Source organism: Phaeovulum sp. W22_SRMD_FR3, assembly GCF_052113705.1.
Classification (GTDB): domain Bacteria; phylum Pseudomonadota; class Alphaproteobacteria; order Rhodobacterales; family Rhodobacteraceae; genus JBGQOG01.
On sequence record NZ_JBGQOG010000003.1, the window covers coordinates 1 to 56,281 of the forward strand.

52 protein-coding genes (1 of these 52 cut by a window edge) are annotated in these 56,281 nt (G+C 64.7%); 21 read left to right on the forward strand and 31 right to left on the reverse strand.

From position 1 onward, the window contains the following. Window positions 1-933 (forward strand): calcium-binding protein (locus ACEN2S_RS04480; RefSeq protein WP_441862940.1); only part of this gene is annotated, 933 nt, incomplete at its 5' end. A gap of 288 nt (window positions 934-1,221) precedes the next feature. Here ACEN2S_RS04480 and ACEN2S_RS04485 read toward each other — a convergent pair. From ACEN2S_RS04485 to ACEN2S_RS04500, 4 genes are all read right to left on the reverse strand, one after another. Next, window positions 1,222-2,298: an ABC transporter ATP-binding protein gene (locus ACEN2S_RS04485; RefSeq protein WP_441862943.1), complete on the reverse strand. Its 1,077-nt coding sequence runs from the start codon at window positions 2,296-2,298 to the stop codon at window positions 1,222-1,224. Then, window positions 2,295-4,505 carry an ABC transporter permease gene (locus ACEN2S_RS04490; RefSeq protein WP_441862946.1) on the reverse strand — a complete coding sequence of 737 codons (2,211 nt, stop codon included), beginning with the start codon at window positions 4,503-4,505 and terminating at the stop codon, window positions 2,295-2,297. Before ACEN2S_RS04490 ends, ACEN2S_RS04485 begins: the two co-directional genes overlap by 4 nt. Before the next feature lie 56 nt (window positions 4,506-4,561). Then, window positions 4,562-5,578 (reverse strand): ABC transporter substrate-binding protein, encoded by a 1,017-nt coding sequence (locus tag ACEN2S_RS04495; protein ID WP_441862949.1) that lies wholly within the window; start codon window positions 5,576-5,578, stop codon window positions 4,562-4,564. A 125-nt stretch (window positions 5,579-5,703) separates the two neighbouring features. Next, window positions 5,704-7,392 carry a Na/Pi cotransporter family protein gene (locus ACEN2S_RS04500; protein ID WP_441862952.1) on the reverse strand — a complete coding sequence of 563 codons (1,689 nt, stop codon included), beginning with the start codon at window positions 7,390-7,392 and terminating at the stop codon, window positions 5,704-5,706. 184 nt (window positions 7,393-7,576) lie between these two features. Here ACEN2S_RS04500 and ACEN2S_RS04505 point away from each other — a divergent pair, with 184 nt between their 5' ends. Next, entirely contained in the window at window positions 7,577-8,599 is a 1,023-nt protein-coding gene (locus ACEN2S_RS04505) for a LacI family DNA-binding transcriptional regulator (protein ID WP_441862954.1), read from the forward strand. Here the strand turns inward: ACEN2S_RS04505 and ACEN2S_RS04510 are convergent. From ACEN2S_RS04510 to ACEN2S_RS04550, 9 genes are all read right to left on the reverse strand, one after another. Then, complete coding sequence (locus ACEN2S_RS04510; RefSeq protein WP_441862957.1) at window positions 8,586-10,139, reverse strand: metallophosphoesterase family protein; 1,554 nt, start codon at window positions 10,137-10,139, stop codon at window positions 8,586-8,588. The genes ACEN2S_RS04505 and ACEN2S_RS04510 overlap by 14 nt on opposite strands. Window positions 10,140-10,141: 2 nt before the next feature. Then, window positions 10,142-10,804 carry a dual specificity protein phosphatase family protein gene (locus tag ACEN2S_RS04515; RefSeq protein WP_441862959.1) on the reverse strand — a complete coding sequence of 221 codons (663 nt, stop codon included), beginning with the start codon at window positions 10,802-10,804 and terminating at the stop codon, window positions 10,142-10,144. A gap of 75 nt (window positions 10,805-10,879) precedes the next feature. Next, window positions 10,880-11,749, reverse strand: a complete 870-nt coding sequence (locus ACEN2S_RS04520; RefSeq protein WP_441862961.1) for an inositol monophosphatase family protein — start codon at window positions 11,747-11,749, stop codon at window positions 10,880-10,882. Window positions 11,750-11,871: 122 nt separating this feature from the next. Beyond that, complete coding sequence (locus ACEN2S_RS04525; RefSeq protein WP_441862964.1) at window positions 11,872-12,759, reverse strand: inositol monophosphatase family protein; 888 nt, start codon at window positions 12,757-12,759, stop codon at window positions 11,872-11,874. Window positions 12,760-12,792: 33 nt separating this feature from the next. After that, window positions 12,793-13,950, reverse strand: a complete 1,158-nt coding sequence (locus ACEN2S_RS04530) for an ABC transporter substrate-binding protein (protein WP_441862966.1) — start codon at window positions 13,948-13,950, stop codon at window positions 12,793-12,795. Window positions 13,951-14,004: 54 nt separating this feature from the next. Next, window positions 14,005-15,129 (reverse strand): ABC transporter substrate-binding protein, encoded by a 1,125-nt coding sequence (locus ACEN2S_RS04535; RefSeq protein ID WP_441862969.1) that lies wholly within the window; start codon window positions 15,127-15,129, stop codon window positions 14,005-14,007. 54 nt (window positions 15,130-15,183) lie between these two features. Further along, on the reverse strand, window positions 15,184-16,296 hold the full coding sequence (locus ACEN2S_RS04540) for an ABC transporter substrate-binding protein (RefSeq protein WP_441862972.1): 1,113 nt from the start codon (window positions 16,294-16,296) through the stop codon (window positions 15,184-15,186). A 19-nt stretch (window positions 16,297-16,315) separates the two neighbouring features. Further along, window positions 16,316-17,443 (reverse strand): ABC transporter ATP-binding protein, encoded by a 1,128-nt coding sequence (locus tag ACEN2S_RS04545; RefSeq protein WP_441862973.1) that lies wholly within the window; start codon window positions 17,441-17,443, stop codon window positions 16,316-16,318. Window position 17,444: 1 nt separating this feature from the next. Then, window positions 17,445-19,274, reverse strand: coding sequence for an ABC transporter permease (locus ACEN2S_RS04550; RefSeq protein ID WP_441862976.1), 1,830 nt, complete (start codon window positions 19,272-19,274; stop codon window positions 17,445-17,447). Between the two features lie 569 nt (window positions 19,275-19,843). Here ACEN2S_RS04550 and ACEN2S_RS04555 point away from each other — a divergent pair. Then, window positions 19,844-20,791, forward strand: coding sequence for a LysR family transcriptional regulator (locus tag ACEN2S_RS04555; protein ID WP_441862978.1), 948 nt, complete (start codon window positions 19,844-19,846; stop codon window positions 20,789-20,791). Window positions 20,792-21,008: 217 nt separating this feature from the next. On the opposite strand, the gene ACEN2S_RS04560 is transcribed toward ACEN2S_RS04555, so the two are convergent. The 4 genes from ACEN2S_RS04560 to ACEN2S_RS04575 all read right to left on the reverse strand — a co-directional run bounded on the left by ACEN2S_RS04560 (window position 21,009) and on the right by ACEN2S_RS04575 (window position 24,339). Then, a complete protein-coding gene (locus ACEN2S_RS04560) occupies window positions 21,009-21,683 on the reverse strand; it encodes a DUF1028 domain-containing protein (protein ID WP_441862980.1) in 675 nt (224 codons plus the stop codon). Between the two features lie 4 nt (window positions 21,684-21,687). Then, window positions 21,688-22,104: a RidA family protein gene (locus tag ACEN2S_RS04565; protein ID WP_441862983.1), complete on the reverse strand. Its 417-nt coding sequence runs from the start codon at window positions 22,102-22,104 to the stop codon at window positions 21,688-21,690. Then, window positions 22,076-23,410 (reverse strand): flavin-containing monooxygenase, encoded by a 1,335-nt coding sequence (locus ACEN2S_RS04570; RefSeq protein WP_441862985.1) that lies wholly within the window; start codon window positions 23,408-23,410, stop codon window positions 22,076-22,078. Before ACEN2S_RS04570 ends, ACEN2S_RS04565 begins: the two co-directional genes overlap by 29 nt. Window positions 23,411-23,694: 284 nt before the next feature. Continuing rightward, window positions 23,695-24,339 carry an RraA family protein gene (locus ACEN2S_RS04575; protein WP_441862988.1) on the reverse strand — a complete coding sequence of 215 codons (645 nt, stop codon included), beginning with the start codon at window positions 24,337-24,339 and terminating at the stop codon, window positions 23,695-23,697. Window positions 24,340-24,786: 447 nt separating this feature from the next. Here ACEN2S_RS04575 and ACEN2S_RS04580 point away from each other — a divergent pair, with 447 nt between their 5' ends. After that, window positions 24,787-25,725 carry a LysR family transcriptional regulator gene (locus tag ACEN2S_RS04580; RefSeq protein WP_441862991.1) on the forward strand — a complete coding sequence of 313 codons (939 nt, stop codon included), beginning with the start codon at window positions 24,787-24,789 and terminating at the stop codon, window positions 25,723-25,725. Here the strand turns inward: ACEN2S_RS04580 and ACEN2S_RS04585 are convergent. From ACEN2S_RS04585 to ACEN2S_RS04610, 6 genes are read right to left on the reverse strand one after another with little or no spacing between them, the layout of a single operon-like run. Beyond that, window positions 25,707-26,651 (reverse strand): ornithine cyclodeaminase family protein, encoded by a 945-nt coding sequence (locus ACEN2S_RS04585; protein WP_441862993.1) that lies wholly within the window; start codon window positions 26,649-26,651, stop codon window positions 25,707-25,709. The two genes, ACEN2S_RS04580 and ACEN2S_RS04585, sit on opposite strands and share 19 nt — an antisense overlap. Window position 26,652: 1 nt before the next feature. Beyond that, entirely contained in the window at window positions 26,653-27,897 is a 1,245-nt protein-coding gene (locus ACEN2S_RS04590) for a Zn-dependent hydrolase (protein ID WP_441862996.1), read from the reverse strand. A 35-nt stretch (window positions 27,898-27,932) separates the two neighbouring features. After that, window positions 27,933-29,213, reverse strand: coding sequence for a TRAP transporter large permease (locus ACEN2S_RS04595; RefSeq protein WP_441862999.1), 1,281 nt, complete (start codon window positions 29,211-29,213; stop codon window positions 27,933-27,935). Further along, window positions 29,210-29,689: a TRAP transporter small permease gene (locus ACEN2S_RS04600; protein WP_441863002.1), complete on the reverse strand. Its 480-nt coding sequence runs from the start codon at window positions 29,687-29,689 to the stop codon at window positions 29,210-29,212. The genes ACEN2S_RS04595 and ACEN2S_RS04600 overlap by 4 nt, the downstream gene beginning before the upstream one ends. 4 nt (window positions 29,690-29,693) lie before the next feature. After that, window positions 29,694-30,062 carry a cupin domain-containing protein gene (locus tag ACEN2S_RS04605; protein ID WP_441863005.1) on the reverse strand — a complete coding sequence of 123 codons (369 nt, stop codon included), beginning with the start codon at window positions 30,060-30,062 and terminating at the stop codon, window positions 29,694-29,696. Continuing rightward, on the reverse strand, window positions 30,059-31,057 hold the full coding sequence (locus ACEN2S_RS04610) for a TRAP transporter substrate-binding protein (RefSeq protein ID WP_441863008.1): 999 nt from the start codon (window positions 31,055-31,057) through the stop codon (window positions 30,059-30,061). The genes ACEN2S_RS04605 and ACEN2S_RS04610 overlap by 4 nt, the downstream gene beginning before the upstream one ends. A gap of 459 nt (window positions 31,058-31,516) precedes the next feature. Between ACEN2S_RS04610 and ACEN2S_RS04615 the strand changes: the two genes are divergently transcribed. Continuing rightward, window positions 31,517-32,221 (forward strand): GntR family transcriptional regulator, encoded by a 705-nt coding sequence (locus ACEN2S_RS04615; RefSeq protein ID WP_441863010.1) that lies wholly within the window; start codon window positions 31,517-31,519, stop codon window positions 32,219-32,221. 123 nt (window positions 32,222-32,344) lie between these two features. Then, a complete protein-coding gene (locus tag ACEN2S_RS04620) occupies window positions 32,345-33,307 on the forward strand; it encodes a dihydrodipicolinate synthase family protein (protein WP_441863012.1) in 963 nt (320 codons plus the stop codon). Window positions 33,308-33,378: 71 nt separating this feature from the next. Here the strand turns inward: ACEN2S_RS04620 and ACEN2S_RS04625 are convergent, their stop codons facing one another. Next, window positions 33,379-34,422, reverse strand: coding sequence for an Ldh family oxidoreductase (locus ACEN2S_RS04625; RefSeq protein ID WP_441863014.1), 1,044 nt, complete (start codon window positions 34,420-34,422; stop codon window positions 33,379-33,381). A 498-nt stretch (window positions 34,423-34,920) separates the two neighbouring features. Between ACEN2S_RS04625 and ACEN2S_RS04630 the strand changes: the two genes are divergently transcribed. From ACEN2S_RS04630 to ACEN2S_RS04665, 8 genes are all read left to right on the forward strand, one after another. Continuing rightward, entirely contained in the window at window positions 34,921-35,727 is an 807-nt protein-coding gene (locus ACEN2S_RS04630; RefSeq protein WP_441863017.1) for an ABC transporter substrate-binding protein, read from the forward strand. A 68-nt stretch (window positions 35,728-35,795) separates the two neighbouring features. Next, a complete protein-coding gene (locus ACEN2S_RS04635) occupies window positions 35,796-36,461 on the forward strand; it encodes an amino acid ABC transporter permease (RefSeq protein WP_441863019.1) in 666 nt (221 codons plus the stop codon). A gap of 11 nt (window positions 36,462-36,472) precedes the next feature. After that, the gene (locus ACEN2S_RS04640; RefSeq protein WP_441863021.1) at window positions 36,473-37,126 is read left to right on the forward strand and encodes an amino acid ABC transporter permease; all 654 of its coding nucleotides are present in this window, start codon (window positions 36,473-36,475) and stop codon (window positions 37,124-37,126) included. Continuing rightward, window positions 37,119-37,841: an amino acid ABC transporter ATP-binding protein gene (locus ACEN2S_RS04645; RefSeq protein WP_441863023.1), complete on the forward strand. Its 723-nt coding sequence runs from the start codon at window positions 37,119-37,121 to the stop codon at window positions 37,839-37,841. The genes ACEN2S_RS04640 and ACEN2S_RS04645 overlap by 8 nt, the downstream gene beginning before the upstream one ends. Continuing rightward, window positions 37,841-39,079 carry an NAD(P)/FAD-dependent oxidoreductase gene (locus ACEN2S_RS04650; RefSeq protein ID WP_441863025.1) on the forward strand — a complete coding sequence of 413 codons (1,239 nt, stop codon included), beginning with the start codon at window positions 37,841-37,843 and terminating at the stop codon, window positions 39,077-39,079. The genes ACEN2S_RS04645 and ACEN2S_RS04650 overlap by 1 nt, the downstream gene beginning before the upstream one ends. A gap of 2 nt (window positions 39,080-39,081) precedes the next feature. After that, complete coding sequence (locus ACEN2S_RS04655; protein ID WP_441863027.1) at window positions 39,082-40,083, forward strand: 4-hydroxyproline epimerase; 1,002 nt, start codon at window positions 39,082-39,084, stop codon at window positions 40,081-40,083. 5 nt (window positions 40,084-40,088) lie between these two features. Then, window positions 40,089-41,768: a cis-3-hydroxy-L-proline dehydratase gene (gene lhpI / locus ACEN2S_RS04660; protein WP_441863029.1), complete on the forward strand. Its 1,680-nt coding sequence runs from the start codon at window positions 40,089-40,091 to the stop codon at window positions 41,766-41,768. Window positions 41,769-41,779: 11 nt separating this feature from the next. Continuing rightward, entirely contained in the window at window positions 41,780-42,808 is a 1,029-nt protein-coding gene (locus ACEN2S_RS04665; protein ID WP_441863031.1) for a trans-3-hydroxy-L-proline dehydratase, read from the forward strand. Between the two features lie 58 nt (window positions 42,809-42,866). Here the strand turns inward: ACEN2S_RS04665 and ACEN2S_RS04670 are convergent, their stop codons facing one another. Continuing rightward, complete coding sequence (locus tag ACEN2S_RS04670) at window positions 42,867-43,991, reverse strand: iron-containing alcohol dehydrogenase (RefSeq protein WP_441863033.1); 1,125 nt, start codon at window positions 43,989-43,991, stop codon at window positions 42,867-42,869. Window positions 43,992-44,367: 376 nt separating this feature from the next. Between ACEN2S_RS04670 and ACEN2S_RS04675 the strand changes: the two genes are divergently transcribed. Genes ACEN2S_RS04675 through pdxA form a run of 7 tightly spaced genes read left to right on the forward strand, consistent with a single transcriptional unit; the run spans window position 44,368 to window position 51,236 of the window. After that, window positions 44,368-44,820, forward strand: a complete 453-nt coding sequence (locus ACEN2S_RS04675) for a tripartite tricarboxylate transporter TctB family protein (RefSeq protein ID WP_441863035.1) — start codon at window positions 44,368-44,370, stop codon at window positions 44,818-44,820. Window positions 44,821-44,848: 28 nt separating this feature from the next. After that, window positions 44,849-45,802, forward strand: coding sequence for a Bug family tripartite tricarboxylate transporter substrate binding protein (locus ACEN2S_RS04680; RefSeq protein WP_441863037.1), 954 nt, complete (start codon window positions 44,849-44,851; stop codon window positions 45,800-45,802). A 60-nt stretch (window positions 45,803-45,862) separates the two neighbouring features. Further along, window positions 45,863-47,356, forward strand: a complete 1,494-nt coding sequence (locus tag ACEN2S_RS04685) for a tripartite tricarboxylate transporter permease (RefSeq protein ID WP_441863040.1) — start codon at window positions 45,863-45,865, stop codon at window positions 47,354-47,356. Beyond that, window positions 47,353-48,240: a dihydrodipicolinate synthase family protein gene (locus ACEN2S_RS04690; protein ID WP_441863042.1), complete on the forward strand. Its 888-nt coding sequence runs from the start codon at window positions 47,353-47,355 to the stop codon at window positions 48,238-48,240. The genes ACEN2S_RS04685 and ACEN2S_RS04690 overlap by 4 nt, the downstream gene beginning before the upstream one ends. Continuing rightward, window positions 48,240-49,199: a phosphoglycerate dehydrogenase gene (locus tag ACEN2S_RS04695; protein WP_441863045.1), complete on the forward strand. Its 960-nt coding sequence runs from the start codon at window positions 48,240-48,242 to the stop codon at window positions 49,197-49,199. Before ACEN2S_RS04690 ends, ACEN2S_RS04695 begins: the two co-directional genes overlap by 1 nt. Further along, window positions 49,199-50,239, forward strand: a complete 1,041-nt coding sequence (locus tag ACEN2S_RS04700; RefSeq protein ID WP_441863048.1) for an Ldh family oxidoreductase — start codon at window positions 49,199-49,201, stop codon at window positions 50,237-50,239. Before ACEN2S_RS04695 ends, ACEN2S_RS04700 begins: the two co-directional genes overlap by 1 nt. Window positions 50,240-50,264: 25 nt before the next feature. Beyond that, the gene (gene pdxA, locus ACEN2S_RS04705) at window positions 50,265-51,236 is read left to right on the forward strand and encodes a 4-hydroxythreonine-4-phosphate dehydrogenase PdxA (protein WP_441863051.1); all 972 of its coding nucleotides are present in this window, start codon (window positions 50,265-50,267) and stop codon (window positions 51,234-51,236) included. A gap of 45 nt (window positions 51,237-51,281) precedes the next feature. Here pdxA and ACEN2S_RS04710 read toward each other — a convergent pair whose 3' ends face one another. The 6 genes from ACEN2S_RS04710 to ACEN2S_RS04735 form a co-directional block, all read right to left on the reverse strand. After that, window positions 51,282-52,460 (reverse strand): sialidase family protein, encoded by a 1,179-nt coding sequence (locus ACEN2S_RS04710; protein WP_441863054.1) that lies wholly within the window; start codon window positions 52,458-52,460, stop codon window positions 51,282-51,284. Window positions 52,461-52,541: 81 nt separating this feature from the next. Continuing rightward, window positions 52,542-53,264 carry a FadR/GntR family transcriptional regulator gene (locus ACEN2S_RS04715; protein WP_441863057.1) on the reverse strand — a complete coding sequence of 241 codons (723 nt, stop codon included), beginning with the start codon at window positions 53,262-53,264 and terminating at the stop codon, window positions 52,542-52,544. Between the two features lie 21 nt (window positions 53,265-53,285). Continuing rightward, the gene (locus ACEN2S_RS04720; RefSeq protein WP_441863060.1) at window positions 53,286-54,338 is read right to left on the reverse strand and encodes a four-carbon acid sugar kinase family protein; all 1,053 of its coding nucleotides are present in this window, start codon (window positions 54,336-54,338) and stop codon (window positions 53,286-53,288) included. A gap of 63 nt (window positions 54,339-54,401) precedes the next feature. Next, window positions 54,402-55,328 (reverse strand): NAD(P)-dependent oxidoreductase, encoded by a 927-nt coding sequence (locus ACEN2S_RS04725; RefSeq protein ID WP_441863063.1) that lies wholly within the window; start codon window positions 55,326-55,328, stop codon window positions 54,402-54,404. Next, window positions 55,328-56,230 (reverse strand): 5-dehydro-4-deoxyglucarate dehydratase, encoded by a 903-nt coding sequence (locus tag ACEN2S_RS04730; RefSeq protein ID WP_441863798.1) that lies wholly within the window; start codon window positions 56,228-56,230, stop codon window positions 55,328-55,330. The genes ACEN2S_RS04725 and ACEN2S_RS04730 overlap by 1 nt, the downstream gene beginning before the upstream one ends. Window positions 56,231-56,257: 27 nt before the next feature. Next, a protein-coding gene (locus ACEN2S_RS04735; RefSeq protein WP_441863065.1) for an SDR family NAD(P)-dependent oxidoreductase crosses the window boundary here: on the reverse strand, window positions 56,258-56,281 show its 3' portion. Its footprint extends 678 nt past the window's final position; 24 of the gene's 702 nt are visible here — the last part of the coding sequence; the start codon falls outside the window, past its right edge; its stop codon occupies window positions 56,258-56,260.

Below are 56,281 nucleotides of genomic sequence, written 5' to 3' on the forward strand. Positions count from 1 at the left end.
AACACCGGGCATGGCCTCGACACGATCCTGAATGTCGAAAACCTCACCTCGGGCGATGGCAATGACCGGCTGATCGGAAATGCGCTGGCCAACACGCTGACCGCAGGCGCGGGCAATGATGTGCTGGATGGCGGCGCGGGGAATGACCTGCTGGAAGGTGGCCTCGGACATGATGGTCTGACCGGGGGCAGCGGCGATGACACGCTGCTGGGCGGCAGCGGCAACGATGCACTGAACGGCGGGCTGGGCAATGACCGCATCGATGGCGGCGACGGGATTGACCGGGCCTATTTCACCGGCGCGGCGGCGGTCAGCGTCAATCTGGGCCTGACCTCGGCGCAAAACACCGGGCATGGCCTCGACACGATCCTGAATGTCGAAAACCTCACCTCGGGCGATGGCAATGACCGGCTGATCGGGAATGCGCTGGCCAACACGCTGACCGCAGGCGCGGGCAATGACACCCTGAACGGCGGCGCAGGGAATGACCTGCTGGAGGGCGGGACAGGCAATGACGCCCTCACCGGCGCGACGGGCAATGACACGCTGCTCGGCGGCAGCGGCAATGACGCGCTGAACGGCGGGCTGGGCAATGACCGGATGACCGGCGGAGCGGGCAGTGACAGCTTCGTCTTCAACACGGCGCTCGGCGCCGGAAACAGTGATGTGATCGTCGATTTCAGTGTCACAGATGACAGCATCCGCCTCGATGACGCTGTTTTTCAGGGTCTTGCACTCGGGCGGTTGGCCAGTCCGGCATTTGCAGCCAATCTGACCGGCTTCGCCGAGGATGCTTCGGACCGGATCATCTATGAGACCGACACCGGCAGGTTGTATTTTGACGCCGACGGATCCGGGGCGGCGGCCCGGGTGCAGTTTGCCACCATGACGGCCGGTCTAGCCCTGACAACCGCGGATTTCTTTGTGTTTTAGGCCCGCTCCGTCAGTCGCGCATCCGGCAGCGGCGCCCGGGCCCCGATAGCCGCCAGTCCGGCGGCACAGCCTTCAGCGGCCGTCTGCCGTCGCACCCCCAGGGGGGCCGTTCTCACGCAGCGCCGGACCCATTCTGCGGGTGGGCCCACGAGAGTATGGTGGCGATCTTTGGGCACTCAGGCATCCGGATGTTGCCTCTCGTGGCGCCAAGAAAGGCGCCCCGGGCAATGGGGATGGCCCGGGGCGTGGAGGAAGCGGCAGAGGCGCAGGGGAGCGCCTCTGCCGATCCTACGTTGCCGGAACCAGCGCACAACCGCTGGCCTTGAGAGCAACGTGGATCTCGTGTCCCGGCGCGAGCGGGGCACGGCCCGCCGCTTCGGTCATGAACAAAACCCCGTGGTCGGAGGCCAGTTCATATTCCAGATGGTCCCCCAGATAGGCGGCACTGGCGATGGTGCCAAAGGCGCGCCCCGCGGCCGCCGGGGAAATCTCGATCGCATTCGGGCGAATGGCCATCAGCGCGGCACCGGGGGCAAACCCGCGGGCGGGCAGATGATGGGTGAGGCCCATCACCCGCACCTCGGCCATGCCATCGGTGACGCGCAGCACGTCACAGGGCACCACATTCGCTTCGCCGATGAAATCGGCGATAAAGGCGGAATTGGGCGCGTCATAGAGCCCCTCGGGGGTGTCCGCCTGCGCGATCCGGCCCGCCTGCATCACCACGATCTTGTCCGAGACGGCCAGCGCCTCGTCCTGATCATGGGTGACATAGACGGCGGTAAAGCCCAGCCGTTGCTGCAATTCGCGGATCTCGGTCCGCACGCGGCGGCGCAGACGCGCGTCGAGATTGGAGAGCGGCTCATCAAGCAGCAGCACCTCTGGTTCCAGCACCAGCGCCCGTGCCACCGCCACCCGCTGCTGTTGCCCGCCCGAGAGTTCCGCCGGGAGCCTGTCGCCAAAACCGGCGAGGCCCACCAGCTCAAGGCCCGCCCGCGCGGCATCGCGTGCCTCGGCGCGGCGCAAACCGCTCGCCTCCAGCCCATAGCCGACATTGTCGAGCACGGTCATATGCGGAAACAGCGCATAGGATTGAAACACCATCGACACCGCGCGGGCATTGGCGGGCAGCGCCGTCACATCGCGACCACCGATCAGGATCTGGCCCGCGCTGGGCGTTTCCAGCCCCGCCAGCATCCGCAAGGTCGTGGTTTTGCCACAGCCCGAGGGGCCCAGCAGCGTCACCAATGTGCCGGGATCAATCCGCAGGTTCAGATCCGGGATCGCCAGAAACTCGCCGAACTTCTTCTGGATGCCCCGGAATTCCACCGCGCCGTGCTCTGCCATTTTTTGCTGTTGGTTCATGCCTGCTCTCCCTTCAGACCGGCGCGAGCGGGGGCGCCAGCCACCCGGTTCTCGCGCCGCAATTTCCGTTCGCCCACCAAAAGCTGGAAGCCACCGATCACCGAAACCATCACCACGATCAGCACCGAAGAATAGGCGATGGCGATGCCATATTCCCCATTCTCGACCAGCCCGACGATATAGGCGGTGGCCATGTTGTATTTCGCGCTGACCAGAAAGATCACGGCTGAGATCGAGGTGATCGCCCGCACGAAGGAATAGATCAGCGCCGCCGAGATCGCCGGTTTCAGGAGCGGCAGGATGACCCGGCGTATGGTCCGCAGGCTCGACGCGCCGAGGGTTTGCGAGGCTTCATCGAGGCTTTTGTCCAGCTGGCTCATTGCCGCGATGCCGCCGCGCACGCCCACAGGCATGTTGCGGAACACGAAACAGGCGATCAGGATCACGGCGGTGCCCGTCATCTCGAGCGGGGGCAGGTTGAAGGCCATGATATAGCTGATGCCGATCACCGTGCCCGGAATGGCAAAGCTGAGCATCAGCGCGAATTCAAAGGCATTCCGCCCGGCAAATTTCTGCCGCACGATCAGATAGGCGGTCAAGAGGCCGACGGCGGCGGTCAGCGGGGCGGCGATCAGCGCGATGCTCATCGTCGTCCAAAAACTGTTCCAGGCGACACCGGTCCAGGCCAGCCCCCCGTCGCGCAGCACGACCGAAAACGCCCGCGCATAGTGATCCAGCGTCAGCGTATTGTCGAGGCCCCAGACCTTGACGAAACCGCCAAAAAGAATGGTGCCGTAGAGCACGATGGTGAAGAGGCCCCAGGGAATGACAATCGCCATGACCCCCACCGCCATCGGTTTTGGCAGCGGCACATGCTGGCCGGAATCGCCCTTGCCGCTGACGGTGGCAAAGTTGCGCTTGCCGAGCCAGGTGCGCTGCACCAAAAACGCGCTGAGGGTGAAGGTCAGCAGAATGATCGCCAGCACCGCCGCCCGCGACGGATCGGTTTGCGCGCCCACGACGGCAAAGAAAATCTCGGTGGAGAGCACGCCATGGCTGCCCCCCAGCACCAGCGGATTGCCGAAATCCGCCATGCTCTCGATAAAGCCGATCAGAAAGGCATTGGCGAGGCCGGGGGCCATCAGCGGCAGCGACACCCGCCGATAGGTGCGCCAGCGCCCGGCACGCAGGGTCTGCGAGGCCTCCTCCAGCGAGGGGCTGACGCCTTCGACCACACCGATCAGCACCAGAAAGGCGATGGGGGTGAAGGAGAGCACCTGCGCGATCCAGATCCCGGTCATGCCATAGAGCCAGCGGCCCAGCTCAATGCCGAACCAGTCCGACAGCCAATGGGTGATGACACCTGAGCGCCCCAGCAGCAGCGTCAGCGACAGGCCGATGACGAAGGGCGGGGTGATGATCGGCAGCACCGTCAGCATCCGCAAGAGGCCCTTAGCCGGAAAGCGGGTGCGGGTGGCGGCCAGCGCAAAGGCCAGACCCACGAGGGTTGAGCCGCCCGCCGACAGGATCGCCAGCAAAAGCGTGCGCCAGGCCACACCACACCGGCCCGCGCCGCTGAGGCAGTTCAGGCTCCAGATCCCCGGATCGGTCAGGTTGCGGAGGAAACCGGTGGTCGAAAGATTGCCGTCCATGTCACGCAGGGCACCGGCAAACATGCTCAGGATCGGGTAGAAGACAAAGACCGAGACCAGACAGACCAGCAGCGCAATGGCTGAGATCGCAAAAGCATCGCCCTTGAGCGCGCCGCGCTCGGCCAGACCAAAGCTCGCGATCAGCACGAAACTGAGCGCCAGGGTGACCGCCCCTGCCCCGAGGGCCGGTTGCAGCGCCGGGCCAAAGATAAAGGCCTGCGCCACCAACACCCCCAGCCCCAAGGCGCCGAGCCATGCCAACAAACTGCCGCGCCCTGCGCCGGGGGCCATCCGGAGCCGCACCACCCCCACCGCCGCCAGCAGCGCCGGCAGAACAAGCAGCCACGGATGGCCGCCAAAGCTCTGCACCAGCCCCGGTGCCGCGCTGTCGCCCAGATGCTGTGGCCAATCAAAGCGGAAAAACCCGCCCTCGACACGGTACCACGGCACCAGAAGCAGCGCCGCCAGCGCCAGCATCAGCACCACATCCAGCCGCCGCCGCACCGCGACAGGCGCCGCCGGTTGCCCGGCAGGCAGATCCCTGAGATCTCTCATCTTGTCTTCCTTCGCATGAGGCGGGGACGGCAGCGACCGCCGCCCCCTTCGGGCGCTTAATTGGCGATGGCGCCGATCTCTGCGTTCCAGCGATCCAAGAGTTCTTTGCGGCGCTCCGGCGCACCATAGGCGGCAAAGTCATAGTCGATCAGATTGATCTGCGCGAAATCCGGCACCTCATCGGCCACTGCCGCGCCGGGATTTGAGGGAAGCTGGAAGGAATTCGCCTCCTTCATCAGCGATTGCGCTTCGGCGCTCAGTGCCCAATCGTACCAGGCCTTGGCCTCATCGACATGGCGCGCGCCCTCCACGATCGACATCGAGCCGATTTCATAGCCCGTGCCTTCGCAGGGTGCGACGGCCTTGATCGGAAAGCCCTCAACCGTCTGCGCAATCGCATCATGCATGAAGACGATGCCCAGCCCGGTTTCGCCCCGCGCCGCCGCCTTCACCGGCGCCGAGCCGGATTTGGTGTATTGCGAGACGTTGTCGTTGAGCTTTTTGAGATAGTCGAAAGCCTCATCCTCGCCCATCAGCTGCACGAGCGAGGCAAGGGCGGTGTAGGCGGTGCCAGACGAAGCCGGATTGGCGATCTGCACCTCTCCCACCAGCGCGGGATTCAGGAGATCGGCCCAGCATTTCGGCTCGTCCAGACCCTTCTTCGCAAAAATGTCCGTGTTGTAGCCCCAACCGAGCACGCCGGAATAAACGCCCACCGTGCGGAAATCCGCGCTTTCGGCCTGTTTTTGAGACCAGCTGCGCTGCTCTGTCAGCAAGGGCGACTTATACTCCATCGTCAGCTTTTCGGCAGCGGCCTGCAAATGCGGATCGCCCGAGCCCGCCCACCAGATATCGGTCTTGGGGTTCGACGATTCCGCGCGGATCTTGGCATAGGCCTCACCCGAGGACAGCCGCACCATGTTCACTTCGGTGCCGGTCTTGGCCTCATAGACCTCGACCATTTTTTCGCAGATCACGACATCGGCCGAACAAATCAGGTCAAGCTGTGCCGCCTGAGCCATGGAAACGCCTGCAACGCCGATCAAACCGGCGGTGATTATAGTGGTTTTCATCGAGTCCTCCCTCTTCCTTTCTTCATAGTTCACACTTTGCACAGCATTGCAACAATCTTGATGAAAGGAAAACCGAGGCCCGCAAAGCGCGCCTCGGCGCAGCCCTCGGGCAAGGTCAGAAACGATCAGTGCGCGGGGTCTTTTTCCAGCCGCTCGCCCTCACGGAGCTTTTTTGGCGGGCTGCGCAGACGGCTTTTGCGCAGCGCCCCAATCTCCTCGAGCACCGGATAGGCGGCTGTTGCCAGATGCGAATTGATCCGCCGCAGGTCACGCAGAATGTCGAGGTGGAGGCTGGATGTGTCCATCGTCTCGGGCAGACGTGCATCGATTCGCGCCATATGGCGGGCACTCGACACCTCCTCCACCTCACGCACCGAGACCTTCGCGGTGATCAACTGACGCGCCAATTCGACATCGCGGGTCAGAAACACCGATTGCGCCAGCCGCAGATTGCTCAGGGTGATCTCGTAAAACTCCGTCAGCTCGGCCATCCCCTGGGCCGAGAAGCGCACCCGCCGCGCCATGCGCTTTTCGGCAATTTCCGACAGATAATGGTCGATGATATCGCCGATATGCTCAATGTTCAGCGCGTAAGACATCACCTCATTGCAGCGCCGCGCCTCGCTTTCGTCCAGCGGCATGCCGCGCAGACGCGCCAGATAGAATTTGACCGCCCGCAGTTTCGCATCCACCGAATCGTCGAGCTGCGCGATGGTCCGCTTGCCCTCGGGCAGGTCGCGCCGCATCGCCTCCAGATTGCTTTCCAGCATTTCCCCGACCTGATCGCCCATGCGCAGAACCTCACGCGCGGCCCCCGCCAGCGCCAGTGACGGCGTCGCGAGGCTGGATTCGTCGAGATAGGACACCTCTGCCTCGGCATCGGCCACCTCGGGCAGCAACCGCTCCATCAGCCGCGCAAGCGGCCCGGTCAGCGGCAGGAACACGACCAAAAGCGCCAGGTTGAACGCCAGATGCGTGATCAGCGCCAGCGATTCACCGGGAACAAGATTTTGCAAAAGCGGCGCCAGCGGATGCGCGAAAAGCGAGAGCAAAAGCCCGCCGCAAAGCCGCACCATCAGGTTGGCGAGCGTCAGCCGCGTCGCCGCCACCCCCTCGCGCAGCGTGCCGAGCCAGGGCGGCACCGCGCCGCCGATGTTGGCACCGGCCACGAAGATCAGCACGAGGAACGGCGGCACCGCGCCCGCCTGCGCCAAAAACGCCACCAAAAGCACCGCAGCCAGGCTGGACGTGGCCGCCACCGCCAGCCCTGCCGCGAACAGCAGCGCAAAAACCGGCGCAGCACCCAGCCCATCCAGAATGCGCGCCATCAACTCGGAACCGTGCAAAGGCGCCGTCACCTCGCCCATCAGCCGCAGCGCCAGCAGCATCAGCCCCAGCCCCAGCACCGCCTTGCCGAGACCCCGCGCCGAAGCTTGCCGCGCCCGGATCGAGAGCACGACGCCCACCAGCACAAAGACGGATGCCAGCCAATGCAGATCGAGCGACAACACCACCGCCGCCAATGCGGTGCCGACATTCGCCCCCAGCATTACCGCCTGCGCCCTGCCGCCACCGATCAACCCGCGCCCGGCAAAAGAGGCCGTGATCACCGCCGTTGCCGTGCTCGACTGCAGGCTGAGCGTCACCAGAAATCCCGACAGAACGGCGCGCAGCCGGGTGCGCGTGCCCGTGGCAATCCCCTGACGCAGCGCCGCGCCAAAGCCCGACAGCACCCCGGCCTTGATCAGCCGCAGCCCCCAGATCAAAAGCGCCCCCGCCCCCAGCAGGTCAATCAGTCGTATCGTGGATTCCATAGCGGGTGCTGAACCTCCGGTTGCCAGGCAGTGCAATGCTGTGCAATAACTTTACAGAACTGGTGCAACAACACAAGGCCGCTCAGAAAACAGCGCAGGAAGACGCGGCATTGATTGCACGAAGAAGTCAAACATTCTAAGGCTGAAAGCGCAATGCTGGGCCTTGCACAACGCAGGAAACATGGTGTCAAAAACTCCCGAGCCGCGAAACCGCAGTTTTGTCAGCGCGCAAAAGGTTGCCGAGCGCGCGGGTGTGTCACGTTCGGCGGTGTCGCGCGCCTTTACCGACGGGGCCAGCGTCTCGGATGAAACGCGGCTGAAGGTGATGAAGGCCGCCGAAGAGCTTGGCTATCACGTCAACCATCTGGCGCGCGGCCTGATCCGGGAACGCAGCAATATCGTCTCGCTCGTCGTCTCGGACATAGCCAACCCGTTTCAGTCGCGGCTGATTGAGGCGATCACCCGCACCTTGCAGGCGCATAACCGGGTGGCGATGGTGATCAACACGAATGGCGATGACGCGAGCGCGGCGCAGGCCCTGCGCCAAAGTCTGAATTACCGCGCCGATGCCACCGTGGTGCTGACCGGCACCCCGGCCTCTTCCCTGGTCGACACCTGCCTCGCGAATGGCCAGCACGTCATTCTCATCAACCGCGGAGAGACCCCGCGCGGCGCCGACCGGATCGCGGTCAGCAATGCCGCTGCCGCACGCGAAGCGTTTTTGCTGCACCAGCGTGCGGGCGCCAAACGGCATGTCGTCGTCTCCAGCACCAACCGCACGCCCAGCCTCGTGGCGCGCGAGACGGCCTATGTCGAGGCTGCCGCCGACGCCGGTGCGCCGGTTGAAGTGGTCGCGGCGGGGCCCACCTCCTATGCTTCGGGTGCGGCGGCGGCGCGGCAGGTCTTTGCCCGCTCCACCAGCGCCGATGCGGCGTTTTGTGTTACCGACCTGCTGGCGCTGGGATTCATGGATGCCGCGCGGCTGGATTTCGGGCTGAGCATTCCGCAAGATGTGGGGGTGATCGGTTTTGACGACATTGATCAGGCGGCCTGGGAGTCCTATGGCCTGACCACCTTCCGGCAACCCATCAGCGAGATCGCCGCGCATATCACCGCCTTGCTGAACGGCGAGGCCAGCGGCGAGGCCGGGACCAGCATCACCTTTGACGCTCAGCCGGTCTGGCGCCGCTCGGTCAAGCCGCGCTGACGGCGGCGCGCCCCGGCGCAAGATCCAGCGCAAAATCACCATCCGGCGGGCCGTTGGCATGGGCGGCGAGCGATGTGAGCAGCCGCGCCGCCGGGCCCTGCAGGCCATCGGGCAGGTTCAGCCCGCGATAGAGGGTGCGCCGCGCCTCTGAAATCCCGGCAAGGTCGCCGCCGCGTTCCAGAAGATAGAGATCCTGCATCAGCGCCAGCCCGGGCACCGCCTCAATCCCGGCGGGCACCGGCAGGCCGAGGGATGCGAGCAGCCCGGGCAGGTCCTGACGGGTCAGTTCCGTCGCGAAATCTTGCGGCCAGTCGCGCGGCAGATAGCGCAGGCGGACCAGTTCGCACAGGTGCCAGCGCAGAAAAGCGGGGTAGGAGATATCCGGCGGCAGTTGCGCCCCGGCCGCACGGTAACTGGCATGCGCCAGATCATGCTCGGGCACCTCGCGCAGCACATGGCTGCGGATTGTCAACCTATCGCCTTGAAACTGTGCCTCTTTCCAGGCGGCTGGAAAGCCAACGGTCGAGGGCACGGCGATGTTGATCAGCGCCCGCCCCGCCGCATCGCGGTGCAAGGTGGTACGGTTCACATGCCAATGGCCGCTGAAATGCAGGCCCATCCCGGTGGCCGCCACCGCATCCCGCGTTGCTGCATCGGGCATCAGCCGCTTTTTGCCCCCGGCCTCTTCCGGACCCGATACGCCGTTCAGCGCGTCCAGCACCGGGTAGTGCGAAAAGCTGACCAGCCGCTTTCCCGCCGCCTCGGCCCGTGCAACCACCCGGCGGATCCAGTCCAAAAGCCAGGGTTTGTGCTGCACCACCGCGCGCCAGCCCTCCGAACTGCCATCGCGCCAGAGACCCGAAGCCTGCGGGAGATAGACCGAGGCATCAATGGAGAGGATCCACAACCCCGGCTCGGGCTCGACCAGATAGGAGAGATCAGCAACGGCATACGCGGCCCCTTCCGTTTCGGTGCGGCCCATCCGGGCGGGCAACGCAGGGTCGGTGCCAAAGGGGGTTTCCCACAAAAGATCACTGGCGCGCGGCGCATAGCCAAAGGGGGCGGCAAGCTCCAGCATCATTGCATGGTCCAGCCGGGCCATGGCGGGCGCGTGATGTGCCCCCGCCAAAGGCTGGCTGGAGACGCTGATCTCAGCCCCCTGCGGCGCGCAAAAGCTCTTGCGTTGCGGCAGATCACCGGTGACCCATTGGTCATGATTGCCCGGCGTCAGAAAGAAGCGCATCCCGGCATTCCGCTCATATTCCGCCAGCACATCCGCGGCCGCGCGCCAGTTCGGCGCCTGACCATCATCGGTCATATCGCCGACGATCAGCACCAGCCGATGCCCCGCCACCCGCATCTCTTCAAGCGCTGCCCGCAGGGCGGGGCCACTTTCGTTGAACACGCGTGTTGATTGCGCGGTCTCGCCCAGCGTCCGCACCATCGGCATGCCCGGCAGGCCATAATCCGCCCCGCGGGTGGTGTCATGCAGATGCGGGTCGGCCAGCACCGCGATCCTGCCCTGCCAGAGCGCTGCCATCCTCAGCCCGCCGACGCCACTTGCGCCACGGGCGCGGCCATCTTCTGCTGCGGCGCGTCATGCCCGATCAGATCAATCCAGCCCGAGGCCTGCCGCGCGGCCTCCACCAGAACCGGCTTGGGCGCCTCATGCCATTCATCGGGGCGCAACTCGCGCCGCATGCGCACCGCCGCCACCGCATCATCCAGCGTCGGATAGGTTTCCGGCATCGAGCGGTGCAGAAAGAGCGCCCCCAGCGCCACCGAGCGCGAGCGCCCGCCCCGGCAATTCAGGAGCACATTGCCCTTGTGCCGGTGCGGATAGCTGGCGCGGTCGGGCAATTCCTGCACGAGGGCGCTGCGCAGGATGTAATAGCCCGCCAGCATCATCGTGGCCGGGTTGCCATGCCCATCGACCAGACCGATCTTGTAATAGCGCAACGCACCCTGTCCGAAGGTGACCGCCCCGGGGGCTGCCGCGCTCAGATCGCGGGCAGGACCAGTTTCCGGCACCAGATTGAAATCGAGATTGACGGCGCAATTCACCACCGTGGTGATCCCATGCTCGCGCAACAGGGCCATGTCCGAGGCCCCGTCGCGGCCACCAATATACAGGGACACGCCGTAGGGGGTGACGTTCTTCTCGATCAGGCTGATCGGCGGGCGGGCGTAATGCGGTGAGGACATGGGGTTTCCTTTCAGTCAATCATCAGGCGTCAGTGGTCAGGCCGTGCCGGTCACAGGGCCGGGCCACAAAGCGGGTCACACCGCCGCGGCCAGCGGCACGGGGGCAGTCAGGGCACCGCGCGCGGGCGCGAGCGCAATCGCCGCAATCCCGCTCAGCTGTGCCGCCAGCGCCGGGGTCACCGCGAGCACGGCACCGCCCCCCGCGAGGGCGTTGTCCCCGGCCAGAAAGCCACAGATCCGCGCCCCGGCCTCCTCGGCCAAAAGCAGACCGGCGAGGCAATCCCATGAGTTCATATGCAGCTCAAGATAGCCGTCCGAGCGGCCATCGGCCACATAAGCCAGCCCCAGCGCGCCCGAGGCTGCGCGGCGCACATTGGCCCCAGCGTCGAGAATGCCGGTCAGCACCTCAAGATAGCGGCCCTGCGGCACCCGGTTCGACCAGCCCAGCTCGACGCAGGCCGCCTCGAACGTGTCGGTGCCCGCGACGCGGAGCGCCTCTTCGTTGCGAAAGGCACCACGGCCGCGCCGGGCAAAGTACAACTCGCCCATCGCAGGCACCGCGATCGCACCGATCTCGATCACCCCATCGGCGACAAAGGCGATGGAAATGCAAAAATGCGGAATGCCGCGGGCAAAGTTGGCGGTGCCATCGATCGGGTCCACCACCCAGACACGCCCCGACGTCACCGTGCCGCCGGTTTCCTCGCCGAGAAACTCATCCTCGGGAAAGGCCTCGGCCAGCCGGGCGCGCAAATGGCGCTCTACCGCGCCATCGGTCTCGGTCAGAAAATCCTGCGGACCCTTGCGCCCCACCGGCGCCCCTGCCCGGCTTTGCCGTTCAAACCCTGCCAGCGCCAGCGCCCCGGCACTGGCCGCCACATCGCGGCAAAAGGCTGCCCGTCGGTCCAGCTCGGCCTCGGTCATCGGTGTTGCGTCTCGTGTCATCGGCTGCATCCTTCGGTAAGTCCTGCCCTTGCGCTATTGCACATGAGTGCAATGGCATCAATATTGATTTCTTTATAAGGCTATAAATTCGTTGTTTTTATAGATGCACAAGAATGCAACGCCTAGGGATTGCGCCGCTGAGCATCCACTTCGGCGCAGACCGCCTCCAACGTGGGATAGCGCGCGCCTGCGCCGGTCGCCCAATAGCCCGGACAGGCATGCGCCGGGGCACCCGGCGCCGCGCGCCCCAAGCGCAGCGGCTGGTACGTGCCGCCCGCCCGCCGCAGGATCAGCAGCGCCGCCGACACATCCCAGGCGCTGACGCCAAAGCCCGCCGCCGCATCCGCCCAGCCCGCCGCCACATGACAAATGCTGAGCGCCGCGCTGCCCGGCCGCCGCAGGGTCGAGAAGGCCTCGGTCAGCCGCGCAAAACGGTCGAGCGCCACCGCGCGGCCATCCAGCCGGAAATCGCGCTGCACCGGATAGCCGGTGATCACCAGCGCCCGCGCCTCTTCGGGCACCGACACCGCCTCCAGGCGCGTGTCATTGCACCAGGCCGCTTCGGCATCGGCCCAGAACAGAAGATCGGCCATCGGGTCATAGACGGCCCCCGCCACCACCTCCCCGTCGATCACCGCCCCGATCGAGACGCACCAAAAGGCCATGCCAGCGGCAAAATTCGAGGTGCCGTCGATCGGATCGACATACCATTCGATCTGCCCCGCACCGCCCTCGCCGCCCGAAGCCCCCGCCTCCTCACCGACCACTACCGCCCCGGGCGTCGCGGCAAGCAACAGGCCGCGCAGATGCGCCTCGGTGGCGCGGTCATGTTCGGTCACCGGGTCATGCAGATCGACCTTGTGATCGACCCGCATCTGCCCCCGAAACGCCGCCCGCAGCGCCGGACCGACGGAACGGGCCGCCTCACGGGCGATTTTTGCCAAAGCGGCGGCCCGCAGGGCATCGCTGCCCCCGGCCGGGGCCGGGGCGCCAGAGATCACGTCTTCCATCCTTCGTCCTTTCTGAAATCGCGGTTCTGACGGTTACTTGCGGTAATGGATCCGCCAAAAATCCTGCCAGTCCTGCCGCCGGTCATAGTCATCCAGACCCGTGGCGCTGTCGTAGCTTTGCAGCTTGTCGGCATAAGCGATCAGCCCGGAGGGCTCATCATCGGGCATCTTAATGCTGCTGCGCGTCGGCACCTTGCCATCGGCCATCTGCGGGGCGATGCCCTCGGCGCTCAGCACATAGCGCACGAAGAGTTTGGCCGCATTCGGGCTGTCGCTGCCCGCCGCGATCAGCGCGAGCTTGGTATAGGTCCAGCCCGCCCAGGGCGTCAGATCGCTGCAAGGGGCCATCTTGTACCCCTTGTCCGCCACATCGCGGAATTTGGCCGAGCTGAGCAGACCAAAGAACGGCTCCGCCTGCCCCGGCGCGCCCACTGCCTCGGACACCCGGTCATCGCCATCGGTGACCAGCGGCCCGTTCTCGGCCAGAGCCGCGATCCAGGCGGCCGTCGCACTGGCTTCCGAGGTCTCCAGCTTTTTGCCATATTGCGCCTCATAGGCGGCCGCGACGGCGGCATCGTCATGCGTTGCCATCTGGTTGAACCAATCGACATAGGTGCTTTTCACCAAAGGATCGGTCATCGCCAGTTTGCCGTGCCATTCCGGCTCGGTCAGCTGCCAGATATTGCTGACCGGGCAGGCATCATACACTTCGGTATTATAGGCCCAGAGATTGGCATTGGTGGTGATCGCCAGCGGGTTGCGGTAGCGTTCGGGCATATCCGCCGCCAGATCTTCGGGCAGCCAGCTGGTGACAAATCCCTGCGGCAAAAGCGTGGCCAGCGCGGCAGGCGTGTCGGTGATCAGAAGCACATCGCCCAGCACATTGCCGGCCTGCGCCTCGCGGATCACCATCTCCAGCTGCGCGGTCGCGGCCACCTTTTGGCCCACCGCCTCCAGCCCGTATTTCGCCGCAAAACTCTCGGCCATATCCTTGATCTTGCCGGTGCTGTCATAAACGGTCAGAGGCGGCTCGGCCTTGGCCAGTGCCAGCAGCGCCGCCTCGCTGTCCTGCGCCTGTGCCGCGCCCGTGGTCAGCAGCCCCAGACTGAGGCTGAGCCCGAGCCCAAGCCCGGCACTGAGCCCGAAGTTCAGGCCGCGACCGGCCGCTGTGCTGGTGAATGCGTGTTTCATGCTATCCCTCCCGGTATGACGATGGGGGACGGCCCGGGGGCCGCCCCGGCGCGTTTACTTGCGGTAGTTCAGACGCCAGAAGTCCTGCCAATCCTGACGGCTGTCCCAATCGGCCATTGCATTGCTGATCCGGTAGGGCAACATGCGGTCCAGCACCTTGCCCACGCCCGAGGGTTCATCCGCCGGAAGCGCCACATCGCTGTTCGACGAGATCTTGCCATCCTCGGCCTGCGGCGCGATGCCCTCGGCGGTCAGCACATAATGGATGAACAGCCGCGCGGCATTCGGGCTGTCGGTGCCCGCCGCGATCACCCCCACACCCGCATTCGAGAAGCCCGCAAAGGGCTGAATGTCGGCGCAAAGCCCGAGTTTATAGCCCTTGGCGGTGTTTTCGCGGAACTTGGCCGAACTCATCATGCCCATGAAGGCCACGCTCTGCCCCGGCGCGCCCACCGCCTCGGCCGCGGCACTGTCGGACGAGCCGAGCACTGGCGCGTTCTGCGCCATCGCCTTGACCCAGGCCTTGGTGGCGCTGCCCTGATCGGTCTCGAGCGGCTTGCCGTATTGCGCGACATAGGCCGCCGCCACCTTGTCGTCGGCGGTGGCCTCCATCTGGCTGAACCAATCGGTGTAGATCGATTTGCCCAGCGGGTCCTGCATCGCCACCTTGCCGTTCCATTCCGGCTCGGTCAGTTGCCAGATGTTGCTCACCGGGCATTCACTGGCCAGTTCGGCATTATAGGCCCAGACATTGGCGGTGGTGACCACGACGAGCGGGTTCTGGAAATCCTCCGGGATCTTCGGGGCCAGATCGGGCGGCAGATAGCTGACCGCCGCCCCCACCGGCAGCAATTGCCCGATGACCGAAGGCGCATCGGAAATGATCGAGACATCGCCCTGCACATTGCCCGCCTGCGCCTCGCGCAGCATCATCTCGATCTGCGCCTCGGCCTTGACCTTGGTGCCGGTCGCCTGCAGCCCGTATTTGGCGGCAAAAGCATCCGCCATCTCGGTGATCTTGCCGGTGCTGTCATAGACCGAGAGCGGCGGCTCGGCGCGCGCGGCAGTGATCAGCGCCTCGATCTCCGGGGTTTCCGCCTGCCCAAGGCCGGGGGCGGTCAGAGCAAGCGCGAGGGCACCCAGCGCCACCGACTGCCGCAACGTCATCATTTTGTTCATGTTTTCCTCCCTGATGTGGTGGCGCTGGCGGCCCTCCCCGACCGCCAGAAGCCCTTACTTCGACAGAGCCAGACGCCAGGCGTCCTGCCAGTCCTGACGACGGTCCAGATCCTCGACCGCGGTGGCGGTGTCATAGACCATCAGCTTGTCCAGATGCGTGCCCACGCCCGAAACCTCATTCGGGTCCGGCGGCAGGCTGGTGTTCGACGAGACCTTGCCATCAATCGTTTGCGGCGCGATGCCTTCGGCGCTCAGCAGGAAATGCACGAAGAGGCGGGCGGCATTCGGGCTTTTTGACCCGGTCGCCAGCGCGCCAACGCCGGGATAGAGCCAACCCTCAAAGGGTTGCAGACCGGCGCAGATGCCCAAAGCGGTCTTGCCCGTCAGATTGTCGCGGAATTTGGCGGTGGACATGATGCCAAAGAACGGCTCGGTCTGACCCGGCGCGCCCACCGCATCCGAGACGCCCGTGCTGTCCGAAATCAGCGGCGCATTGGCGGCGAGGGCGGCCACCCAGGCGGCGGTGGCAGAGCCCGCCGAAGCATCGAATGCCTTGCCATATTGCGCCGCATAGGCGGCGGCCATTTCGGCATCGTGATGGGTTTCCAGCTGGTTGAACCAATCGGCATAGGCGGGCTTGGCCAGAGGATCCATCATCGCCACTTTGCCGTGCCATTTCGGCTCGGTCAGCTCCCAGACATTGCTGACCGGGCATTTGTCGTAAACCGCGGTGTTATAGGCCCAGACATGCGGGTCCGAGACGATGATCAGCGGGTTTTGCGCCCCGGGCGCAATGCTGCCCGCCAGATCGGGCGGCAGCCAGGTCTCGGCAATCCCCTCCGGGATCAACTGGCCCATCACCACCGCCAGATCGCCGGCAACGGCCAGATCACCGACCACATTCCCCGCCTGCGCCTCACGGATCATCAGCTCGGCCTGTTCGGATTCATTCACCTTCTTGCCGGTCGCCTGCAGGCCGTAAGCCTTTGAAAACGCCTCGGCGGTCTCAACGATCTTGCCGGTCACCGCATAGACGGTGATCGGCGGCTCGGCCTTGGCCGCCGCGATCATCGCTGCCAGATCGGCGGCCTCATCGGCACGCGCCATACCGCCCCCCGCCATCAGCGCGAGCGCCACCAGCGACACCCCGTTTCTCAGTTTCAACATGGTTTCCTCCCCAGAAAACTCAGGCAGCCACCCGGCCCAGAAGCCGGTCAGCCGCCACCAATCTTTGTCCCGCGCCATCAAAGAGATGCAGAGCGGACGGCCGCATCACCACCGTCACCTGCGCGCCCTGCGCGAGGTCCGGCGCGACATGCGTCGTCATGAACATCGTCTGTCCGGCGGCCTGCAGCTCGATGATCCAGCTGCCACCGGTGGGCAGCACGCCCGTCACCACGCCCGGCACGCTGAACTGCCCTTCGGGCAGCGGCGCGGTGCCGGTCAGGATCCGCAGCGCCTCCGGCCGGATGCCGACCGAGGCCACACCGCTCACCTCCGGTAGCGCCTGACCGAGGAAACCGCGCGCAAACCGCGCAAGCGGGGTCATGTCCCCGGTCAGCTCCATCAGATTGATCGGCGGCGCCCCGACAAATTCGGCCACAAAGCGGTTGGCGGGCCGCTCATAAATGTCATCGGGCGTACCCATCTGCTGTAACGTGCCCTCATTCATCACCGCGATCGTGGTGGCCAGCGTCATCGCCTCCCACTGGTCATGGGTGACGAACATGATCGTGGTGCCGAAATCCGCGTGGATCCGCTTCAGCTCGGCCCGCATCTCCAGCCGCAGCCGGGCATCGAGGTTGGAGAGCGGCTCATCCAGCAACAGCACGCCGGGGCTGACCGCCAGCATCCGCGCCAGCGCCACCCGCTGCTGCTGCCCGCCCGAGAGTTGCGAGGGGTAGCGGTCGCGATATTTGTCGATGCCAAGCGCCACCATCACCTCGGTCACCCGCGCTTCGCGTTCCGCGGCAGGCATCTTGCGCAGCCGCAGGCCGAAATCGACATTGCGCGCGATGGTCAGATGCGGCCAGAGCGCATAGCTTTGAAACACCAGCCCCAGTTCGCGTTTCTCCGGCGGAATGAACACCGCCTGATCGGGGCAATCCACCACGCGGCCGCCAATTTCCAGCGTCCCGCCCGAGAGGTTCTCCAGCCCCGCCACCATGCGCAGCGTCGTGGTCTTGCCGCAACCCGAGGGGCCGAGAAGGCACATGAACTCGCCATCCGCGATTTCGAGGTTGAGGGCCGGCACCGCATCGCTGCTGGCGCCCGGATAGGTCTTGCGCGCCTGGCGCAGATTGATCGTCGGCATGTTAACCTCCCAGCCCTTCGGCAAGATTTGTACGGGTGAGTTTTTGCGTGGCGAGCGTGCCGAAATAGGCCACCGCCGCGATGATCAGCACGACCGCATTGGCCGCCTGGGTGTAGTGATAATCGACCAGCCGCAGCGAAAAGGTGGTCAGCACATCGGTGCTGGGCACGGCGAGCATCACGAAGAGGCTGAGGCCCTTGATGCCCGAGATGAAGGGCAGAAGCACGCCGGTGACCAGCGACCCTTTCTGGATCGGGATCACGATCCGCATCATCCGCCGCAACCAGCCCGCGCCAGAGATCTGGGCGGCTTCCTCGGGTTCCTTGCCCAGCTGCATCATCGCCGAGATCCCGGCCCGCGAGGCATAGGGCATCTGCTCGGCCATCAGCGCCAGCATCAGGATGGCCACCGTGCCGTACAGCGCCGGGATCGGGCCGCGCTGCACCGCAAAGAGCGAGAGATAGGCGGCGGCAAAGGCGATGCCCGGCACCAGATAGGGCAGGAAGGTGATCTGGCGCAGATAGCCCGACAGCGCCGGAACCGGGGTGCGCACCACCACATAGCCCACGAGCAGCCCCAGAAGACCCGAGCAGAGCGAGGCAGAGCCCACGATCCAGAGCGTATTCCAGGCGGCATTCCACAGATCGGGCGACAGGAGCACCCCAGTGCGCAGCGCCACCGTGTCCAGATCGGTGCCGATCCAATATTGCAGCGTGAAATTGTCGATATTGAACCGTGCAGGCACTTTCATCACCGTCGAGAGCGCGAGCGTCAGCACCGGCAATCCGACGCTGAACAGGAACATCATCCCGGCAAATCCGGTTGCGGGCAGACGCCAGCGCCGCAGCCGCACGTTCTTGTTCATCGCGCCTTTCGAGCCAACGGTGACAAAGCGCCGGGCTTCGCGCACCAGATAGGTGTCGATCAGCAGGGTCAACACGCCCATCAGCATGATCGCCCCCGCCAGCACCCCCGCCACGCCAGTCTGACGCGAGGCGATATTGCGGTAGAGCGAGGTGGCCAGAACGTCGAATTTCACCGGCAGTCCAAGGACATAGGCCACACCAAACTCGCCCAGACATTTCGCGAAAATCAGCACCACTGCCGACAAGAGCGCGGGCCGCATCAGGGGCAGCACCACCTGCCGCGCGATCGTCCAGCCCGAGGCCCCCAGAATGCGCGCGGAATCTTCCAACTGGCTGTCAAAGCGGCGCAGGCCATTGCCGAAGAGCAGGATGATGAAGGGCGTGTAATGCAGCGCCAGAATGATGGTGATCGGCACCTGCCCATAGGACAGCCAATCGGGCGGGGTAAAGCCGAGCGCCTCGAACCAGCCCTGCTGACCACCGATGGTGCGGTTGCGAAACAGCGTGGTCCAGGCCAGCGCAAAGGTCCAGGCGGGCAGCATATAGGGCACGATCAGCGCCGTGGCGAACCAGCGGCGCCCGAACATGTCGGTGCGGCTCAGCAGCCAGGCCAGCGGCGTCCCGATGCAGAATGAAATCACGATGGCGCCGAAAGCCACCGACAGGGTGTTCAGCAAGGGCTGCCAGAACAGGTCCCGCGAGATCGGCGACAGGAAGGTCCGGGTGAGATAATAGAGCGTGCCTCCGCCCACCTCGCCGCCGATGCGGCGGGTATCGCCGAACTGGATCTGCCCGGCATCGGTCAGGATCGACAGGATCGGCACCACGATCAGATAGGTGAACAGCAAGGCCATCACGATGCCAATCAGCGTCGTCGGTTCGTGCATCGCCAGCCGGTAACGGTATTTCAGGCGCATCCGCCAGCCCTTGGCCGCGCGGCCGCCCATGTCATGCTGCATGGTCATCTGGCGACCACTCCGCATCTGCAATCAGCGCCGAAAAATTCGGTTTTCATTTCTCTTCCCTCCGTCGCAATGGCCCGACCGTGGTCGCTCCCTGGCCATTCACCCCAGACACTCAACCAGGGTCCGGGCGATATGCAGAGCGTTGCACAGCATTGCATCATCTTGCAAACATTTAATTTGAGTCAGCATCATTTTTGTTCATTACCTCAATTTATCAAAGATATTTCTCGAACTAGTTTCCAGAAATGGGGTGCAAGCGCGTTCAAAATGCCCCGAATCTGCCCCTTGACCTGCACGCGGTTTCAGCCCCGACTCGCGCGGCAAACAAAGACACGGCAAGCAGAGGCGCACCCGGATGACCGGCACCTCAGGGGAAAGGAACGGTGCCTTGTGCAGGGCCGACGCCTCCGGCGCGGGCAACAGCCCCGCCCGGGCGCCAGCATGGCCCATCCGGGCGGGGCGGTCCTGTCTGCGTCCATGCCACGGGCGGCCCAGCCGCGCCGCGCGTTTACAAGCGGACCCCGGCGGCGTATCCGCTGCAATGGCCATCTTTGCTGCCGGGGGTCTTCATGCGTTTCACCTTGCGCCAGATCGAATATTTCGTCGCCACGGCCGAAGCCGGCTCGATCACGCTGGCGGCGGAGCGGATCAATATCTCCCAGCCCTCGATATCGACCGCCATTTCGCAACTCGAAGCTGAACTCGGCACGCAACTGTTCTTGCGCCGTCACGCTCAGGGCCTGTCGTTGACGCCGGTGGGCCGTGCGCTGCTGATTGAGGCCAAGCAGCTGCTGGACACCGCGCAGCGGCTTTATCAAACCGTCTCCGAAGCCGCCGAGAGCATACGCGGCACGCTGGCTCTGGGCTGTCTGGTGACCTTTGCGCCGATGGTCTTGCCGCAGATCGCACATGGTTTCGCAACCGAATTCTCCGGGGTCAAAGTCCTGCCCGAGGTGGCGGATCAGGAGGTTTTGCTGCGCAAACTGGAGCGCGCGGAACTGGACATCGCGCTCAGCTATGATTTGCAAGTGCCGGAGGGATTTGATTTTACGCCGCTGGCAGCGCTGCCGCCCTATGCGATGGTTGGCCACAGCGATCCGCTGGCGGCACACACGGCCGTCACGCTGGAGGAATTGGCCGGGCGGGAGATGATCCTATTGGATCTGCCGCTGTCGCGGGATTATTTCATGGGGCTCTTTGCCCGCGCAGGGCTCACCCCCAAAATCTCCGGGCGCTTTCACCAGCAAGAGGTGATCCGCACCATGGTTGCCAATGGCTTTGGCTACACGATCGCCAACATTCGCCCGCGCTCCGACGTTGCGCTGGATGGGCGCGGGGTGGTGAAATTGCGGATCGCGGGCCCGCAGCAGCCGATGCGGCTCGGGTTGCTGCGCGTCGCGCGGCAACATCCCACCCGGCTGGTGCAAACCTTTATGGACCACGCCGCCAGCATGATCTCGGACAGCTATATTCCGGGCATGGAGACACCCGATCCGGCGCCGGAAAGGCTTGGCTAGCTCCCGGGCCCGCGGCGCGCGTTGCGCCCTCCTCTCGGCACGGCACCGCGATTTTGCGCCGGACGATAATCCGCAATGAGCGGGGGCACAGCACAGAGCCCCCGCCCCGGACGGCCGGAGTATGGTTGCACCACGGGCCCGCCCCGCGCCCACACAGGGCCTCGCCCTGGATCCGGCGCAGCGCCTTTTACCGCACGGCCCTGATCACGGCTTATCCCTACGCGTCTCCGGGAACGCCGTAGCTGGGCGCAGCGCGCGGATCGAGCGCGCGCTGAACATAGGCGTCCGATTGCGGCGCATAGACATCCCAGGCAAGGCTGAGTGCGGCAACCGGGCAATCTTCGGTCCAGTCACAGCGCAAATCAACCAGAGGCCAGCTGTGCCGATCAACCACCTTCAGCCCCGCAGAATGCACCGGCCCCGCCTCGCCGCCAGCCGCCAGCCCCGCCTGCAAAGCGGCCATCAGGCGGGCGGCCAGATGCCCGCTTGCGGCGGCAAAGCCCGCAACCATCGCTTGCGGCACCCCGGCATGCGCCAGAAGATTGCCGCCTGCGGCGCAGTCCTGCCCTTCGGCCTCTGCCCAGACACCCAGGGCATTGGGCCCCGAATGGATGCAGGTTGACCCCAAAGCGTCAATGGCCAACACCTGACGATATTCAACATATGCCGCACGCCGCCGCAGGATCGCCATCGCCTCGGCGGCCGTCGCGCCCCTCTCCATCAGATCCAGCGCCAAAGGTCCGAGACGGGGGTCGGTGACATTCTGCGTGGCCACCGCGCCCACCCCGGCACGGGCGAACGCACAGCGCGCCGCCACCGCCGGGGAGGATGAGGAAATCACCACCCCGAACATGCCCGTCCGGGCGCACCGCGCGACAAGGGAAAATGTCATGGGGTCACTCCGGGATCACGGCGGTTCCGTCGATTTCCACCAGCCATTCCGGCCGCGCCAAAGCCTGAACCACCAGCCCCGTCGAGACCGGATGCACGCCTTTGATATATTCGCCCATGGTGCGATAGACCGCCTCGCGGTGGCGCACGTCGGTGATATAGACCACAACCTTCACCAGATGCTCCATCCTGCCGCCAGCTTCTTCGATCAGCTGGCGGATGTTTTGCATCACCTTATGGGTCTGTTCGACCGGATCGTGGCTGTCGATGTTCTTGGCGTCATCCAGATTCTGCGGGCATTGGCCGCGCAGCCAGACGATCTTGCCGCCCTGTGTCACCACCGCCTGGCACAGATCATTGTCCAGATTCTGCTCGGGGTAGGTCTCTTTGGTGTTAAAGGTGCGGATGCGGGTATGGGCCATCGGGATCTCCTGCGGCGGCATGGATTGCACTCTCGGGCGCGGCCTGCCGGGCGCGCGCGGATTGATCGTAGGCGGTGTAGCGGCCCTGCGTCACGATCTGATCGGCCACATGCCGTGCATCATACCAGACCCCCCAGATAAAACTGGAGCCCCGCCGCGACTGCCAGGGCAGGCCGAGGAAATAGATCCCCGGTTCCTTCGACACGCCGCGCTGATGCACGGGCTTTCCGGCCGCGTCGAACGCATCGACCTCAAGCCAGCTGTAGTCCCGCTCAAACCCGACCGCCCAGATGACGGTGCCGATCCCCGCCGCCCGCAGGTCCAGATCCCGGACGGGACGGCTGACACATTCGGGGTCTGCGATGATGACATGGGCCTCGGGCTCGGGGGGCAAGTCCAACCCGTGGCGCGCGATATAGGCATCCGCCTCGCGCAGCAACGACAGGTAATTGGCATCACCCCGGTCCAGATTGCGCGCGAGGTCATCCGCAAAGGCCATATGGCCGTTCTGATAGGCCCCGGACCGGCCGACCAGCGTGATCCCCTCGCCCGCCAGGCGGCGGAAATCAATCGTGCGGCCGCCTTGGGCGCCACTGACCGCAATCGTCACATGCTCGGCCCCGGCGGCGGGCGTCTGCAGGTCCCATTTGCCAAGGACCCCCAGCCACCAGACGAAATCACGGCCCCGATAGCTGCGCGGCGGGCGATCATGCGGACCCACGGCCAGATAGACCTTGCGTCCGGCCTGATTGAGTTCATCGGCGATCTGCACGCCCGACGAACCGGCACCAACCACCAACACGCCCCCGTCGGGAAGCTGATCAGGGTTTCGGTACTGGCTTGAATGCAGCTGCAAGAACCCCGCATCGGCGGGAATGACCTGCGGGATCAGCGGTTTTTGAAAGGCCCCGGTGGCCACGACCACATTGTCTGCCTCATAGAGGCCGTCGGTGGTGTCGATGCGAAAGCCGCGCCCTCCCGGCCCGCGTTCAACTTTCAGCACCTCGACACCGCAGCGCACGGGCGCCTTGATCTGCGCCGCATAGGCCTCGAAATAATCAGCAACCTTGTCTTTCGCGACGAAAGCATCGGGATCCGTGTCCGGAAACGCCAACCCCGGAAAACGGTCGTGCCACGCCGGACCATTGGCCACCAGTGAATCCCAGCGATGGCTCCGCCAGGCTTCGGCAATCCGCGCCTTTTCAAGCACCAGATGCGGGAGTTGCACCGCGCTCAAATGCTCGCTCATCGCGATACCGGCCTGTCCGGCCCCCACAATCAGCGTGTGTATCTTGCGTGCAGCCATATCCGGGACCCTCAAATCAATGTCGGCCTCAGGGGCTGACGTTGCGCGGTTCAAATGGTGTAGCCGCAACTTCGCTTTGGCAAAATTACGAAAAAGCGCGGCACTGCTTCGGATTTTCCTAAGCAGTGCCGCGCATGATGACCCTCGGAATCGGTCCGGGCGCAAAGCGACCCCGGGCGGTTCCCCGCATGGATCAGCGCCTGACGCAGGCGGGGGCCATGGCCGGGCGCCGCGCGTTTTGCGCCTTGAGATATGCCGTGTTCCCTGTTGGGTGGGGTGGTTGATCAGCGCTGTCCACGGCCGCGGCGTGCAGTGACGGGCATTTTTTGGTCGGTGATCTCGGCCAGCGTTTCCCCCGCCTGCAGCCGGCGAATGGTCGCCAGCTCGTCTTGCTGCATCTGCCGGGCGGTTCCGGCATGTTGCGCGGCCGTGGCGGGGTCCAGCACCACCACGCCATTGTCATCGGCCAGAATGATATCCCCCGCCGCCACCGTCACGCCGCCGCAGGAAATCAGGCCGTTCACCTCACCGCCCATGCCGCGCAGACGGGTGGTCAGCGGCGAACGTCCCCGGCACCAGACCGGAAAGCCCAGCCGCAGGATCTCGGGGCGGTCGGTGATCAGACCGTCGATCACCACACCCGCCACCCCGCGCGCCATCGCGGCATGGGTCAGCACCGCCCCCCAGCAGGCATGGCGGATCTCGCCGCAGCGGTCGACCACGATCACCTGACCCGCGTCGGCCGTTGAGACGGCAGCCACCAGCGCCGCCCCGTCATTGCCCGGCACCCGCACGGTCATCGCAGGCCCCAAAAGCTGCGCACCCGGCTGGAGGGCCTGGATCGATGGGGCCATAAAGCCCTCTGACAGAAAATGCCCCAACGTCGCCGTCTTGATCCCCGCCAGATCCGCTTCGCGTTCCGTCGTCATAGCGCCCCCCTGCCTCATCTGCTGCCCCCATCAAGGCGCGCAAGGGGGAGCGGGTCAAATAGGCGCAGGCTATTGCTTCGATTGCGAAAGCGGCACGAAAGCCCGGCCCGCAGCAGGCGGTGACCATGCATGCCACCCGGCCCTCGCGCAGCACCTGCCGCGCCGGACCGCAAGCGGGCGGATGTCCGGGCGCGATACGGCCCACACAGAGGGGCTCATCGCGGCACATCACCCCTGGTTGCCCGCCGGGCGATCTTCTGCCACAGCCGGACCGTGGCAGCGGCCCGTCGCGCAGACCACCCGAAACTTTACCGCGGCTTTTATGCGATTGATTGCTTTTCCCTATGGTTCACGCTTTGCTCGGCGTTGCTGTCGGGGGCCACAATGTGGGACAGCTGGCACCATCCCTGACCGCCTTGCCTCCCCTGCGAAAGGAACCCGTCCCGGATGAACGCCGCCAAGCCGCAGCTGAACGAATTGAACTGGAATCTGTTTCGCACCTTCTGCGCCATCGCCGAGGAAGAGGGCATCACCCGTGCCGCGAAACGGCTGAACATGAGCCAGCCCTCGGTCAGTCAGGCGCTGCAGCGGCTGGAGGAGCAGCTCGGCTGTCAGCTGGTGTTCCGCGACAGCCGCCGCTTTGCGCTGACGCTGCGCGGCGAGCGGATCTATCAGGAATGCGCCGAGATTTTCCGCTGTGTCGACCGGATTGCCGTGCTGACCGAGGACCGCAACGATGAAGATTACGGCGAGGTGCGGCTGCAGATCGTCTCGAACCTCGCCTCGCCGCTGATTGACGAGGCGCTGCGGCTGTATCATCAACGCAATCCGTCGATCACCTGGCGGATCGAGGTGCAGAACAGTCAGGAAACCGTGCGCCGCATCGGGCAGGAAAAGACCGGGATTGGCATCTGTCTGCTGACCAAGCCGATCCTGAACCTCGACTGCAAGCTGTTGTTCCGCGAGGAATTCAGCGTGTTCTGCGGCGCCGAGCATCCGTTCTTTGGCCGCACCGAAGTCTCGTTGCGCGAATTGCAGCAAGAGCCGTTTGTCTCCTTTTCCTGCGCCACCGAAGGCATGGGGCTGGAGCCGATGGTGGTGCTGCGCGAAGGCGCGGGTCTGGGCAACCGGATCAGCGGCGCCAGCCCCAATCTGGAGGAGGTGCGGCGGATGATCATCTCGGGTCTCGGGATCGGCATCCTGCCGCTGATGGCGGTGTCGCATGAGGTGGAAAAGGGCCATCTCTGGCCCCTGCAGATCACCGATCAAAAGATCGGCGCGGATGTGTTCCTGGTCCGCAATCCGGCCACAGAGCTGACGGTGCCTGAGCAGAAATTCGTCGATCTGCTCGACGAACTCCTGAACCTTTACCCGGAGCTGGTCTGATCCACCGCCAAAGCCGCGGCGATCAGATCTTCGGCAGAAAGACCCGCCGATTTGAAGACCGTGCGCTCCCCGGCACTTTGGCGGCCGGGGTGCAGGCCCTGGGTCAGCTCGGCCAGATCGGCCAGAATATCCGCCTCGCCGATCACCCCCGACGCGAGCGGTTGCGCCAGATCGCCCGCGAGCATCGCCCCGGCCCGCCCATCCACAAACAGCCGCGCGCCCTGCACCGCCGCATCATCGCTTTCGCGCATATCGGCCTTGAACGCGCCGATCAGATCCAGATGGCTGCCGGGCTTCAGCCAGTCACCGCGGATCATCGGCGTGGTGGCGGCGGTCACCGTGCTGATCACATCCGCGCCGCGGCAGGCCGCCTCCAGATCGCTGCAGGCCTCTGCGGGCAGGCCCCGCCCGGCCAGCGTGGCCGCAACCGCGCGGGCCTTGTCGGCATTGCGGCCCCAGATGCGGATCCGGGCATAGGCGCGCTGGCTGGCATGCGCCTCGGCCACCTGCACCGCAAGCTGGCCGGTGCCCACCACCAACAACTCGGTTGCATCCGGGCGCGCCAGATAATCCGCCGCCAAAGCCGAAGCGGCGGCGGTGCGCCGCGCGGTCAGCGCATCGCCATCCAGCACCGCCCGCATCTGCCCGGTGACACCATCAAACATCATGTAGCCCGCGTTGATCGTGGCCAATCCTTTCGCGGCATTGCCGGGGAAAAACGTCACCACCTTGACCCCGACATTCTGTCCCGCCTGCCAGGCGGGCATCAGCAGCAGCGAGGCCTGCTGCCCGTCGGGCAGGTCCATCGTCAGCACCTGCCGTGGCGGCGCGGTCACCTCCCCCGCCGCAAACCCCTGCCGCAATGCCGCGATCAGCGCGGGCCAGGGCAGCGCGCCATCGACCTGATGTTCATCCAACAGCCGCATCTCAGCGATCCGCCCGCGCCACAACGGCGTGCAACAGGATGTTCAGACCGGCAAGGAAATCATCGGGCCCGCAATTTTCGGCATTGTTATGGGTGATGCCGCCTTCGCAGGGGGTGAAGATCATCGCGGTCGGGCAATGCGTGGCGAGGAAATAGGCGTCATGCCCCGCCTGGCTTTGGATATCGCGCCAGTCATAGCCCATGCGTTTGGCCTCATCGCGGATGCCCGCGACCATTTCGGCGTCGAAGATATCGCCGCCCCAGAACCATTCATCCTCGATCACCGCGGTGCAACCCGCCTTCGCCGCGGATTCAAAAACCGCGCGGCGCATCTTTTCCGCCATCACCCGCGCGGTGACCGGATCGGGGTGGCGCACATCGGCAATCGCCTGCGCGCTGTCCGACAGAATACCCGGTTTGTTCGGCCAGGCCGCCAGACGCGAGCCGGTGGCCTTGCCGTCGCCCACCGCGAAATCCCAGCCGATGTCATCCACCGCCGTCAGGAACCGCGCCCCGGCGATCAGCGCATTGTGGCGCAGATCCATCGGCGTCGGCCCGGTATGGGCGGTCTGGCCGCTGAACTGAACCCGCATCCCGTGGCTGGGATAGCCGCCGGTCACCACGCCCACCTGCCGCTTTTCCGCGTCAAGGATCGGGCCTTGCTCGATGTGCAGCTCATAATAGGCGTCGATCTCGCCCGCCTTGCAGGGGCGGCTGCCGTCATAACCGATCCGCGCCAGCTCATCGCCAAAGCGGGCACCGTCGTCGCCGATCAGATCCTTGACCCAATCCACCGCGTATTTGCCCACGAAACAGCCCGAGGCGACCATCGGCGGCGAAAACCGCGCCCCCTCCTCATTGGTCCAATCCACCACCACGATCGGGCGGCGGGTGACATGGCCCGCATCATTCAGGCTGCGCACCACCTCCAGCCCCGCCAGCACCCCGGCAATGCCGTCAAACCGGCCGCCGTTGATCTGGGTGTCCAGATGGCTGCCGATCAGAATGGGCGGCAGGCTGTTGTCGGTGCCGTCGCGCCGGGCAAAGATGCTGCCCAACTCATCCACTTCGACGCTCAGTCCCGCGTCGCGGCACCAGCCGGTGAAGACATCGCGCATCTGCCGGTCATCATCGCTCAGCGTCAGCCGCGACAGCCCGCCGGGCCGCCCGACGCCGATCTGGGCAGAGGTTTCAAGGGTGGACCAGAAACGGTCCAGATCGGCGCGGGTATCGGCAGAGAAGGTCATGAAAGCCTCAGAGATTGGGGGCAGAGGGGCGGGCGTCAGAACAACGCCGAGCCGAAGGCAACAAGCTGCGGGAAGAGCACGAGCAGAAGCATCACCCCGGTCATCACGCCGAGGAACGGCAGCAGATAGCGGAATGAGGCCGACATCGGGATGCCACCGGTGCGGCAGGCGGCCATCAGATCAATCCCCAGCGGCGGCGTATTGGCCCCGATTGCCAGATTGATGGTGAGCAGCACGCCAAAATAGACCGGGTCGATCTGATAGACGCGCAGCACGGGCAAAAACACCGGCGCAAGGATCAGGATGATCGCGATGCTCTCCATAAAGGTGCCGAGCACCAGCACAGCCAGCATCATCAGCAGCAGGGCGACGGTGGCATTGTCGGTGGCGCCCGAGATCGCCCCCACCACCAGCTGCGGCACCTGTTCGGCGGCGAGTATCCAGCCAAAGACCGAGGCGGCGGCAATCACCAGCAAGATCGAGCCGGTCATTTCGGTGGTATCGCGCAACATGCCGAGAATGCTTGAGAAGGTCAGCTGGCGATAGACGAAGATCCCGATGAACAAGGCATAGGCGACGCCGATCCCCGCCGCTTCGGTCGGGGTAAAGATGCCCATGCGGATCCCGCCCACGATGATCAGCGGCGCGATCAGCGCCAGAATGGAATCCTTGAACGCATGGCCCAGCACCGGCCAGGAGAACGCCGCGCCGCCTTTCCAGCCGTTCTTGCGCGAGATCCACCAGGCCACGGCCATCAGGCCCAGCCCCAGCAAGATCCCCGGCCCGATGGAGCTGACAAAAAGCTGCCCGATCGAGGTATTCGTCGCGGTGCCATAGACGATCAGCACGATGGACGGCGGAATGACGGTGCCAAGCGAGCCCGCGCAGCCGAGGGCGGCGGCCGAAAAGCCGGGATGATAGCCGCGCTCGCGCATGGCGGGCAGCATCATCGTGCCGATGGCGATGACATCCGCCACGCCCGAACCGGACAGCGAGCCGAACATCATGCAGGCGGCGATCATCACAATGGCGAGGCCCCCGGTGCGCTGACCCACCACCGCCGCGCAAAGCGCCACGATGCGGGGCGCGAGGCCGCCATGCACCATTAAGAGCCCCGCAAGCAGGAACAGCGGAATCGCCAGCAGGGTGAAACTGTCGATCCCGCCCACCATGCGTTGGGCAATCACGATCAGCGGTGCCAGATCCGCGATCAGCAGATAGATCGCCGAGGAGAGGCCAAGCGCCACGGCAATCGGCGCGTCAATCAGGACCAGCACGATGAAGCTGACCAACAAAAGGGCAAGGGCGATGCTCATTCCCGGCCTCCGCTGACTACCAGCCCCACCAATGCCAGCGCGGCACAGACCGGCAAGGCGAGGTAGAACAGCCCGACCGGCAGGCTGAGCGCCGGGGTCTCATGCGACCAGGTGGCGCGGGTCAGTTGCGCACCGGTATAGATCAGGATGACCAGAAAGGACGCGGTGGCCAGCCAAGCCAGAAACGCCAATGCGCGCCGCAGCGGCCCCTTGGTGCCAAAGATCAGATCGGTGATGCCTGCACAGAGGTGGCTTTTGCGGATCACGCCCGAGATCATGCCGACAAAGGTCACCCAGATCAGCAGAAGGCGCGGAATTTCCTCGGCCCAGCGGGGGGTATAGGCCAGAACATAGCGGGCAAAGACGACATAGACGATGATCGCGGCAAAGCCCGCCACCGCCAGCGCGCCCAATGTCCGCGTGCCCCAGCTGAGCCCGTCAGCGGCACGGTGAAGGAAGGGGGATTGGCGTGTCATGCGGTCATTTCCCTTTCGAACCGATGCAGAGCATGCATTCATCGCAATAGGCGGCCACCACCACCCATTCCTCGGACAGAACTTCCACCTCATGCACCACGCCGGGCGGCAGCCGCAGGGCGGTGCCCTCGGTCATGAAAAATTCCTGCCCGCCCGCACGCAACACCGCCTCGCCCTTCAGCGTCAGGGTCACTTCGTCGCGCGGATGCGCATGCGGGGTGGAACGGGCACCTTTTTTGCCGGTGGTCACGCTGAGCTTGATGAAGCCCTCGCCGCGTTCCGCCGGCGAAAACAACACCTTCTGGCTGAAGTCATAGAGTTGCACCGGTGAGACCGATGCAACCTGCTTCACCTCGGGCAGACTGCCCGTCATTGACGATAGCTCTTCATCAGATTGATGAGATCCGCGCCGTACACATCGGTCTGCTGTTCCCAGATCGGCGCGAGGGCCTCGACGAAGGCGGGCTTGTCCACCTCGTTGAAGATCATGCCCTTGGCCTCCAGCGTCGCCACCAGATCGGCGTCGGATTTGGCCACCATCGCGCGCTGCTCGGTGCCCCAGTGGATTGCGGCGGCCTTGACCAGCGCCTGATCTTCCGGCGAAATCTGATCCCAGACGGTTTTCGACACCGTCAGACAGGCCGCGCCCCAGATATGGCCGGTCATCGAGACGTATTTCTGCACCTCAAAGAAGGAGGAGGAATCGATGATCGACAGCGGGTTTTCCTGCGCGTCAAACACCCCCTGCTGCAGCGCCGAATAGAGCTCGCCAAAGGCCAGCGGCGCCGGTTGCGCGCCCAGAAGTTCAAAGGTTGCAAGGCGTACCTTGTCCGGCGTGACGCGGATCTTCAGACCGGCAAGGTCCGCCGGTTCGACAATCGGCTTGACGTTCGAGGTGATGTTGCGAAAGCCGTTTTCCCACCAGGCCAGCACTTCGATGCCCTGCGCGTCCAAAAGTGCCGCCAGCTCGCTGCCCAATTGGCCGTCCAGCGCGCCATAGGCCTGCTCGCGGCTGGACCAGGCATAGGGCATCTCGATGATCCCCAGTTTCGGCTCGACGAACTGGAACGAGCCAGAGCCGATCACGCCGCCCTGGATGGTGCCGATCTGCATGCCTTCGATGACTTCCTTTTCGCTGCCGAGCTGGCCGGAGGCGAAAACCTCGACCTTGACGCGGCCCTCGGTCGCCTTGGCGACTTCCTCGGCAAAGCCGGTGGCGGCAATGTTCCAGCTGTGGGTTTCGGGCAGCACATGGCCGAGACGGATGGTGGTTTCGGCGAAACCGGCGGCGGGCAGCGAGAGGCCCAGCGTGGCGGCGACGAGCGCGCCGGTCAGGGCGGGGCCGATTCTGCGGATGGGATGGGTCATGTCAGAACACTCCTGTTGAGGCGTTTTTTCTGAGGCGGATGAAGCACCGGCGCAGAGCAATAGGCAAATAGCGCAGACCTATGGCTCTGATGCGGCAGGGCTATGGACGCCCCACGCGGCGCGCCCCGATGCGGTTCCCGCCAGAGCCATATGGCGCCCGGAGGACCGGTCAGGTCCGGACGACGAGCGCGGTGCGGGGATGGTCCGGGGTTACAGCGGCGCACCCCTTCTGACGCGGTGCCTTGCCCGCGCATTGCGACGGCAACCGCCCGCCTGTGGCGTGGGGCGCAGCAGAGCTGAAAGCACCGGCATCCGCCTTCGGGCGGCGGGTGATCAAAACTTCATCATCGATGGCCGCGTCACGTATCAACGGGTCCAGTTTGTCAGCTGCCGCCACCGGAAAAGGTTGTGCGGGCCAGAACCACGGCGTATTTCTTATGTCGACAAAAGGATTTTTCCATGACCGACATCCAGACGATTGTTCCGCCAGAGCGCAAACGGGGATCGGGCGCCAGACTGGTTTATGACATGCTGCGCGACGATATTCTCGACCTCGTGCTGCCCCCCGGCAGCCCGATTGACGAGGTGCAGCTGGCCGAGCGCTTCAACATGTCGCGCACCCCGATCCGGGAGGCTTTGGTGCGGCTGGCGGGGGAAGGTCTGGTCGACACGCTGCCCAACCGCTCGACCATGGTGGCGAATATTGACTTCCTCAACCTGCACACGTTTTTTGACGCATTGACCCTGATGTATCGCGTGACCACCCGGCTTGCCGCGCAATATCACCGGCCCGATGATCTGGTGGCCATCCGCGCGCATCAGGCCGAGTTTGCCGCCGCCGTGGCTGCACAAGATGCTTTGGCGATGATCGCCACCAACCGCGATTTCCACGCCGCCATCGCCGAAGCGGGGCGCAATCCCTATTACACCTCGCTGTTTTACCGGCTGTTGGATGAGGGGCGGCGGATCCTGCGCCTCTACTATCAATCCTTCAATGACCGCCTGCCGCAGCAATATGTCGATGAGCATGAAGAGATCATTGCCGCCATCGAGGCCCGGGATCTGCTGCTGGCGGACAGTCTGGCAAAGACACATGCGGACCAGATTGTCCGGCAAATTCAACAGCTTTTCGCGCGTGACCAACGACAGGACATTTCGCTCTGACGTCTTGCGTAATTCTTGTCGACAAATAAAATGCAAAGTGGCATATCTTGGCTCAGACGGGAGTCGGGCGCTGCATCTGTGTTCTGACCCCGGCCCACACCGACAGGCACAATGGAGATCCTGATGAAGGCCCAGATTTTTTCCGGCGTCATTCCGGCGCTGATGACCCCTTGCAAAGCCGACCGCAGCCCGGATTTCGATGCGCTGGTGCGCAAGGGGCAGGAACTGGTCGCGGCGGGCATGTCCGCCGTGGTCTATTGCGGCTCGATGGGCGACTGGCCGCTCCTGACGGATGCGCAGCGGATGGAGGGCGTGGAGCGTCTGGTGCAGGCGGGCGTCAAGGTGATCGTTGGCACCGGTGCGGTGAACAGCGCCACCGCCGTGGCCCATGCGGCGCATGCGCAAAAGGTCGGCGCGCATGGCCTGATGGTGATCCCGCGGGTGCTGTCGCGCGGCTCTTCGATTGCGGCGCAACGGGCGCATTTCAAAGCGGTTCTGGCCGCCGCGCCGGATCTGCCTGCGGTGATCTACAACAGCCCCTATTACGGCTTTGCCACCCGCGCCGATCTGTTCTTCGCGCTGCGTGCCGAGCATCCGAACCTCATGGGCTTCAAGGAATTCGGCGGCCCGGCGGACATGCGCTATGCGGCCGAGAACATCACCAGCCGCGATGATGATGTCACGCTGATGATCGGCGTCGATACCGCGGTGTTCCACGGTTTCGTGAACTGCGGCGCCACCGGTGCCATCACCGGCATCGGCAATGTGCTGCCGAAAGAAGTGCTGCACATGTGTGCCCTGTCGCAAGCGGCGGCTGCCGGAGATGTCGAAGCCCGCGCCCGCGCGCTGGAGCTGGAGGCGGCGCTGGCCGTGCTCTCCTCCTTCGACGAAGGCGCGGATCTGGTGCTCTATTTCAAGCATATGATGGTGCTGAAGGGCGACGCCGAATACACGCTGCATTTCAACGAAACCGACGCACTGTCGGACAGCCAGCGCGGCTATGTCGAGGCGCAGTTCAAGCTGTTCAACAGCTGGTATGCGACCTGGAGCCAACTGCCGGGCGCCGTGGCCAAATACAAAGCCTGATCCGGCCCGCCGCAAAAGCCAAGGCCCTCTCGTAAGAGAGGGCCTTTTGTCGTTTCACGAGGTTTAGTGGCTCAAGGCCATTCGACCGCATCGAGCCCGCCTGCAAGCAGCCGGTCCAGCTGCTCCAGTTCGGCCGCATTCAGGCTGACCCCGTCCCGCTCTGATACCGCGCGCGCGGCGAAGCGGCGTTGCGAAGGCAGACGCGCGCCCTGCCCGACAATCGCCTCGAACAGAACCTCGGCCCGCGCCAGCGGATCGCCTGCACGGCCTTTGGCGAAATGCTCCGGGCTGAAGGCCAGGATCAGCTCGCCATGTTTGGGCGCCAGCGCCGTCGTGCCCAGCTCGGCCAGCGCCTCCGGGCTGGTCAGATCGCCGATCATCACCCCGGCGAGCAGCTCCACCATCGTGCCAATGGCCGAACCCTTATGGCCACCAAAGGGCAGCATCGCCCCCGCCAGCGCCGCCACCGGATCGGTGGTCGGCTGCCCTTCGGCATCCAGCGCCCAGCCTTCGGGCAGCGGTTTGCCCGCGCGGCGGTGGAGTTCAATTTCACCCCGCGCCGCGACCGAAGTCGCAAAATCAAAGACATAGGGCGAAGCATCGGCCCGCGGCCAGCCAAAGGCGATGGGGTTTGTGCCCAACAGCGGCTCCTTGCCACCCGTGGGCGCCACCGAAGCATAGCTCGGGCACATCACCAGCCCCGCAAGGCCTTCGGCGGTCAGCGCCTCAACCTCCGGCCAGAGCGCCGAGAAATGCACGCAATCGTTGATCACCATCGCGGCAAAGCCCAGCTCTCGCGCCCGTGCCACCAGATGCGGCAGGCCCAGCTCAAACGCCGGATTGGCAAAGCCGCCCTGCGCATCGATCCGGATGATCGCGGAGCCCGGCTGCTCGACCAAAACCGGCTCGGCGGTCGCGACCACCTTGCCCGCCTTGATCGTGCGCAGGCAGCCCTCAATCCGGTAAATCCCATGCGATTTGCAGGCGTCACGCTCGCCTGCCGCCACCACCCGGGCCAATGCCCCGGCCTGCACGGCATTCAGACCGCCCTTGCGAAAAATCGCCTCGATGCGGTGGGCCAGATCGGTGAGCGGGAGCGGAGATGTCAGCGGCATGTTTCCTCGATGTCGTGAGGGGGACACGCCCCCGGGTTGCAATCTGCACACAGTAAGTATACAAATAGCCAGAATGCAAAGTCCGATTGCGGGATCAGCCGGGATATTGGCACCGATTTCATCGGGATCCGGCGCCTATTTTGCTGCTGTGCCGGGCCTTTGCCGGTAGGCCGATTCGGCGGCAGAACGTAGATCTAGCGACGCCGGAACCTGCCTCGGCAGGGCCCGAAACGGTCGGGTTGATTCGTGCGTCAACACGGCGCGCCGAACGCGGTTCCAGCCTGAAATTCCACCGCCCTTTCCCGCCCGCCTGAGCTGCGCAAACAGTCGAAAAGACCAAACTTGCCATAATTTTGGTCGATTATAGGATATTTTGCGCCCGCCGGAGTTAAAAATAATTTTTGTATACTAGCTGTATTTTGAATTTGCTTTACGCCTTGCAACCGGGAATATTGCCACATCGACTGAATCGACTTCAGCAAAACAGGGAGCAATAAGATGAAATCATCACTCTTCGCCGCCGGTCTTTTGGCCACCACCGCGCTTGCCACCGCCGCCCATGCCGACAAGCTGGACGACATCATCTCCTCGGGCACGCTGCGCTGCGCCGTGGTGCTGGACTTCCCGCCCATGGGCTCGCGCGATGCCGACAACAAGCCGATCGGCTTTGACGTCGACTATTGCAACGATCTGGCCGCCGCCCTGGGCGTTGAGGCCGAAATCGTCGAGACGCCCTTCCCCGAGCGCATTCCCGCCCTGATGTCGGGCCGCGTCGACGTGGGTGTCGCCTCGACCTCGGACACGCTGGAACGGGCGAAAACCGTGGGCATGTCGATCCCCTATTTCGCCTTTGAAATGGCCGTCAGCGCCAATGAAAAGTCGGGCATCACCTCGTTTGAGAGCATGAAGGGCAAGACCGTCGGCGCCACTGCAGGCACCTTTGAAGCCATCGCGCTGGAAGAGCAGGTCAAAGCCTGGGGCGAGGGCGAATTCCGCCCCTACCAGACGCAGGCTGACGTGTTCCTGGCCCTCAGCCAGGGCCAGCTCGATGCCACCGTCTCCACCTCGACCGTGGCACAGGCCAACATCCAGACCGGCAATTTCCCGGGCGTCTCGGTCGTCGGCAAAGCACCGTTCGACACCGACTATGTCGCGCTTTTCACGCTGCGCGAGGAATATGGCCTGATCAACTATCTCAACCTCTTTGTGAACCAGCAGGTCCGCACCGGCCGCTATGCCGAGCTTTATGCGAAATGGGTTGGCGGCGATCTGCCGGACCTGACCGTCGGCGGCGTCTATCGCTGATCCGGAAGTCGTGTGGCGGTGCGGGGTTTACCCGCGCCGCCCTTCTCTTCTCGTGAAGTGAGACGGCAATGTTGAATTATACTTTCCACTGGGCACAAGCGTTCAAGGCCCTGCCCCGCATGCTGGATGGCGCGCTCGTCACCTTGCAGATCGCGGTGCTCTCGATGGTTATCGGTCTGGCCTGCGCGATGGTACTGACCCTGTTCCGCCGCTCTGACAGCCGCATCTTGCGCGGCTTCGGCAATACCTGGGTCGAAGTCGCCCGCAACACCCCCGCGCTGTTTCAGATCTATATGGCGCATTTCGGGCTGGGCAGCTTTGGCATCCACCTCAGCCCCTACACCGCGCTTCTGGCCGGGATTGCCTTTAACAACGCGGGCTACCTTTCGGAAAACTTCCGCGGCGCGTTGAAAGCCATTCCCGAGACGCAAACCCGCGCCGCCCGCTCGCTGGGCATGACCCCGCTGCAAGCCTTCCGGATGATCGTCGTGCCGCAAATGCTGCGCGTGGCGTTTCTGCCGATGACCAACCAGATGGTCTGGGCGATCCTGATGACCTCGCTTGGCGTCACCGTCGGCATGAACATGGATCTGGCCGGCATCACGCAAGAGCTGAACGCGCGCTCGTTCCGTACCTTTGAGTTCTTCGCACTGGCCGCGGTCATTTTCTATGTGATGACCAAAGCCGTCACGCTGGCAGCCCGGGCGATTGCCTGGCGCATGTTCCGCTATTGAGGGGATGAGAGATGTTTGACACTGCCCTGACCCTCAATGACCTGATGTTCCTCGCCAAAGGCGCCGGGATGACGCTGGCCGTCACCGGGGTTTCGGTTGCGGCGGGCACTGTGATGGGAATCTTCTTTGGCGTCCTGCGCAATCAGATCGGCCCTTACTGGGCAATCCCGCTGACCTTCGTGCTGGATGTCTTCCGCTCGGTGCCCTTGCTGATCCAGCTGGTGCTGGCCAATGCCTTTCAGGCGATTGCCAAATTCGGCTGGGGCCCGTTCACCACCTCCTGCGTGGTGCTCTCGCTCTACACCGCCGCCTATTGCACCGAGATTGTGCGCGGCGGCATTGATGCGGTGCCCGGCACCACCCGGCGCGCCGCCCGCTCGCTCGGCATGACCTGGGGCCAGGACATGCGCTATATCGTGGCGCCCTTGGCCACCCGCGTCTCGCTGCCAGCCTGGATCGGCCTGACCTTGGGCGTGATGAAGGATTCTGCGCTGGTGCTCTGGCTCGGCCTGACCGAGCTTCTGAAAGCCTCGCAGACCCTCGTCACCCGCTTGCAGGAACCATTGTTCATCCTGCTGATCTGCGGCTTGATCTACTTCCTCCTCAGCTTCCCCATCGCCCGTCTTGGCGGGTATCTTGAAAGACGGTGGTCACCCCATGATTGAGATCGAAAACGTCCGCAAATCCTTTGGCCCGCTGGAAGTGCTGAAGGGGATCGACCTGACCGTCAGCAAGGGCGAGGTGGTGACCATCATCGGTGGCTCCGGCTCGGGGAAATCGACGCTGCTGACCTGCATCAACGGGTTAGAGCCCATCGATTCCGGCCGCATCAAAATCGACGGCACTGAGGTGCATGCCAAATCGACCGACCTCAACACGCTGCGTCAGAAAATCGGCATCGTGTTTCAGCAATGGAATGCCTTTCCGCATCTGACCGTGCTGGAAAACGTCATGCTGGCCCCGCGCAAGGTCAAGGGCATGGCCAAGGATGAGGCCGAAGCGATGGCCGTGAAGCAGCTGACCCATGTCGGCCTTGGCGAGAAGCTCTCCGTCTATCCCTCGCGCCTGTCGGGTGGTCAGCAACAGCGGATGGCGATTGCCCGCGCGCTGGCGATGGCGCCGGAATACATGCTGTTCGATGAGGTGACCTCGGCGCTGGACCCGCAGCTGGTGGGCGAGGTGCTCGACACGCTGAAGATGCTGGCGGAAGAGGGGATGACGATGATCTGCGTCACCCATGAGATGGGCTTTGCCCGCGATGTCTCGGACCGCGTCGCCTTCTTCCATCAGGGTGTCATGGCCGAGATCGGCACGCCCGAGCAGCTGTTCGGCGCGCCGCAGCATCCTGAGACACAAAAATTCCTGTCGAGCGTGCGCTGATGGCACAGGCTCAGGTGATCGTCGTCGGGGCGGGCGTTGTCGGCCTCTCGGCGGCGCTGGCCGCACAGGCGCGCGGGCTGTCCGTCTGCGTGATCGACCGCGAAGGACCCGCGGCGGGGGCATCGGCGGGGAATGCGGGGGCCTTTGCCTTTACCGACATTCTGCCGCTGGCCTCGCCGGGGATCCTGCGCAAGGCACCGAAATGGCTGCTGGACCCATTGGGGCCATTATCGGTGCCACCCTCTTATGCGCTGCAGATCGCGCCCTGGATGTTCCGCTTCTGGCGTGCCTGCGCGCCCTCCCGGGTGGACCATTCCACCCGGGCGCAAACCGCACTGATGGACCTGTCCAAGGCCGAGTTGGAGCCGTTTCTGGCCGCCAGCGGCACCCTGCCGATGCTGCAAAAGAACGGCGCGCTGCAGGTCTATGAAAGCGCCGCCGAGCTGCAGGCCTCGCTGCCCGGCTGGCAGGCCCGCGCCGATCACGGGATCGAGTTTCACCATCTGACCGCCCGTGAAATGGCCGATCTGCAACCGGGTCTGGCGCCGCGTTTCACGCATGGCACCTTTACTCCCGGCTGGTATTCGATTGCCGATCCCAAGCTCTATACCCTTGCGCTGGCTGAAAAATTCACCGCGCAAGGCGGCACGCTGCTGACCGCCGAAGTCACCGGCCTGCAGCCGCAAGAGGGCGGCGTTCTGGTGCAGACCGCGCAGGGGCCGCAGATGGCGGAGCAAGTCGTACTGGCCGCGGGTGCCTTCTCGCATTTGCTGGCGCGGGGCCTCGGCGACAAGATCCCGCTGGAGACTGAGCGCGGCTATAACACCACCCTGCCGACAGATGCCTTCGATCTGCGGATGCAGGTGACCTTTGGCGGCCATGGTTTTGTCGTGTCGCGCCTGTCGACCGGCATCCGCGTCGGCGGCGCGGTGGAACTTGGCGGGCTGAAACTGCCGCCGAATTTCAAACGCTCGGAGGCGATGCTGACAAAGGCGCAGGCTTTCCTGCCCGGGCTGAAACCCACCGGGGGCGTGCAGTGGATGGGCTTTCGTCCCTCGCTGCCCGACAGCCTGCCCGCGATTGGCCGCGCAAGCGGCAGTGCGCGGGTGATCTATGCTTTCGGTCACGGCCATCTGGGCCTGACCCAATCCGCCGGCACCGCGCGTCTGGTCGCTGATCTTCTGACCGACCGCAGCGCCGGCTTTGACCTCACCCCCTTCTCGCCGCAAAGGTTCTGACCATGGCCAACCACACCTTCTCCTGCATCGACGGCCATACCTGCGGCAATCCGGTGCGCCTTGTCTCCGGCGGCGGGCCCCGGCTTGAAGGGGCCAATATGCTGGAAAAGCGCGCACATTTCCTGCGCGAGTTTGACTGGATCCGCACCGGCCTGATGTTTGAGCCGCGCGGCCATGACATGATGTCGGGCTCGATCCTCTATCCCTCCACCCGCCCCGATTGCGATGTGGCGGTGCTGTTCATCGAGACCTCCGGTTGCCTGCCGATGTGCGGCCATGGCACCATCGGCACCATCACCATGGCGATCGAGAACGGCCTGATCACCCCGCGCGAGCCGGGCAAGCTCTCGATCGACGCGCCCGCGGGCAAGGTGGACATCACCTATCGCCAAGAGGGTCGCTTTGTGGAGGAAGTTCGCCTGACCAACGTGCCGGGGTTCTTGCATTCGGAGGGGCTGAGTGCCGAGGTCGAGGGTCTGGGCGAGATTGTCGTCGATGTGGCCTATGGCGGCAATTTCTACGCGATTGTCGAGCCGCAGAAGAACTTCCGCGACATGGCCGATTTCACCGCCGGGGAGCTGATCGGCTTTTCGCCGAAACTGCGCGCGGCGCTGAATGCGAAATACGAGTTCATCCACCCCGAACATCCGGCGATCAATGGCCTCAGCCATATCCAATGGACCGGCGCGCCCACGGTCGAGGGCGCCCATGCCCGCAACGCCGTCTTTTACGGCGACAAGGCGATTGACCGATCGCCCTGCGGCACCGGCACCTCGGCGCGGATGGCGCAGCTGGCGGCCAAGGGCAAGCTGAGCGTCGGCGATGAATTCGTGCATGAAAGCATCATCGGCTCGCTCTTCAAAGGCCGGGTCGAGGCGGCAACCACCGTGGCGGGTAAGCCTGCGATCATCCCCTCCATCGCCGGATGGGCACGGATGACCGGGCTGAACACCATTTTCATTGATGACCGCGATCCGTTCGCGCATGGCTTTGTGGTGAAATGATGCCGATGACCGCCCTTTCCATTCAGGGCGGCAGCGCCCATGGCCCGATCATCGCCAGCACCGAGGCGCTGAGCTTCTGGGGCGGAATTGACCCCGCCACCGGCGCGGTGATCGACGCGCATCACCCGCTGCATGGCCGCGTGCTGACCGGCGCCATCCTGATGATGCCGACCACCCGCGGCTCCTGCACCGGCTCGGGCGTCATCCTTGATCTGGCGCTGACAGGGCGCGGCCCGGCGGCGCTGGTCTTCTCGGATGCCGAGGATGTGGTGACCTTGGGCGCGCTGATCGCCGCCGAGATGTTCGGCAAGGTGCTGCCGGTGGTGCGTCTCACGCCCGAGGCCTTTGCCGCACTGGCGGCAGAGCCGGAGGCGCGGATTTCGGAGACCGGGATCGCGGCGGGCGATATGCATCTGCCCTTCGCCGCGCAAACCGCCACGCCGCTCACGCTCAGCGATGCCGATCAGGCGATGCTGGCAGGCGAGCGCGGTGTGGCCTTGCAACAGGCAATGCGGATCATCTGCACGCTGGCCGCCAACCAAGGGGCAACGCAGCTGATTGATGTGAGCCAGGGCCATATCGACGGCTGCATCTATGCGAGCCCCGCCAACTTGACCTTTGCCGAGAAGATGGCCGAGATGGGCGCACGCGTCTGCGTGCCGACCACGATGAACGCGATTTCGGTCGACCGCAGCAACTGGCAGGCACAGGGCGTGCCGCAGCTCTTTGGTGGCCCGGCGGCACGGCTGGCCGATGCCTATGTCCGCATGGGCTGCCAGCCAAGCTTCACCTGCGCGCCCTATCTGCTCGACACCGCGCCCAAGCAGGGCGAGACCATCGCCTGGGCGGAATCGAATGCGGTGATCTTTGCCAATACGGTATTGGCCGCCCGCACCGCCAAGCATCCGGATTTCCTTGACCTTTTCATCGCGCTGACCGGGCGCGCGCCCCTTTCGGGCGTCTATCTCGACGCCGAACGCAAGGCACGCCGGGTGATCGCGGTGGAGCGGCCCGAGGGCGCGGATGACAGCTTCTGGCCACTGCTCGGCTACCTCGCGGGCCGTGCCTCGCCGGACCGGATTCCGCTCCTGACCGGGTTGGAAAACACGAACCCCAGCCGCGATGATCTGAAGGCGCTCTGCGCCGCCTTTGGCACCACCTCCGCCGCGCCGATGCTGCATGTGGCGGGGGTGACACCCGAGGCGGAGGGCGCCGCGCATCCGGAAGCGGATAGCGCCCGGATCACCCGCGCCGATTTCGCCGCCGGATGGGCGATGCTGAACACCGGGCCGGAAACGGTCGAGCTGGTGGCGCTTGGCAGCCCGCATTTCTCGCACAGTGAATGCCGGGACTTTGCCGCGGCCCTTGGCGATGCGCCCTGCCACCCGGAGGTCAAGGTGATCATCACCGCCGGGCATCAGGTCATCGCCATGGCTGAGGCCGATGGCACATTGGCACGGCTGCTGGCGGCGGGTGTGCAGGTGTTGCCCGACCTCTGCTGGTGCTCGATCTCCGAGCCGGTGTTTCCGCCGCAAACCCGAGCGCTGATGACCAATTCCGGCAAATATGCGCATTACGGCCCCGGTCTCAGCGGCCGTGCCCTGCGCTTCGGCGCGCTCGCCGATTGCGCCGAGGCCGCCCGCACCGGCCGCGCGCCCGCGCAACCGCCCCTTTGGACCCGCTGAGGAAACCAACCATGCGTTCTTCCAAGACCATCCATGTCATTTCCGCCCATGCCGAGGGCGAGGTGGGCGATGTCATCGTGGGCGGCGTTGCCCCGCCGCCCGGTGACACCCTCTGGGAGCAAAGCCGCTGGATCGCCCGCGACCAGAGCCTGCGGAATTTCGTGCTGAACGAGCCGCGCGGCGGCGTCTTCCGGCATGTGAACCTTCTGGTGCCGCCGAAGCACCCCGAGGCCGATGCCGCCTTTATCATCATGGAGCCGGAAGACACGCCGCCGATGTCGGGCTCAAACTCGATCTGCGTCTCGACGGTGCTCCTGGATGGCGGCATCATCCCGATGCAGGAGCCGGAAACCCATATGGTGCTGGAGGCCCCCGGCGGGCTGGTGCGGGTGCGCGCCGAATGCCGCAATGGCAAGGCCGAGCGGATTTTCGTGCAAAACCTGCCGAGTTTCGCCGCCCGCCTCGATGCGCCTTTGGAGGTGGAGGGCCTCGGCACGCTGACCGTCGACACCGCCTATGGCGGCGACAGTTTCGTCTGTGTCGACGCGCAGGCGCTTGGCTTTTCGCTGACCGCCGATGAGGCGCATGACATCGCGAAACTCGGGGTGAAGATCACCAATGCCGCGACGGAGGCTTTGGGTTTCACCCATCCGACCAACCCCGATTGGCGGCATTTCTCCTTCTGCCTTTTTGCCGGTCCGGTGAGCCACGGTCCCGAGGGGCTGCGCGCCGGTGCCGCGGTGGCGATCCAGCCGGGCAAGGTCGACCGCTCGCCCACCGGCACCGCCCTCTCCGCCCGGATGGCGGTCCTGCATGCGCGCGGGCAGATGGGGGTGGGCGACAGGCTGACCACCGTCTCGCTGATCGGCTCCACCTTCACCGGGCGGATTTTGGGCACGACGACGGTGGGCGATCACCCGGCCATCCTGCCGGAAATCTCTGGCCGTGGCTGGGTGACCGGCATCCATCAGCACATGCTCGACCCCTCCGACCCCTGGCCCGAGGGCTACCGGCTGAGCGATACCTGGGGCGCGCGGTAGGATCGGGCCAACAATATCCGGGTGATGGCTTGGGCGGCCCCGAAGGTGCCGCCCTCTCTCAATAGGCCGCCCGATAGAGCGCCTCAATATCGCGCACCGACAGGTCGACCGGGTTCCAATCCAGCAAACGGCGGATCTGATGCGCCTCCTGCGCCATCGCGGGCAGATCATCCTCGGGCACGGCATGCGCGCGCAACCGCATGTCCAGCCCCAAGGCTTCACAAAAAGCCCGCGCTCCCGCCAAAACCAGATCCGGCGCGCCATGATCAAATCCCAGCGCCTGACAAATCAGTGCGGTCTTCTCGGGCTGCGCGGGCGCATTCACGGCCAGAACATGCGGGAAAATCAGGGCATTGGCGATGCCATGCGCCAGTTTGTGCCGCGTGCCCAGCGGGTAGGCCACCGCATGGCCCGCCGTTGTATTCACCGGCCCGAGACAAACGCCACCATAAAACGCCGCCAGCGCCAGCCCGGCCCGCGCTTCGGCATCCGAGCCATCTTCGACGGCCCGTTTGAGGTATTTCCCCACCAGTTCAATCCCCTGAAGCGCGTAGGAATCGATGATCGGATGCGCCCGGCGCGACGTATAGGCCTCAACGCAATGCGCCATGGCATCCACCCCGGTTGCCGCCGTCACAAAGGCCGGAACCGAATAGGTGAGCGCCGGGTCGATGATCGCCAGATCCGCCAGCATGTGCCGGCTTTCCGTTGCGATTTTTGAGCGCGTTCGCGGATCGGTGATCAGCGCCCGGGTGCCCACCTCCGATCCCGTCCCGGCGGTTGTGGGAATCTGTACCAGCCCCACCCGGCGCGCGGGCGCGCGGTGCGGACCGGAAATCTCGCCAAGGGTCACCCCCTGCCCCACCATGACCGCAACGAGTTTGGCCAGATCCATTGCCGAGCCGCCGCCGAACCCCAGGATACAATCGGCCCCTGCCCGCTCTGCCGCCGCCACGGCCTGCTCCAGATTTGGCACGTCAGGTTCAGGCACCACATCGCCGAAGCATCCCGTCACGCTCAGCCCCAACTGCGCCAGGCGGCCCGCATTCACCGCATCCGCCACGACAAAGGGGCGCCGATAGCCCTGCGCCGCCACCCAGGGGGCGAGTTCGGACAGCGTGCCCACCCCAAAGCGCAGAACGGGCGGACGCAGCATCTCGAGGGGCTGGGTGAGGTTCAACATGTCACTTCCTAGATTGCGGAGCATTCCGCGTTGGTGGCGGCCACAGGAGCCCGGGCGAGGCAGCGTTCCTGCCCACGATTCCCTCCAAAATGCCCATCGCTTCAAAAATTTGTCAACTGGTAATAAATGAGACATGACCCTCATGCACCGCCCCGACAGTACAAACAAATCCGAATGAAGGCGGCAAGATTAACCAATAAATATCTGTTTTATATAATGAAATTTTGAAAAACCTCATCCTCAACCCAGATTAACCAAGCCCAACACGCAGAGGGCAATTGTGCAGCGTTAAGAAATTCTATTGACATGTTTTCACCCCCGCCGCATCTTGCGGCATGCCTTCGGGAGGACGAAGGACATGGAGGGGTAGCCACAGATGCAGCAGGTCGGACAAAAGCGAAGCGATATTGTCATCGGGGCCGCCCTTCTGGTTTTTTGCGGCTTTGCGGCCTGGCGCAGCCTGAAGATCCCCTCGCGCGGCGGCAGTTCGCTTGCCGGACCCGCCTTTTTGCCCTGGATCATGATTGCCGCCGTCGCGGTGCTGTCCGTCTGGATGATCCTGCGGGCATGGAAGCGAAATTCTGACCTGCAGATCGAGATGCCGGATGGCGCCACTTTGCGCCGGATGGGACTTCTGGCTCTGGTCTTCGTGGCCTATGCGGCGGCCTTCATGCCGGTGGGCTATCTGATCTCGACCGTCGCGGTCTTCATCGCCGCCCTATGGCTCTTTGGGGAGCGAAACCGAAAGGTGCTGGTGCTGTTCCCGATCGCGATGACCGGCGCCGTCTATCTGGGGTTCACCCAGGCCCTAAAGGTCTGGCTGCCCTGATCGCCCTATTTCTTGAGGAGGAAAAGACATGAAAATTCAGGCAATTGCCGCAGCTGTTCTCGCCTGTGCCACCCCGGCACTGGCAGCCGATTTTCCCGTGCGCCCGGTGCAGATCATCGTGCCCTATTCGGCAGGCGGCGGCACCGATCTTTCGGTGCGCATTCTGGCCGAAGCCCTGCAGCGCAGCATGAGCGGCGCCACCGTGATCGTACGCAACCAACCGGGCGGCGGCGGTGCCATCGGCACCTCGGCGGCGGTGCATGCGCGGCCCGACGGATACACGATCGGCACTGGCGCCCAGGGGCCGCTGGCGCTGTTGCCGCATCTGGGCGGCACCGATTACCAATTGGATGATGTGCAATTCGTCGGCCTGTTCGGGCGCAACCTGCAACTGCTGGTCGCGTGCAAAGACGCCCCCTTCACCGATTACGACAGCTTCATCACCTATGCCAAGGACAACAAGCCGCAGATTGGCAATTCCGGCGCGGGCGGCGCGAACCACATCTCGGCCGAAGCTTTTGCCAAGGCCGCCGGGATCAGCATTGAATCCATTCCCTTTGGCGGCTCGTCCGAGGCACGGACCGCCTGCATCGGCGGCCATATTCAGGCCATGGTCGCCTCACCCGCCGAAGCGAAAGCCGCCGCCGAGGCAGGCCAGATGACGCCGTTGTTCGTGATGGAGCCCGAGCGGATCGATCTGTTCCCTGACACCCCCACGGCGGTGGAAAAAGGCGTCGATTTCACCTGGTCGTCCTGGAAAGGCCTGATCGCGCCGAAGGGCATCCCCGAGGCCGATCTGGCAGTGCTGACCGCCGGGCTGAAAGCCGCGGTCGAGGATCCGGAGTTCCGGGCCAAGATGGACGAGATGGGCGAGTTCGTCACCTATGAAGACCCGGCCGCCTATGAGGCGCGCGCCCGCAAGGACAGCGAGATGGCGAAAGCCGTCATCACCGATCTCGGCATGCTGAACATGAACAACTGAACCCGGCCGCGCGCGGGATCCCGCGCGCGCCCGCTCTCTTTTTGACGGACCACCACGCATATGCTCAGCTATCTCCTTCCATTGCTGGATCCGACCGTGCTCGGCGCCATTGCCCTGGGCACCCTCGGCGGGCTGATCATCGGCGCGCTGCCGGGGCTGACCGCCACCATGGGCGTGGCGCTCCTGATCCCGCTCACCTTTGGCATGACGCCGGTGATGGGCCTGAACATGCTGATCGGCATTTACATTGGCGGCATCTATGGCGGCTGCGTCAGCGCGATCTTGCTGCGCACCCCCGGCACCCCCGCCTCCGCCGCCACCGTGCTCGACGGCTACCCGATGGCGCGGCGTGGCGAGGCGGGCAAAGCGCTGGGGATGGCCACCATCGCCTCCACCATCGGCGGGCTCTTCGCGGCCATCGTTCTGGCGACGCTGGCGCCGCAGCTGGCGGGCATCGCGCTGGAATTCGGCGCACCGGAATATTTTGCCCTCGCGTTGTTCGGGCTGACCATTATCGCCTCGCTCTCCGGTGACATTCTCAAAGGCGCCATCTCGGGCATGCTTGGCATCCTGATCGCCTGCGTCGGCGCCGATCCCATTTCAGGTGTGTTGCGCTATACATTCGGGGTGTCGGGCTTTGCCTCGGGCTTTGCCTTCACCCCAGCGCTGATCGGCCTCTTTGCCCTATCCGAAGTGTTCACCCAGATGGAAAACATGGCACGCGGCGATGCGCCGCCCATGCGGGTAACCGGACGCTGGCCCGGCTGGAAAGACATGCGCGAAAGCCGCAATGCTCTCGTGCGGGGCAGCATCATCGGTACGATCATCGGCATCATTCCGGGCACAGGCTCAGGCACCGCGAGCTGGATCGCCTATAATGAAGCGCGGCGTTCGTCAAAAACGCCCGAGAAATTCGGCACCGGCTATGCCCCGGGCATTGCCGCCACCGAAAGCGCCAACAATGCCGTCTGCGCCGCCGCGCTGATCCCGCTGCTGGCGCTGGGCATTCCCGGCGATGTCGTCACCGCTGTGCTGATGGGGGGCCTGATGATCCAGGGCCTCGCCCCCGGACCGCTGCTGTTTCAGACCAATCCCGACGTGGTCGTGGGCATTTTCGGCGGCACTTTCATCGCCACCTTCTTCATGTTCATCTTTGGCATGCTCCTCATCCCGGTTTTTTCGAAAATCCTGATGGTGCCACGACGCATGCTGACCGCCTCCATCGTCATTTTCTGCTTCATCGGCTCCTTTGCAATCAATCTCAACCCGGTCGATCTTTACACGATGGTGGGGTTCGGCGTGCTGGGCTGGGGCATGCAGAAATTTGGCTTCAGTCAGGCCGCACTCTGCATCGCGCTGATCCTCGGGCCGATGCTGGAGGCGAACCTGCGCCGGGGCCTGTTGCAAACCGGCGATGATCTGCTGGCTTTCGTTTCGGGGCCGATCACGCTTCTCTTTTTGGGCCTTTCGCTGCTCTCCGTGCTCTGGCCCGCCTTTTCCTCCGCCCGTGCACGCAAAGCTGCACCGGCCACCAGCCTGGACAAAACGCCATGACCGCATCCCGTTCCGCCTATGTCGCCCTCGTCACCTGTTTCAACGTCGATGAGACGATCAATTTCGAAGCCACCCGCGCGCAGGTCCGCCGTCAGGTCGAGGCGGGCAACAACATCATGTGCTGCGGCACCAACGGCGATTTCTCGGCGCTGACGCATGGCGAGAAGATCGCGCTGACCGAAGCCGTGATGGATGAAGTGGCGGGCCGGGTGAAGGTGATCGTCAACGCCGGATGCCCCGCCACATTCGAGACGCTGCAACTGGCACAAGCCTTTGACAAAATGGGCCTTGCCGGGATTGCCGTCATCACCCCCTATTTCATCGCCTGCACGCAGGAGGGGCTGATCCGGCATTTCACCACCATCGCCGATGCGGTGAAAACCCCGGTCTATCTCTATGACATCCCAGCCCGAACCCAGAACCACATCGAGCCCGAAACCGCCCGCATTCTGGCCCGCCACCCGAACATCGCCGGGATCAAGGATTCCGGTGGCAGCACCGAAACCGTGCGTGAATACCTGGATGTCGCGCAGTCCGAAGGCAATTTTGAGGTCTATTGCGCGCCCGATCATCTCGTCCAATGGGGTCTTGAACAGGGCTGCGCCGGGGTGATCTCGGGCCTCGGCAATGTCGCGCCAAAAGTGCTGGCCGCGATCCTCAGCGGCTTCAACAAGAGCGACAGCGCAGCTGCGACTGCGGCCCAAGATATCTTCTCGGGCCTGCGCAAAGATCTCTATGCGCTGGGTTTTCCGCCTGCGCTGGTCAAACGCGCGCTCTTCCAGATGGACCCTTCTGTCGGCCTCAGCCGCCAGCCCGCCCTGCTGCCCGATGCGGCGCAAGATGCGGCCATCCAGGACATCTTGCGCAAATATGAGCTGATCTGATGACCGTCATTCTCACCACCTCGCCCGGCTTTGGCAAATTCGGCCGCGTGGCCGAAGCGATCGCGCAGAACGGCTGGGAATTGGTGCGCTGCACCGACACCAGCCTGCCCGATGGCGGTGTGAGCGCCGAAATCGCCCGCGCGGATTACCTCGTCGTGGGGCTGGTCGCCGTCACCGCCGGGACCCTGGCGCAGGGCAAGAACCTGAAGGCCGTGCTCAAGCATGGGGTTGGCGTTGACAACATCGACATCCCGGCCTGCACGGCGGCGGGCCTGCCCGTCACCAACACCCCCGGCGCCAATGCCGATGCGGTGGCCGAACTGGCGGTGGGGTTCATGTTCGGCCTCGCGCGGAACATGGCGGCGGGGCATGCCTCGGTTGTTTCGGGCGGCTGGGCGCGGCAGGTTGGCACGCAGCTCGGCGGCAAGGTGCTGGGCATCGTCGGGCTGGGCAACATCGGGCGCAGGCTCGCGCGGCTTGCACGCGGGCTGGGAATGCGGGTCGTGGCCAGCGACCCTCATGCCGATGCCGCCTTTGCGAAAGAATGGCAGGTCGAGATCATGCCGCTCGAGGCCCTGCTGGCCGAGGCCGATTATGTCTCACTGCATGTGTTTGGCGGGGCGGATAATGCGGCGCTGATTGATGCGCGCAAGCTGGCCTTGATGAAACCCACCGCCTGCCTGATGAATCTGGCGCGCGGGGAAGTGGTGGATCTGGATGCCGTGGCAGAGGCACTGACCGCAGGCCGCCTCGGCGGGGCCGCCATTGACGCCTATGTCACCGAGCCGCCCAACACCTCCCATCCGATTTTCAGCCATCCGCGCGCGATTTTCATGCCGCATTCCGGCGCGGACACCCGCGAAGCGGTGGAGAACATGGGGCTGATGGTGGTGGAGGATATTGCCACATTGCAGGCGGGCCGGATGCCCGCGCGCTGCCTGAACGCAAAGGATCTCTGATGCGCTATGCCGCCGATGAATTGCGCACCCTCGCCCATGCGCTGCTGACCGAGGCGGGGATTGAGGCCGACAAGGCCCGCACCACCGCCCGCTATCTGGTTGCCGCCGACATGACGGGGCATTCGACCCATGGGCTGGCGCTCTTGCCGTGGTATCTCGAGCATATCCGCGCGGGCATCGTCGCGCGCGAGGGCGGGGTGGAGGTGGTCCGCGACAAAGGCGCCGCCATTGCCTGGAACGGCCGCCGCCTGCCCGGCGCCTGGCTGACCGCCGAAGCGGTGCGCGCCGCCGTGGCCCGGGCCGAAACCACCGGCACCGCCACCGTGAGCGTGGCCAACAGCCATCACAACGGCGCGCTCGCCACCTATCTGCATCTGGCGACAGACCGGGGATTTCTCGTCTCCATCGCCTCTTCCTCGCCCTCGGGGCAGCAGGTCGCGCCCTTTGGCGGGTTGCGCGGGGTCTTTACCCCGGATCCGGTGGCTTGGGGCATTCCCACCCCGGGGGAGCCGATCCTGATCGACATTTCCGCCTCGATCACCACCGCCAATATGGCCGCGCGCCTTGTCCGTGAAGGGCGCAATTTCGAACGCGACTGGCTGATGAATGCGGACGGGACATTGACGAATGACCCCAAAGTGATTGGCAACGGCGGATCGCTGTTGCCCACTGGCGGGCTCGATCACGGGCAAAAGGGCTATGGCATGGCGCTCAGCGTCGAGGCGCTGACGCAGGGCCTCGCGGGCTATGGCCGCGCCGATGCGCCAAAGGGCACCAATTGCGCGATCACCGTCTCGGTCTATGACCCCGAAGCCTTTGGCGGCATGGCGGCCTTTACCCGGCAAACCGGCTGGCTGCGCGAGGCCTGTCTCGCCTCGCCGCCGCGCGACCCTGCAGCGCCGGTGCGTCTGCCCGGCCAGGCCGCGCTGGCACGGATGCGGGCGGCTGAAACCGAGGGCGTCACGCTTTATGATGGGATCTTCGCGGCGCTCCGCGCCGAAGCCCTGCCCCGCGCCATTGCGCTGCCCACACCCGTTTGACCCCTCTCCCCCGAAGGAACCTTTCATGTCCGACAAACCGATCGTCATCACCATGGGCGACCCTTCCGGCGTTGGTGCCGAGGTCACGATCAAAGCCATCGCCTCGCTGCCCGAAGCGGACCGCGCCCGCTATGCGGTGATCGGCGACCAACCCACCCTCGCGCGCGCGGTTGCCGCCACCGGTGCCGCGCTGACGCTGAGTGACACGGCCACGCCCGGCGCCCTGCGGGTGGTGCATGTGCCGGTTGCCGACCTGCCGGGCCGCTTTGGCGTGCTGTCGCCCGCCTGCGGCGAGGCCAGCTTTCAATACATCAAACGGGCGGTGGAGATGACAACGGCAGGCGACGCGGCGGGCATCGTCACCGCACCGATCAACAAAGAGGCGCTGAATGCCGCCGGGCACCACTATGACGGCCATACCGGCATGTTGGCGCATCTGACCGGCTCCAAAGCCTCGTGGATGCTGCTCGCCTCGCAAACGCTGAACGTGATCCATGTCTCGACCCATGTGGCGCTGCGCGACGCAATCACCCGCGCGACACCGGAACGGGTGGCCGAAACCATCCGCGTCGGCCACCGTCACCTGCAGCGCATGGGGATCGCCAAGCCCCGGATCGCCGTGGCCGGGATCAACCCGCATTGCGGCGAAAACGGTCTCTTTGGCCGCGAGGATGACCTGCAAATCGCGCCGGGTGTCGCCATGGCGCGCGCTGAGGGCATCGAGGTCAGCGGCCCGATTTCCGCCGATACCGTCTATTACCGCGCCCATCGCGGTGACTTCGATCTGGTGGTCGCACAATACCATGACCAGGGACATATCCCGATCAAGCTGATCGCCTTCGACAGTGCGGTGAATGTCTCGCTCGGCCTGCCGATTGACCGCGCCTCGGTCGACCATGGCACCGCCTTCGACATCGCGGGCACCGGCAAGGCCAACCATGTGAACATGCTCTCTGCCCTCGACTACGCGGGGAAGCTGGCGGCCGGGCGGCGCTGAACCAAGGCCAACCGCCCAAAACGCCGCCCCTTGGGGCGGCGTTTTTTACAACTTTTGCAACCGCGCCCGCCAGCCCGGTGCCAGCTTCACATGCTTGATCGCGCGGCGGTGAAACGTATAGGCCAGATGCAACGTGCCGTCCCGGGCCTCCAGCAGCCAAGGATAGGACAGCTCTTCATTCATCCCATCGAGTGAATTGTTGCTCAGGCAGCGGCCGCTTCCCGCCTCGATGAGATAGCGTTCGGGAAAACTCTCGCCCCCGTCTTGCGAAAGGCACAAAGCCACAGGTGCCCGCTCCACCCCCCAGATCGGCACGCAACCACCGGTCGGATCGGCATCCGGACGCGCATCCTCTTCCCCCAGTTCATCATAAAGCGATGCCCGGCGCGCAGCAGACATGGCCGCATTGACCGGATTGCAGATGAGGGCCACCGTGCCATCCCGCAACCGCGTGGCCGCCACCGAGGAATTGTTGTTCGGCACATCGGTCGCTCGCGGCACAGACCAACTCACACCGCCATCATGGGAAACCGAGCGGTGGACCTGATCGGCCTGACGTCGCCGGTAAAAGGCCGCCATCGCGTCATCAAGTGCAACCGGACACATGTGGACGGAGCCGACAGAATTCTCTACCTCATTGTAATCCCAAGTCTCCCCACAATCTTCACTCAGCGCGAAGGCGGCGACATCATGGCTGCCCGTCCACTTCTGACCCGGCCGTGAGACGCAGCGGAACAGCGGCAGCAGCCAGCGACCATCGGCCAAAACCTGCAGTGGAGCCCGCACAAAGCACCCGCGCGGAAGGTCCAGATAGCGGCCCTTCTCAGCCACAAGTTGCGCGCCATCGCGCTGCACTTCAGCCATCCGGATCCGGCACTCATCCTGATTTCCCGCAGGCTGCGCGGTGTGAAACAGCCAGATCGTACCTGTCGGCGTGGTGAAGATCACCGGGTTTTGCTCAGAATGCGCGGGGTCGTGGCTCAGCGTGCAGACAGGCCCCCATTCTGATGCACCCTGCGGCAACACACAGGCCCGAATGGCAATGTCCGACTTCCCCTCGAGCGAGCCCCCGAACCAGGCGCAGAGCACCGCGCCATCCGGCATTTCGGCGAGAAAGGCGGCGTGGTTCTGCACGGCAGGTGAGGGCAGAAACGCCTCTTGCCGCCCCGCGGCCACGTCCTGCAAACGCCCGGTCATCGCCGCCGCAATGTCATCAACTGTCATGGAATCCTCCCCATCCCTGAACAGGATTGGGCCCGGAAAACCGACAATCGTCAAGTTATTTGATATGTTGTAATAAACTTGTTATTTTCGCATACGCAGATCAATTAGCCCGCCGCCGAACAAACGGTCGCGCGAATGCTCGAGATGGCCGCACATCAGCGCGGCCGCATCGGCCCCTCGCCCTTCGGCAATTGCCAGACGGATCGCCGTATGCTCGGCCAGAACTTCCTGCAGCCCGGTCGCACCATCATTCATCAACGACTGCCCGTGCAGCTTCATCCCCACATTGATATGGTCACGCAAGGCACGCATCGTGGCTTCGAAATACTGGTTGTTCGAGGCCTTGGCGATCGCCATATGGAAAGCAAAATCAGCATCTTCGCGGTGCTGTAGCGACCCCGTGGCATCGCGCAGCAGATCCAGCGCCCGGTCAATTTCGGCAAGGGCGGCGGCGTTGTGCCGGTCGGCGGCAAGATTGGCCGCCTCGGACTCCAGGGTGAGCCTGAACTCATAACAGCGTTGAATATCGGCCAGCGTTTCCACACGCGCATAGCCAACCGGCGCATTGACCGCGATCCGGACATAGCTGCCGGCCCCCTGCCGGGAATAGATCAAACCCTCTTCGCGCAACCGATCCATCGCGGCCCGCAGCACCGGGCGCGAGACGCCGAATTCGGTCGAAAGGGAATTCTCGGGTGGCAGCTTCTGGTTCGCCGGATACTCGCCATTGGAAATGCGTGTGAACAGAAGGTGGTAGACCTTATCCGCCAGGGTGGTCCGCGGCTTAGCCTTTTCATCCTTCATCGCATGCTCCTGCCGCCGTTGTCAGGAACTTGTTACGCCGATCCCGGCATATTTGTCAAATTCCTGCAGCAACTTTTTCAGAAGATCCGGCCCGCCGAAACCACCGGACTTCGCCAGAACCGTCAGCCCCGCCTGCGCCCCGCCCTCAGGGCAGCGGGCCACCGGAACGCCGGGCATGACCTCGCCCACCAAATCCAGCGCATCTACCCCCAGGTGCCGCAAGATCACCAGCGCGGTCTCTCCGCCGCAGGCCAACAGGCTTTGCGGTGCAAGACGATAAAATTCCCGTGCGATTCCAGCGGCAAAGCGCTGGCCGATCTCTGCGGAAGTTCCGCCCCCCGCGCCGGGGACCACCTGAACCAGATGCCGGGCGGCCGATATCAGCGGGGGTACTTCCCCATCTGGTGCAGCGACCACCGGCAGTTCCGCGGCCGCAATCTGCGCCAAGGTCAGCGGATCGCGTGAGCCGATGGCCATCAGCACCGGCAGCGGAAGGTCATACTCCGGCGCCCGTCCCTCCGGCGCCATGCGCCGCGCCAGAGCGGCGCTCAGACCCGCTGCACCAACATACAAATTTTCCGCAAGGTCTGCGTTCAGCACAGCATCCAACGACTCGTCGCTGGAAGTATCCGGAATTATGGCGTCACACCCCAAGCGCGGCGCGATGGGGATCGGAGCACTGACCCCTGCCCCCAGCAGATATCCCCCCTTCACAATGCGCCCTTGCGCCGGAATTGCGGGCGCCGCCAGTATTGGTCGCGGAAATGCGGCGCGCAGGGAGGCAAGCTCGGCCGCAATATGCCCCTTCAGCCGACTGTCGATCTTTTTGAACAGAATGCCTGAGTATCCGGACATTAAATCAACAACTTGCGACACATCCCGCGCCGCCGTCGCAGCGGGCACTTCGCGGGTACCAGTGGGATAGGCGAGCACGTCAATCCGCCGATCTGCGAAAGCGTCGGCGAATTCCGCCAGACTCAGCGCGACGCGCGTTGTCAGCCCCCGCACCGCAAACGCGCAAGCGCTGTCCAACGCACCGGTCAGATCGTCCGCAATGATTACCACCTGCGCCATGGCCACCCCCCTCGCCTTACAACCTTGTCAATTTATCTCAGGTTGGCCTGGCATTGAAAGACCTCAATCGACCAGATCCATCGGATCAAGCGCGCGTCCTTCGGCATGCGCCCGGATGTTTCCCGCCCAATGCCGGATGATCCGGGCGAAATTCTCGCGCGTGCGGCCCCCCGAATGCGCCGAGAACACCGTGTTGGGCGCCGCTCGCAACGGCGCATCCTGCGGCAAGGGTTCGGCGGCAAAGGCATCCAGCCCCGCCGCAGCGATATGACCGCTGTGCAGCGCCGCCGCGAGGGCGGTTTCATCGACCAGCTCACCACGTGCGGTGTTGATCAAAACCGTTCCGCGCCGCATCGCGGCGATGCGCGCGGTGTTGATCATCTGCCGCGTGTCCGCCGTTGCCGGCGCATGCAGGCTGACGACATCGACCTGCGCCAACATCTCTTCCAGCGGCAGGCCAGAGGAGCGGCTGCTGTGCAGCACCACACAGTCAAAACCCGCCAGCCGCGCCTCAACCGCCCGCGCAATCGCCCCATAGCCGACCAGCCCCACCCGCGCCTCTGACAGGTCACGGCCGATGTCATAGAGATCGGGCTCGGCCCAGTCTCCGGCGCGAATGCGGGCATCGCCCACGCAGATCCGCCGCAGGCAGGCAAGCATCAACCCCACCGTGAGATCCGCCACCGATGGCGCGTTGCGCCCGGGGCTGCGCGCCACCACAATGCCGCGCGCCCGGGCGGCGGCCACCGGGATACCGTCAACCCCGGTGCCCCATTGATGGATCATCCGCAAACCCGGCGCCGCCTCCAGCAATTCGGCGGGCATCTTGACCGCACGCACCACCGCATATTCGGCCTGTTGCAGCGCAGCCGCCCGGTCCTCCAGCCGGTCCGAGGCGCTGAAGACCAGATCCAGATCCGCCCCGGCCAGCGCCCGCAATTGCGGCTGAACCTCCGGCGCAAAATGCTCCAGCATCGCGACCCGGACCATCAGCTGCGCCCCCGCATCAGATCCTGCATCATCTCCAGCTCTTCCCCCGTCAGATCGGTCAACGGACTGCGCACCGGCCCGGCCTCAAAGCCGCGCAGGCGGACACCCGCCTTCACTGCCGACACGGCATAGCCGGTTTTGCGGTCCCGGATCTCAGCGAAAGGGTAGTAGAAATCGCGCAACAATTGCTCGCAGGTGGCATCATCGCCCGCCAGAAAGGCGCGGTGGAAGGTCAGCGCAGTGGCGGGCACAAAGTTGAAGACCGCCGAGGAATAGGTGGGCATGCCCGCGCCGCGATAGGCCTGCGCGAACAGCTCATGCGTCGGCATCCCGCCAATATAGCTCAGCCGGTCCCCCAGCATCAGCGTCACCCGGCGCACGGTGTCGATATCGCCGGTGCCATCCTTGAAGCCGATCAGATTGGGGCAGTCTTCGGCCAACCGCGCCAGCATCTGCGCCGAGACCCGCGACTGGCCGCGGTTGTACACGATCACCGCCATCTGGGTCGCGCGGCACACCGTCCGGATATGCGCCTCGATCCCATCGGGGGCGGCGCCGATCAGATAATGCGGCAACAAAAGGATGCCGTCGCCCCCCGCCGCCTCGATCCCCTGCGCCATCTCGCAGGCCATGCGCGTGCCATAGCCGCAGCCCGAAATGATCGGCTGGCCCGGTTGCGCCGCCTTGGCGGTGCGCACCACCTCAATCACCTCGGCCTGGGTGAGCGAGAACAACTCGCCCGTGCCCCCGGCCACGATCAGCCCCGCCACCGGATGCGCCGACAACCATTCCAGATGGGCGGCGAAAGCACGGGGCGCAAAATCGCCATCCGCCCCGAAAGGTGTCACCGGGAAGGACAGAAGGCCATGTCGGATCCGGGCCTGCAGATCAAGATTATCCAGCATATCAAGCTCCTGAGGGTTATGCGGTCAGAGCGAAGCGCCGCCGCAGAT

What these genes read in the sequence shown, in the direction of transcription:
- ACEN2S_RS04690 (WP_441863042.1), top strand. Translation starts at nt 47,353, where the DNA reads ATGACCGCATCCCGTTCCGCCTATGTCGCCCTCGTCACCTGTTTCAAC.
- ACEN2S_RS04550 (WP_441862976.1), bottom strand. Translation starts at nt 19,274, where the DNA reads ATGACCATGCAGCATGACATGGGCGGCCGCGCGGCCAAGGGCTGGCGG.
- ACEN2S_RS04585 (WP_441862993.1), bottom strand. Translation starts at nt 26,651, where the DNA reads ATGCGGCTGTTGGATGAACATCAGGTCGATGGCGCGCTGCCCTGGCCC.
- ACEN2S_RS04500 (WP_441862952.1), bottom strand. Translation starts at nt 7,392, where the DNA reads ATGGAATCCACGATACGACTGATTGACCTGCTGGGGGCGGGGGCGCTT.
- ACEN2S_RS04580 (WP_441862991.1), top strand. Translation starts at nt 24,787, where the DNA reads ATGAACGCCGCCAAGCCGCAGCTGAACGAATTGAACTGGAATCTGTTT.
- ACEN2S_RS04510 (WP_441862957.1), bottom strand. Translation starts at nt 10,139, where the DNA reads ATGGCAGCGCTCTGGCAGGGCAGGATCGCGGTGCTGGCCGACCCGCAT.
- ACEN2S_RS04725 (WP_441863063.1), bottom strand. Translation starts at nt 55,328, where the DNA reads ATGGTCCGGGTCGCGATGCTGGAGCATTTTGCGCCGGAGGTTCAGCCG.
- ACEN2S_RS04655 (WP_441863027.1), top strand. Translation starts at nt 39,082, where the DNA reads ATGGCCAACCACACCTTCTCCTGCATCGACGGCCATACCTGCGGCAAT.
- ACEN2S_RS04640 (WP_441863021.1), top strand. Translation starts at nt 36,473, where the DNA reads ATGTTTGACACTGCCCTGACCCTCAATGACCTGATGTTCCTCGCCAAA.
- ACEN2S_RS04575 (WP_441862988.1), bottom strand. Translation starts at nt 24,339, where the DNA reads ATGACGACGGAACGCGAAGCGGATCTGGCGGGGATCAAGACGGCGACG.
- ACEN2S_RS04645 (WP_441863023.1), top strand. Translation starts at nt 37,119, where the DNA reads ATGATTGAGATCGAAAACGTCCGCAAATCCTTTGGCCCGCTGGAAGTG.
- ACEN2S_RS04590 (WP_441862996.1), bottom strand. Translation starts at nt 27,897, where the DNA reads ATGACCTTCTCTGCCGATACCCGCGCCGATCTGGACCGTTTCTGGTCC.
- ACEN2S_RS04595 (WP_441862999.1), bottom strand. Translation starts at nt 29,213, where the DNA reads ATGAGCATCGCCCTTGCCCTTTTGTTGGTCAGCTTCATCGTGCTGGTC.
- ACEN2S_RS04670 (WP_441863033.1), bottom strand. Translation starts at nt 43,991, where the DNA reads ATGTTGAACCTCACCCAGCCCCTCGAGATGCTGCGTCCGCCCGTTCTG.
- ACEN2S_RS04700 (WP_441863048.1), top strand. Translation starts at nt 49,199, where the DNA reads ATGCGCTATGCCGCCGATGAATTGCGCACCCTCGCCCATGCGCTGCTG.
- ACEN2S_RS04710 (WP_441863054.1), bottom strand. Translation starts at nt 52,460, where the DNA reads ATGACAGTTGATGACATTGCGGCGGCGATGACCGGGCGTTTGCAGGAC.
- ACEN2S_RS04555 (WP_441862978.1), top strand. Translation starts at nt 19,844, where the DNA reads ATGCGTTTCACCTTGCGCCAGATCGAATATTTCGTCGCCACGGCCGAA.
- ACEN2S_RS04715 (WP_441863057.1), bottom strand. Translation starts at nt 53,264, where the DNA reads ATGAAGGATGAAAAGGCTAAGCCGCGGACCACCCTGGCGGATAAGGTC.
- ACEN2S_RS04610 (WP_441863008.1), bottom strand. Translation starts at nt 31,057, where the DNA reads ATGACCCATCCCATCCGCAGAATCGGCCCCGCCCTGACCGGCGCGCTC.
- ACEN2S_RS04570 (WP_441862985.1), bottom strand. Translation starts at nt 23,410, where the DNA reads ATGGCTGCACGCAAGATACACACGCTGATTGTGGGGGCCGGACAGGCC.
- ACEN2S_RS04535 (WP_441862969.1), bottom strand. Translation starts at nt 15,129, where the DNA reads ATGAACAAAATGATGACGTTGCGGCAGTCGGTGGCGCTGGGTGCCCTC.
- ACEN2S_RS04620 (WP_441863012.1), top strand. Translation starts at nt 32,345, where the DNA reads ATGAAGGCCCAGATTTTTTCCGGCGTCATTCCGGCGCTGATGACCCCT.
- ACEN2S_RS04560 (WP_441862980.1), bottom strand. Translation starts at nt 21,683, where the DNA reads ATGACATTTTCCCTTGTCGCGCGGTGCGCCCGGACGGGCATGTTCGGG.
- ACEN2S_RS04485 (WP_441862943.1), bottom strand. Translation starts at nt 2,298, where the DNA reads ATGAACCAACAGCAAAAAATGGCAGAGCACGGCGCGGTGGAATTCCGG.
- ACEN2S_RS04685 (WP_441863040.1), top strand. Translation starts at nt 45,863, where the DNA reads ATGCTCAGCTATCTCCTTCCATTGCTGGATCCGACCGTGCTCGGCGCC.
- ACEN2S_RS04695 (WP_441863045.1), top strand. Translation starts at nt 48,240, where the DNA reads ATGACCGTCATTCTCACCACCTCGCCCGGCTTTGGCAAATTCGGCCGC.
- ACEN2S_RS04515 (WP_441862959.1), bottom strand. Translation starts at nt 10,804, where the DNA reads ATGTCCTCACCGCATTACGCCCGCCCGCCGATCAGCCTGATCGAGAAG.
- ACEN2S_RS04665 (WP_441863031.1), top strand. Translation starts at nt 41,780, where the DNA reads ATGCGTTCTTCCAAGACCATCCATGTCATTTCCGCCCATGCCGAGGGC.
- ACEN2S_RS04675 (WP_441863035.1), top strand. Translation starts at nt 44,368, where the DNA reads ATGCAGCAGGTCGGACAAAAGCGAAGCGATATTGTCATCGGGGCCGCC.
- ACEN2S_RS04615 (WP_441863010.1), top strand. Translation starts at nt 31,517, where the DNA reads ATGACCGACATCCAGACGATTGTTCCGCCAGAGCGCAAACGGGGATCG.
- ACEN2S_RS04680 (WP_441863037.1), top strand. Translation starts at nt 44,849, where the DNA reads ATGAAAATTCAGGCAATTGCCGCAGCTGTTCTCGCCTGTGCCACCCCG.
- ACEN2S_RS04720 (WP_441863060.1), bottom strand. Translation starts at nt 54,338, where the DNA reads ATGGCGCAGGTGGTAATCATTGCGGACGATCTGACCGGTGCGTTGGAC.
- ACEN2S_RS04490 (WP_441862946.1), bottom strand. Translation starts at nt 4,505, where the DNA reads ATGAGAGATCTCAGGGATCTGCCTGCCGGGCAACCGGCGGCGCCTGTC.
- lhpI (WP_441863029.1), top strand. Translation starts at nt 40,089, where the DNA reads ATGACCGCCCTTTCCATTCAGGGCGGCAGCGCCCATGGCCCGATCATC.
- ACEN2S_RS04520 (WP_441862961.1), bottom strand. Translation starts at nt 11,749, where the DNA reads ATGACACGAGACGCAACACCGATGACCGAGGCCGAGCTGGACCGACGG.
- ACEN2S_RS04525 (WP_441862964.1), bottom strand. Translation starts at nt 12,759, where the DNA reads ATGGAAGACGTGATCTCTGGCGCCCCGGCCCCGGCCGGGGGCAGCGAT.
- ACEN2S_RS04495 (WP_441862949.1), bottom strand. Translation starts at nt 5,578, where the DNA reads ATGAAAACCACTATAATCACCGCCGGTTTGATCGGCGTTGCAGGCGTT.
- ACEN2S_RS04600 (WP_441863002.1), bottom strand. Translation starts at nt 29,689, where the DNA reads ATGACACGCCAATCCCCCTTCCTTCACCGTGCCGCTGACGGGCTCAGC.
- ACEN2S_RS04625 (WP_441863014.1), bottom strand. Translation starts at nt 34,422, where the DNA reads ATGCCGCTGACATCTCCGCTCCCGCTCACCGATCTGGCCCACCGCATC.
- ACEN2S_RS04630 (WP_441863017.1), top strand. Translation starts at nt 34,921, where the DNA reads ATGAAATCATCACTCTTCGCCGCCGGTCTTTTGGCCACCACCGCGCTT.
- ACEN2S_RS04565 (WP_441862983.1), bottom strand. Translation starts at nt 22,104, where the DNA reads ATGGCCCATACCCGCATCCGCACCTTTAACACCAAAGAGACCTACCCC.
- ACEN2S_RS04650 (WP_441863025.1), top strand. Translation starts at nt 37,841, where the DNA reads ATGGCACAGGCTCAGGTGATCGTCGTCGGGGCGGGCGTTGTCGGCCTC.
- ACEN2S_RS04545 (WP_441862973.1), bottom strand. Translation starts at nt 17,443, where the DNA reads ATGCCGACGATCAATCTGCGCCAGGCGCGCAAGACCTATCCGGGCGCC.
- ACEN2S_RS04605 (WP_441863005.1), bottom strand. Translation starts at nt 30,062, where the DNA reads ATGACGGGCAGTCTGCCCGAGGTGAAGCAGGTTGCATCGGTCTCACCG.
- pdxA (WP_441863051.1), top strand. Translation starts at nt 50,265, where the DNA reads ATGTCCGACAAACCGATCGTCATCACCATGGGCGACCCTTCCGGCGTT.
- ACEN2S_RS04530 (WP_441862966.1), bottom strand. Translation starts at nt 13,950, where the DNA reads ATGAAACACGCATTCACCAGCACAGCGGCCGGTCGCGGCCTGAACTTC.
- ACEN2S_RS04540 (WP_441862972.1), bottom strand. Translation starts at nt 16,296, where the DNA reads ATGTTGAAACTGAGAAACGGGGTGTCGCTGGTGGCGCTCGCGCTGATG.
- ACEN2S_RS04635 (WP_441863019.1), top strand. Translation starts at nt 35,796, where the DNA reads ATGTTGAATTATACTTTCCACTGGGCACAAGCGTTCAAGGCCCTGCCC.